Annotated in this window: 64 protein-coding genes (2 of these 64 only partly in view); 20 read left to right on the top strand and 44 right to left on the bottom strand. The window is 69.5% G+C overall.

Annotated elements, in window-relative coordinates; genetic code table 11:
* Nucleotides 1-514, top strand: the 3' portion of a protein-coding gene (locus tag H0E82_RS12790) for a superoxide dismutase (protein ID WP_180545846.1). The gene continues 113 nt to the left of window position 1, outside the view; 514 of the gene's 627 nt are visible here — the last part of the coding sequence; the start codon falls outside the window, past its left edge; it ends in the stop codon at nt 512-514.
* A 59-nt stretch (nt 515-573) separates the two neighbouring features.
* Here the strand turns inward: H0E82_RS12790 and H0E82_RS12795 are convergent, their stop codons facing one another.
* Both H0E82_RS12795 and H0E82_RS12800 read right to left on the bottom strand, forming a co-directional pair.
* Nucleotides 574-831, bottom strand: a complete 258-nt coding sequence (locus H0E82_RS12795; protein ID WP_180545847.1) for a hypothetical protein — start codon at nt 829-831, stop codon at nt 574-576.
* A 52-nt stretch (nt 832-883) separates the two neighbouring features.
* Complete coding sequence (locus H0E82_RS12800) at nt 884-1,423, bottom strand: DNA-3-methyladenine glycosylase I (RefSeq protein ID WP_180546555.1); 540 nt, start codon at nt 1,421-1,423, stop codon at nt 884-886.
* Between the two features lie 107 nt (nt 1,424-1,530).
* On the opposite strand from H0E82_RS12800, the gene H0E82_RS12805 reads away from it, so the two are divergent.
* The gene (locus H0E82_RS12805) at nt 1,531-1,986 is read left to right on the top strand and encodes an FKBP-type peptidyl-prolyl cis-trans isomerase (RefSeq protein ID WP_180545848.1); all 456 of its coding nucleotides are present in this window, start codon (nt 1,531-1,533) and stop codon (nt 1,984-1,986) included.
* Here H0E82_RS12805 and H0E82_RS12810 read toward each other — a convergent pair.
* Entirely contained in the window at nt 1,981-2,859 is an 879-nt protein-coding gene (locus H0E82_RS12810; protein WP_180545849.1) for a DUF72 domain-containing protein, read from the bottom strand. The two genes, H0E82_RS12805 and H0E82_RS12810, sit on opposite strands and share 6 nt — an antisense overlap.
* 124 nt (nt 2,860-2,983) lie before the next feature.
* Between H0E82_RS12810 and H0E82_RS12815 the strand changes: the two genes are divergently transcribed.
* The 4 genes from H0E82_RS12815 to H0E82_RS12830 all read left to right on the top strand — a co-directional run bounded on the left by H0E82_RS12815 (nt 2,984) and on the right by H0E82_RS12830 (nt 6,523).
* Nucleotides 2,984-3,538, top strand: coding sequence for a YqgE/AlgH family protein (locus H0E82_RS12815; RefSeq protein ID WP_180545850.1), 555 nt, complete (start codon nt 2,984-2,986; stop codon nt 3,536-3,538).
* A complete protein-coding gene (ruvX, locus tag H0E82_RS12820) occupies nt 3,535-4,011 on the top strand; it encodes a Holliday junction resolvase RuvX (protein WP_180545851.1) in 477 nt (158 codons plus the stop codon). The genes H0E82_RS12815 and ruvX overlap by 4 nt, the downstream gene beginning before the upstream one ends.
* A 64-nt stretch (nt 4,012-4,075) precedes the next feature.
* The gene (locus tag H0E82_RS12825; RefSeq protein WP_180545852.1) at nt 4,076-5,017 is read left to right on the top strand and encodes an aspartate carbamoyltransferase catalytic subunit; all 942 of its coding nucleotides are present in this window, start codon (nt 4,076-4,078) and stop codon (nt 5,015-5,017) included.
* A gap of 114 nt (nt 5,018-5,131) precedes the next feature.
* A complete protein-coding gene (locus H0E82_RS12830; protein WP_180545853.1) occupies nt 5,132-6,523 on the top strand; it encodes an amino acid permease in 1,392 nt (463 codons plus the stop codon).
* A 9-nt stretch (nt 6,524-6,532) separates the two neighbouring features.
* Here the strand turns inward: H0E82_RS12830 and H0E82_RS12835 are convergent, their stop codons facing one another.
* The 16 genes from H0E82_RS12835 to H0E82_RS12910 form a co-directional block, all read right to left on the bottom strand.
* A complete protein-coding gene (locus H0E82_RS12835; RefSeq protein ID WP_180546556.1) occupies nt 6,533-7,291 on the bottom strand; it encodes a carboxylesterase family protein in 759 nt (252 codons plus the stop codon).
* 91 nt (nt 7,292-7,382) lie between these two features.
* Entirely contained in the window at nt 7,383-8,012 is a 630-nt protein-coding gene (locus H0E82_RS12840) for a DUF1294 domain-containing protein (protein WP_180545854.1), read from the bottom strand.
* A gap of 7 nt (nt 8,013-8,019) precedes the next feature.
* The gene (gene mgtE / locus H0E82_RS12845; RefSeq protein ID WP_180545855.1) at nt 8,020-9,381 is read right to left on the bottom strand and encodes a magnesium transporter; all 1,362 of its coding nucleotides are present in this window, start codon (nt 9,379-9,381) and stop codon (nt 8,020-8,022) included.
* A gap of 202 nt (nt 9,382-9,583) precedes the next feature.
* Complete coding sequence (gene ptsP / locus H0E82_RS12850; RefSeq protein WP_180545856.1) at nt 9,584-11,332, bottom strand: phosphoenolpyruvate--protein phosphotransferase; 1,749 nt, start codon at nt 11,330-11,332, stop codon at nt 9,584-9,586.
* Nucleotides 11,332-11,601 carry an HPr family phosphocarrier protein gene (locus H0E82_RS12855; protein WP_180545857.1) on the bottom strand — a complete coding sequence of 90 codons (270 nt, stop codon included), beginning with the start codon at nt 11,599-11,601 and terminating at the stop codon, nt 11,332-11,334. Before H0E82_RS12855 ends, ptsP begins: the two co-directional genes overlap by 1 nt.
* A 34-nt stretch (nt 11,602-11,635) precedes the next feature.
* Nucleotides 11,636-12,028 carry a PTS sugar transporter subunit IIA gene (locus H0E82_RS12860; RefSeq protein ID WP_180545858.1) on the bottom strand — a complete coding sequence of 131 codons (393 nt, stop codon included), beginning with the start codon at nt 12,026-12,028 and terminating at the stop codon, nt 11,636-11,638.
* 69 nt (nt 12,029-12,097) lie between these two features.
* Nucleotides 12,098-12,973, bottom strand: a complete 876-nt coding sequence (gene rapZ / locus H0E82_RS12865; protein ID WP_180545859.1) for an RNase adapter RapZ — start codon at nt 12,971-12,973, stop codon at nt 12,098-12,100.
* Nucleotides 12,970-13,929: an HPr(Ser) kinase/phosphatase gene (gene hprK / locus H0E82_RS12870; protein ID WP_180545860.1), complete on the bottom strand. Its 960-nt coding sequence runs from the start codon at nt 13,927-13,929 to the stop codon at nt 12,970-12,972. Before hprK ends, rapZ begins: the two co-directional genes overlap by 4 nt.
* Nucleotides 13,930-13,932: 3 nt before the next feature.
* Nucleotides 13,933-14,400 carry a PTS sugar transporter subunit IIA gene (locus tag H0E82_RS12875; protein ID WP_180545861.1) on the bottom strand — a complete coding sequence of 156 codons (468 nt, stop codon included), beginning with the start codon at nt 14,398-14,400 and terminating at the stop codon, nt 13,933-13,935.
* A gap of 36 nt (nt 14,401-14,436) precedes the next feature.
* Nucleotides 14,437-14,763, bottom strand: coding sequence for a ribosome hibernation-promoting factor, HPF/YfiA family (gene hpf / locus H0E82_RS12880; protein WP_180545862.1), 327 nt, complete (start codon nt 14,761-14,763; stop codon nt 14,437-14,439).
* Nucleotides 14,764-14,892: 129 nt separating this feature from the next.
* Nucleotides 14,893-16,347, bottom strand: a complete 1,455-nt coding sequence (locus H0E82_RS12885) for an RNA polymerase factor sigma-54 (protein ID WP_180545863.1) — start codon at nt 16,345-16,347, stop codon at nt 14,893-14,895.
* A 36-nt stretch (nt 16,348-16,383) separates the two neighbouring features.
* On the bottom strand, nt 16,384-17,103 hold the full coding sequence (gene lptB, locus H0E82_RS12890; RefSeq protein WP_180545864.1) for an LPS export ABC transporter ATP-binding protein: 720 nt from the start codon (nt 17,101-17,103) through the stop codon (nt 16,384-16,386).
* Complete coding sequence (gene lptA / locus H0E82_RS12895) at nt 17,103-17,636, bottom strand: lipopolysaccharide transport periplasmic protein LptA (protein WP_180545865.1); 534 nt, start codon at nt 17,634-17,636, stop codon at nt 17,103-17,105. Before lptA ends, lptB begins: the two co-directional genes overlap by 1 nt.
* The gene (gene lptC, locus H0E82_RS12900) at nt 17,614-18,180 is read right to left on the bottom strand and encodes an LPS export ABC transporter periplasmic protein LptC (RefSeq protein ID WP_180545866.1); all 567 of its coding nucleotides are present in this window, start codon (nt 18,178-18,180) and stop codon (nt 17,614-17,616) included. Before lptC ends, lptA begins: the two co-directional genes overlap by 23 nt.
* Entirely contained in the window at nt 18,180-18,692 is a 513-nt protein-coding gene (locus H0E82_RS12905) for a KdsC family phosphatase (RefSeq protein WP_235974309.1), read from the bottom strand. The genes lptC and H0E82_RS12905 overlap by 1 nt, the downstream gene beginning before the upstream one ends.
* A gap of 82 nt (nt 18,693-18,774) precedes the next feature.
* Nucleotides 18,775-19,773, bottom strand: coding sequence for a KpsF/GutQ family sugar-phosphate isomerase (locus H0E82_RS12910; protein ID WP_180546557.1), 999 nt, complete (start codon nt 19,771-19,773; stop codon nt 18,775-18,777).
* Between the two features lie 159 nt (nt 19,774-19,932).
* Here H0E82_RS12910 and H0E82_RS12915 point away from each other — a divergent pair, with 159 nt between their 5' ends.
* From H0E82_RS12915 to H0E82_RS12925, 3 genes are read left to right on the top strand one after another with little or no spacing between them, the layout of a single operon-like run.
* Entirely contained in the window at nt 19,933-20,184 is a 252-nt protein-coding gene (locus H0E82_RS12915) for a BolA family protein (protein ID WP_180545868.1), read from the top strand.
* Nucleotides 20,184-21,443: a UDP-N-acetylglucosamine 1-carboxyvinyltransferase gene (gene murA, locus H0E82_RS12920; RefSeq protein WP_180545869.1), complete on the top strand. Its 1,260-nt coding sequence runs from the start codon at nt 20,184-20,186 to the stop codon at nt 21,441-21,443. Before H0E82_RS12915 ends, murA begins: the two co-directional genes overlap by 1 nt.
* A gap of 42 nt (nt 21,444-21,485) precedes the next feature.
* A complete protein-coding gene (locus H0E82_RS12925) occupies nt 21,486-21,749 on the top strand; it encodes a hypothetical protein (protein ID WP_328797029.1) in 264 nt (87 codons plus the stop codon).
* A 67-nt stretch (nt 21,750-21,816) separates the two neighbouring features.
* On the opposite strand, the gene H0E82_RS12930 is transcribed toward H0E82_RS12925, so the two are convergent.
* Genes H0E82_RS12930 through purM form a run of 5 tightly spaced genes read right to left on the bottom strand, consistent with a single transcriptional unit; the run spans nt 21,817 to nt 25,350 of the window.
* The gene (locus tag H0E82_RS12930) at nt 21,817-22,536 is read right to left on the bottom strand and encodes a DUF3108 domain-containing protein (protein ID WP_180545871.1); all 720 of its coding nucleotides are present in this window, start codon (nt 22,534-22,536) and stop codon (nt 21,817-21,819) included.
* A complete protein-coding gene (locus H0E82_RS12935; RefSeq protein ID WP_180545872.1) occupies nt 22,533-23,252 on the bottom strand; it encodes a DUF3108 domain-containing protein in 720 nt (239 codons plus the stop codon). Before H0E82_RS12935 ends, H0E82_RS12930 begins: the two co-directional genes overlap by 4 nt.
* A gap of 10 nt (nt 23,253-23,262) precedes the next feature.
* A complete protein-coding gene (purN, locus tag H0E82_RS12940; protein WP_180545873.1) occupies nt 23,263-23,919 on the bottom strand; it encodes a phosphoribosylglycinamide formyltransferase in 657 nt (218 codons plus the stop codon).
* Nucleotides 23,916-24,341, bottom strand: coding sequence for a hypothetical protein (locus tag H0E82_RS12945; protein WP_180545874.1), 426 nt, complete (start codon nt 24,339-24,341; stop codon nt 23,916-23,918). Before H0E82_RS12945 ends, purN begins: the two co-directional genes overlap by 4 nt.
* On the bottom strand, nt 24,325-25,350 hold the full coding sequence (purM, locus tag H0E82_RS12950) for a phosphoribosylformylglycinamidine cyclo-ligase (RefSeq protein ID WP_180546558.1): 1,026 nt from the start codon (nt 25,348-25,350) through the stop codon (nt 24,325-24,327). The genes H0E82_RS12945 and purM overlap by 17 nt, the downstream gene beginning before the upstream one ends.
* 161 nt (nt 25,351-25,511) lie before the next feature.
* Here purM and H0E82_RS12955 point away from each other — a divergent pair, with 161 nt between their 5' ends.
* The 3 genes from H0E82_RS12955 to hda are packed head-to-tail and all read left to right on the top strand — an operon-like array spanning nt 25,512 to nt 28,512.
* Nucleotides 25,512-26,594: a DUF2066 domain-containing protein gene (locus H0E82_RS12955; RefSeq protein WP_180545875.1), complete on the top strand. Its 1,083-nt coding sequence runs from the start codon at nt 25,512-25,514 to the stop codon at nt 26,592-26,594.
* 32 nt (nt 26,595-26,626) lie between these two features.
* Nucleotides 26,627-27,790 carry an AI-2E family transporter gene (locus tag H0E82_RS12960; RefSeq protein WP_425600352.1) on the top strand — a complete coding sequence of 388 codons (1,164 nt, stop codon included), beginning with the start codon at nt 26,627-26,629 and terminating at the stop codon, nt 27,788-27,790.
* Between the two features lie 11 nt (nt 27,791-27,801).
* Nucleotides 27,802-28,512 carry a DnaA regulatory inactivator Hda gene (gene hda / locus H0E82_RS12965; protein ID WP_180546559.1) on the top strand — a complete coding sequence of 237 codons (711 nt, stop codon included), beginning with the start codon at nt 27,802-27,804 and terminating at the stop codon, nt 28,510-28,512.
* On the opposite strand, the gene murU is transcribed toward hda, so the two are convergent.
* Nucleotides 28,476-29,219 (bottom strand): N-acetylmuramate alpha-1-phosphate uridylyltransferase MurU, encoded by a 744-nt coding sequence (gene murU / locus H0E82_RS12970; RefSeq protein ID WP_180545877.1) that lies wholly within the window; start codon nt 29,217-29,219, stop codon nt 28,476-28,478. The genes hda and murU overlap by 37 nt on opposite strands.
* A gap of 167 nt (nt 29,220-29,386) precedes the next feature.
* On the opposite strand from murU, the gene cysD reads away from it, so the two are divergent.
* Both cysD and cysC read left to right on the top strand, forming a co-directional pair.
* Entirely contained in the window at nt 29,387-30,298 is a 912-nt protein-coding gene (cysD, locus tag H0E82_RS12975) for a sulfate adenylyltransferase subunit CysD (RefSeq protein WP_180545878.1), read from the top strand.
* An 11-nt stretch (nt 30,299-30,309) separates the two neighbouring features.
* Nucleotides 30,310-32,136 carry an adenylyl-sulfate kinase gene (gene cysC / locus H0E82_RS12980; protein WP_235974311.1) on the top strand — a complete coding sequence of 609 codons (1,827 nt, stop codon included), beginning with the start codon at nt 30,310-30,312 and terminating at the stop codon, nt 32,134-32,136.
* A gap of 52 nt (nt 32,137-32,188) precedes the next feature.
* Here the strand turns inward: cysC and H0E82_RS12985 are convergent, their stop codons facing one another.
* Complete coding sequence (locus H0E82_RS12985) at nt 32,189-33,709, bottom strand: M20 family metallopeptidase (RefSeq protein ID WP_180545880.1); 1,521 nt, start codon at nt 33,707-33,709, stop codon at nt 32,189-32,191.
* A 205-nt stretch (nt 33,710-33,914) separates the two neighbouring features.
* Here H0E82_RS12985 and H0E82_RS12990 point away from each other — a divergent pair, with 205 nt between their 5' ends.
* A complete protein-coding gene (locus H0E82_RS12990) occupies nt 33,915-34,289 on the top strand; it encodes a ComEA family DNA-binding protein (RefSeq protein ID WP_180545881.1) in 375 nt (124 codons plus the stop codon).
* A 234-nt stretch (nt 34,290-34,523) separates the two neighbouring features.
* The gene (locus tag H0E82_RS12995; RefSeq protein ID WP_180545882.1) at nt 34,524-35,135 is read left to right on the top strand and encodes a HutD/Ves family protein; all 612 of its coding nucleotides are present in this window, start codon (nt 34,524-34,526) and stop codon (nt 35,133-35,135) included.
* 99 nt (nt 35,136-35,234) lie between these two features.
* Here H0E82_RS12995 and H0E82_RS13000 read toward each other — a convergent pair whose 3' ends face one another.
* The 8 genes from H0E82_RS13000 to H0E82_RS13035 all read right to left on the bottom strand — a co-directional run bounded on the left by H0E82_RS13000 (nt 35,235) and on the right by H0E82_RS13035 (nt 44,185).
* Entirely contained in the window at nt 35,235-37,580 is a 2,346-nt protein-coding gene (locus tag H0E82_RS13000; protein WP_219338544.1) for a TonB-dependent receptor domain-containing protein, read from the bottom strand.
* Nucleotides 37,581-37,939: 359 nt separating this feature from the next.
* Nucleotides 37,940-38,275: a non-heme iron oxygenase ferredoxin subunit gene (locus H0E82_RS13005; RefSeq protein ID WP_180545883.1), complete on the bottom strand. Its 336-nt coding sequence runs from the start codon at nt 38,273-38,275 to the stop codon at nt 37,940-37,942.
* Complete coding sequence (locus H0E82_RS13010; protein ID WP_180545884.1) at nt 38,272-38,802, bottom strand: GNAT family N-acetyltransferase; 531 nt, start codon at nt 38,800-38,802, stop codon at nt 38,272-38,274. Before H0E82_RS13010 ends, H0E82_RS13005 begins: the two co-directional genes overlap by 4 nt.
* A gap of 72 nt (nt 38,803-38,874) precedes the next feature.
* Nucleotides 38,875-40,110, bottom strand: coding sequence for a cysteine desulfurase (locus tag H0E82_RS13015; RefSeq protein WP_180545885.1), 1,236 nt, complete (start codon nt 40,108-40,110; stop codon nt 38,875-38,877).
* Nucleotides 40,107-41,348, bottom strand: coding sequence for a Fe-S cluster assembly protein SufD (sufD, locus tag H0E82_RS13020; protein WP_180545886.1), 1,242 nt, complete (start codon nt 41,346-41,348; stop codon nt 40,107-40,109). The genes H0E82_RS13015 and sufD overlap by 4 nt, the downstream gene beginning before the upstream one ends.
* Nucleotides 41,348-42,112, bottom strand: a complete 765-nt coding sequence (gene sufC, locus H0E82_RS13025) for a Fe-S cluster assembly ATPase SufC (RefSeq protein WP_180545887.1) — start codon at nt 42,110-42,112, stop codon at nt 41,348-41,350. Before sufC ends, sufD begins: the two co-directional genes overlap by 1 nt.
* A 125-nt stretch (nt 42,113-42,237) precedes the next feature.
* Entirely contained in the window at nt 42,238-43,698 is a 1,461-nt protein-coding gene (gene sufB, locus H0E82_RS13030; RefSeq protein WP_180545888.1) for a Fe-S cluster assembly protein SufB, read from the bottom strand.
* Nucleotides 43,699-43,714: 16 nt separating this feature from the next.
* A complete protein-coding gene (locus tag H0E82_RS13035; RefSeq protein WP_180546561.1) occupies nt 43,715-44,185 on the bottom strand; it encodes an SUF system Fe-S cluster assembly regulator in 471 nt (156 codons plus the stop codon).
* 174 nt (nt 44,186-44,359) lie between these two features.
* Here H0E82_RS13035 and H0E82_RS13040 point away from each other — a divergent pair, with 174 nt between their 5' ends.
* Entirely contained in the window at nt 44,360-44,842 is a 483-nt protein-coding gene (locus H0E82_RS13040; protein ID WP_219338546.1) for an SET domain-containing protein, read from the top strand.
* A gap of 12 nt (nt 44,843-44,854) precedes the next feature.
* Here the strand turns inward: H0E82_RS13040 and H0E82_RS13045 are convergent, their stop codons facing one another.
* From H0E82_RS13045 to H0E82_RS13080, 8 genes are all read right to left on the bottom strand, one after another.
* A complete protein-coding gene (locus H0E82_RS13045) occupies nt 44,855-45,556 on the bottom strand; it encodes a Cif family virulence factor (RefSeq protein ID WP_180545890.1) in 702 nt (233 codons plus the stop codon).
* Complete coding sequence (locus tag H0E82_RS13050) at nt 45,546-46,106, bottom strand: DUF1439 domain-containing protein (RefSeq protein ID WP_180545891.1); 561 nt, start codon at nt 46,104-46,106, stop codon at nt 45,546-45,548. The genes H0E82_RS13045 and H0E82_RS13050 overlap by 11 nt, the downstream gene beginning before the upstream one ends.
* Nucleotides 46,107-46,182: 76 nt before the next feature.
* The gene (locus H0E82_RS13055) at nt 46,183-46,617 is read right to left on the bottom strand and encodes a hypothetical protein (RefSeq protein ID WP_180545892.1); all 435 of its coding nucleotides are present in this window, start codon (nt 46,615-46,617) and stop codon (nt 46,183-46,185) included.
* Nucleotides 46,618-46,648: 31 nt separating this feature from the next.
* Nucleotides 46,649-47,188, bottom strand: a complete 540-nt coding sequence (locus H0E82_RS13060; RefSeq protein ID WP_180545893.1) for a hypothetical protein — start codon at nt 47,186-47,188, stop codon at nt 46,649-46,651.
* A 41-nt stretch (nt 47,189-47,229) separates the two neighbouring features.
* Nucleotides 47,230-47,823 (bottom strand): M23 family metallopeptidase, encoded by a 594-nt coding sequence (locus H0E82_RS13065; protein ID WP_180545894.1) that lies wholly within the window; start codon nt 47,821-47,823, stop codon nt 47,230-47,232.
* A 59-nt stretch (nt 47,824-47,882) separates the two neighbouring features.
* A complete protein-coding gene (locus H0E82_RS13070; protein WP_180545895.1) occupies nt 47,883-48,521 on the bottom strand; it encodes a tellurite resistance TerB family protein in 639 nt (212 codons plus the stop codon).
* Between the two features lie 142 nt (nt 48,522-48,663).
* On the bottom strand, nt 48,664-49,068 hold the full coding sequence (locus H0E82_RS13075) for an HU family DNA-binding protein (RefSeq protein ID WP_180545896.1): 405 nt from the start codon (nt 49,066-49,068) through the stop codon (nt 48,664-48,666).
* Nucleotides 49,069-49,196: 128 nt separating this feature from the next.
* Complete coding sequence (locus tag H0E82_RS13080) at nt 49,197-49,634, bottom strand: DUF2784 domain-containing protein (protein WP_180545897.1); 438 nt, start codon at nt 49,632-49,634, stop codon at nt 49,197-49,199.
* A gap of 110 nt (nt 49,635-49,744) precedes the next feature.
* Between H0E82_RS13080 and H0E82_RS13085 the strand changes: the two genes are divergently transcribed.
* Nucleotides 49,745-50,179, top strand: coding sequence for an OsmC family protein (locus H0E82_RS13085; RefSeq protein WP_180545898.1), 435 nt, complete (start codon nt 49,745-49,747; stop codon nt 50,177-50,179).
* Nucleotides 50,180-50,276: 97 nt separating this feature from the next.
* Nucleotides 50,277-50,996, top strand: a complete 720-nt coding sequence (locus H0E82_RS13090; RefSeq protein ID WP_180545899.1) for an alpha/beta fold hydrolase — start codon at nt 50,277-50,279, stop codon at nt 50,994-50,996.
* A gap of 4 nt (nt 50,997-51,000) precedes the next feature.
* Here H0E82_RS13090 and H0E82_RS13095 read toward each other — a convergent pair whose 3' ends face one another.
* Nucleotides 51,001-51,879: a PhzF family phenazine biosynthesis protein gene (locus H0E82_RS13095; RefSeq protein WP_180545900.1), complete on the bottom strand. Its 879-nt coding sequence runs from the start codon at nt 51,877-51,879 to the stop codon at nt 51,001-51,003.
* Between the two features lie 24 nt (nt 51,880-51,903).
* Nucleotides 51,904-52,776, bottom strand: a complete 873-nt coding sequence (locus tag H0E82_RS13100; RefSeq protein WP_180545901.1) for a PhzF family phenazine biosynthesis protein — start codon at nt 52,774-52,776, stop codon at nt 51,904-51,906.
* 138 nt (nt 52,777-52,914) lie between these two features.
* On the opposite strand from H0E82_RS13100, the gene H0E82_RS13105 reads away from it, so the two are divergent.
* Nucleotides 52,915-53,608, top strand: the 5' end (the start) of a protein-coding gene (locus H0E82_RS13105) for a bifunctional aspartate kinase/diaminopimelate decarboxylase (RefSeq protein ID WP_180545902.1). 1,898 nt of this gene lie beyond the right edge of the window; only the first 694 of its 2,592 coding nucleotides appear in the window; its start codon is at nt 52,915-52,917; its stop codon lies off the right edge, out of view.

Here is a 53,608-nt window from a genome sequence, read left to right on the forward strand (position 1 = left end):
CGCCAATGCCGCGCTCGAAGGCACGGAATGGGCCGACACGCCGGTCGAAGAGCTAATCGCCGATCTCGACGCGCTGCCCGAAGACAAGCGCGGCCCGCTGCGCAACAACGCCGGCGGCCATGCCAACCATTCGCTGTTCTGGACGGTCATGTCGCCCAATGGCGGCGGCAATCCGGTCGGCGATGTCGCCAAGCACATCGACAGCGATCTCGGTGGCTTCGACGCGTTCAAGGAAGCCTTCACCAAGGCCGCCGTCAGCCGTTTCGGCAGTGGCTGGGCGTGGCTGTCGGTCGACAAGAGCGGCGCCCTCAAGGTCGAGAGCAGCGCCAACCAGGACAATCCGCTGATGAAGGGCATCGGCTCGGGCAACACCCCGATCCTCGGCCTGGACGTCTGGGAGCATGCCTACTATCTGAATTACCAGAACCGCCGCCCGGACTACATCGCCGCGTTCTACAACGTGGTCGACTGGAACGAGGTCGAGCGCCGCTACCAGGCAGCGGTCAAGGGCTGAGTGTTTCGCCTCGAAGTGATGCCCATTCCGGCCGCGAAAGCGGCCGGAATGCTGTCGGGCTACCGACCCGGATTGCCGCCGCGGGGCAGTGACAGCGTGATCCACGCCAGCAGCAGGCAGGCGACGAAGCTTCCGGTCAGATACGACAGCGCACGCAGCGGGGACGGACCGAAGACCCACAGCGCCTGATCGCAACTGATCGGCCCGGACGCGCGCCACTGCTGGAACCAGGAGGGAGGCGCGAGCGCCTCGACATGCATCAGGCTCGCACCGGTCGGCAGGCCGATCAGGGCGCACAGTCCCAGCAGCACCAGCATCGCTCGACGCAGGATGTCGCCGGTTGTGGGGTTCCGCTCCCTGGCGCCCTTTCTATGCGCGCTTCGCACGCGCGATCTCGCGCATCACCGGACAGTCGGGGCGGTGGGCGCCCGGGAGGTAGCCAAGGCTCATCAGGAATTCACCGGTGATCTCGCCACCGGTAAAGCGGAAGGTCTTCTTGAACAGCTTGACCCAGGAGGCCTTCTCGCGCGGTGCGCCGTCTTCGAGCGCATGCACGTCGAGCCAGTCCACGAAGCCGCCATGACTGGCGCGCAGGGTCTGGATCACCTGCGCGTTGTGGATCGCCGCATCGATCTTGAGCCGATTGCGGATGATCGAGGCATCCGCGAGCAGACGCGCGCGATCCCGTTCCCCGTAGGCCGCCACCGTATCGACGTCGAAGCCGTCGTAGGCGGCGCGGAACCCGTCGCGCTTGCGCAGGATGGTTTCCCAGCTGAGGCCCGCCTGGTTGATCTCCAGCAGCAGGCGCTCGAACAGCACCGCTTCTTCACGCTGCGGAAACCCGTACTCGGTGGCGTGGTAGGACGCGTGGACGGGGTGCCCCGGGGCGATGTCGCAATAGCCGCTCATCCATGCAGCATAGGCGGGGCGGCCGTGCACCGCCATCGGGTGCGGCACCGGTTGCGTGGCGCGTCCGCTCCACGCGACCATGCGGCATCCCACGATGGAACCCGTTGATGGACATCGCCCACCGCCGCATCGCCACCGTGCACTTCACCTTGTCCGATGCATCCGGCTCGCGCATCGCCACCACCCGTGGGCACGACCCGCTGGTCTACATGCACGGCAGCGGCTCGATCATCCAGGGGCTGGAACGGGCGCTCGAGGGCCGCTGTGCAGGTGAGACCTTCACCGTCGAGATCCCGCCCGAGCAGGGCTTCGGGCCGCGGCATGAAAGTCTGGTCCAGCGCCTCCCGCGTGACACCTTCACCGGCAGCAGTGTCCCGGCCGTCGGCGAGAAGCTGCGAGCGCAGACCGAGCGCGGTCCGCTCGACGTGATCGTGACGGCGCTGGACGACGAGACGATCACCGTCGACGGCAACAATCCGCTGGCCGGCCGCACCCTGCGCGCGGAGGTGGAGGTGGTGGGCGTGCGCGTGGCCACCCCGCACGAGATCCAGTTCGGCCTATGAGTGGCGTCCACCCAGGCGGCGGGCGAGGGCCTGGGCATCGAATGGCGCATGCACCTTGGCGTCGTTGTCGAAGTAGCAGTAGACGTCGCGACCCTGCGCGAGCACCGGGCTGCGCGGCGCGTGGCGTCGGGCATCGCGCGGCTCTCCGCCAGCGGCCCAGCGCATGATCCGCGTGCGCCAGGCGGCGAGCGCCGCGTCGCCGTAGCCGCTGGTGTAGAGCTCGGTATCGCCGTGCAGCCGGATGTAGACGAAGTCCGCGGTCATGTCCTCCATCACCGGGTAGCGGCCCGCGCTGTCGGAGACGACCAGGGCCACGCCGTGCCGACGCAGCATGGCGATGCAATCAGGGTCCCGGAAGCTCGGGTGACGCACCTCCAGGGCATGGCGCAGCGGCCGGCACGGCAGCCGTGGCAGGGCGGTGCGGCCCGTCATCCGCGCACGTTCGCGGCGCACGGCGAGTGCGCGGGCGGCGTCGGTGTCCCGGGGCAGGAGGTCGAGGAAGGCATCGAGCACAGCGCGCTCGTAACGCAGGGTCGGTGGCAGTTGCCAGAGAAACGGGCCGAGACGATCGTCCAGGGCGAGCACGCCGGACGCGAAGAAGTTCGCCATCGGCGCAGCGACGTCGCGCAGCCGTTTCGTGTGGGTGAGGAAGCGCGGGCCCTTGATCGCGAACACGAAGCCGTCCGGCACCGCGTCGCGCCAGGTGCGCCAGCTGGCGGGCGATTGCAGGGAATAGAAGGACCCGTTGATCTCGAGGGTCCGCACACGACGGGCCGCGAACGCGAGCTCGTCGCGCTGGCGCAGGCCATCGGGATAGAACACCCCGCGCCATGGTGCGTACCGCCATCCGGAAATGCCGACCAGGACTGCCATGGCGCGATGCTGCCGCGATCGGTCGTCCTCCCGGGTGAAGCCGACACCGATGCTGCCGTCCGCGACCGGCAATCCCGTCCGGCCTCAGCGGCGCCTGCACGTGGCGGCGGGCTAGAATGCCGTCATGTGGTCTCTCACCTACCAGGTACTGGTCGCGGTGCCCGCGTTGCAGGACCCTGATTTCTCGCGGGCGGTGACGCTCGTCTGCCAGCACGACGACGATGGCGCGATGGGCGTCGTGATCAACCGGGCCTCCGAGTACACGCTGGGCGACGTGTTCGAGCAGATGGGCATCGCCCTCCTGGACCGGCGCCTGCACGATCTTCCGGTGCTCACCGGCGGCCCTGTGCATCCGGAACGCGGCTTCGTGATCCATGACGGCGAAGGCGGCTGGGATTCCAGCCTCGCGATCGCCGAAGGGCTGTTCGTCACGACCTCGCGTGACGTGCTGGAGGCGATGGCGGTCGGCGAGGGGCCGGAGAACGCCGTGGTGGCGCTCGGCTGCGCCGGCTGGGGCGCCGGCCAGCTCGAACAGGAACTCACCCAGACCAGCTGGCTGACCGTGCCGGCGGACCCGCAGCTGCTGTTCGACACGCCGCTCGACGAGCGCTGGCAGGCCGCCGCGGGGCGCATCGGGGTGGACATGATGCACGTCGCCAGCCACAGCGGCCGGGCATGAGCATCGACGCCGCCGGCACGAGCACGATCCGCCGCGACGGCACGGTGCTCGGCTTCGATGTCGGTGCGCGCCGGATCGGGGTGGCCGTCGGCAGCGCCTTCGGACACGGCGCACGCGCGCTGGCGGTGATCGACGTGCACGGCGATCACGTCGACTGGCAGGCGATCGACCGACTGCACAAGGAATGGCGGCCCGACGGCATGGTGGTCGGCGACCCGATGACCCTGGACGGCGGCGATCAGCCGATCCGCGCCCGTGCGCATGCCTTCGCGCGCGAACTCGCACTGCGATACCGGGCGCCGGTGGTGCTGATGGACGAGCGCGCGAGTTCGATCGAGGCTGCGCAGCGGTTCGCACTGGATCGCGCCGAGGGGCGACGTCGCCGCCGTGACGCTGCGGCGCTGGACGCGGTGGCTGCGGCCGTGATCGTCGAACGCTGGCTCGCCTCGCCCGGTGACGCCACCCCGCTGTAGCACAGGGTCGCCGCCGCGCGTGGTGTGCTGGACAATGCGCCTTCCTGCCGCTCCCGACACCGCAATGTCCGTCACCTTCGAACCATTCGATTCCAAGGGGCGCCTGCGCCACCTGCTCACCCTCGATGGCATGCCGCGCGACACGCTGGTCGCATTGCTCGATCGTGCGCAGGCGTTGCTCGACGGCGACGTACGCAATGAGCGGTTGGCCGGGATCGCCATCTGCACGCTGTTCTTCGAGCCGTCGACGCGGACGCGGCTGAGTTTCCAGCGCGCCGCGCAGCGGCTCGGGGCGGACGTGCTCGGGTTCGACGCCTCCACGTCGTCGACCACCAAGGGCGAAACGGCGCTCGACACCTTCCGCAACATCGAAGCGATGGGCGTGCGCGGCTTCGTCGTGCGCCACGCGGCCGACGGCGCCGTCGCGGCGCTGGCGCGGGCGGCCGCGCCGGATGTGGCCGTGCTCAACGCCGGCGACGGCCGTACCGCCCATCCCACCCAGGGCCTGCTCGACATGCTGACCCTGCGCCAGGCCAAGGGCGCCGATTTCTCCGGCCTGCGTGTGGCGATCGTCGGCGACGTGAAGCACTCGCGTGTCGCCCGAAGCGACCTGCAGGCCCTGCGCACGCTCGGCGCCGGTGAAATCCGCGTCTGCGGACCGGAGCGGCTGTTGCCCGACGACGGCACCCTCGCGGGCTGCGAGGTCGGCGATGATCTCGACGCCGCGCTCGACGGCGTGGACGCGGTGATGATGCTGCGCCTGCAGCGTGAGCGCATGGAGGAGGGCCTGGTCGATTCGCTGGAGGATTACCACCGCGATTTCGGCCTGGACGCGCGACGCCTGCGCCGCGCGGCGCCCGATGCGGTGGTCCTGCATCCCGGGCCGATGAACCGCGGCGTGGAGATCAGCGACGAGGTCGCGGACGGTCCCCAGTCGCTGATCCTGCAGCAGGTGCGCAACGGCGTCGCGGTTCGCATGGCGGTACTGGAGACGCTGCTGGGCTAGTCGCGCGACGCTGCCGCAGCCGCATGCCTGTGCGCGGTGTGGCCGCGCGTGCACAGGGCCACCCGGGGCCGCGCCGAAGGAGTATCGTGCGCCGTCCCGAAGACGGCCCCCACGATGTCAGCGTCCGATCCCGCCACGTCCATCCCCGCCCATGCGGCCGCCTCGCCTGCCCAGGCATTGAAACCGCGGCAACTGGTGATGATGGGATTGGGCAGTGCGATCGGCGCCGGCCTGTTTCTCGGTTCGGGCGTCGGCGTGCAGGCGGCCGGGCCGGCCGTGCTTCTGTCGTATCTGATCGCCGGGGCCCTGGTGATCGTGGTCATGCACGCCCTGGGCGAGATGGCGGCAGCCAAGCCGGCGAGCGGCGCCTTCTCGGTGTACGCGGAGGACGCGATGGGCGCGACCGCGGGCGCCACGGTCGGCTGGCTCTGGTGGCTGCAGGTGGTCGTGGTGGTGGCGGCCGAAGCGGTCGGCGCCGCCGGGCTGCTGGCCACCTTGTGGCCGCAGGTCTCCGTGCCGGGACTGACCCTGGTGTTCATGGCGCTGTTCACCGCGATCAATCTGCTCGGCGTGCGCAACTTCGGCGAGTTCGAATTCTGGTTCGCGATTCTCAAGGTGATCGCGATCCTGGCCTTCATCGCCGTCGGCGTCGCCCTGCTGTTGGGCTGGTTGCCCGACGTGCCGTCGCCGCGCGGATCGAACTTCACGGCGCACGGCGGCTTCGCGCCGAACGGAATGATGGGGGTGGGGGCCGCGTTGCTGGTGGTGGTCTTCGCCTTCGGGGGCACCGAGATCGTCGCCATCGCCGCCGCCGAGACCGCGGATCCCGCGCGCAGCCTGGCCCGCGCGATCCGCACCGTCGCTTGGCGGATCCTGGTGTTCTATCTGGGGTCGATCGCGGTGATCGTCGCCGTGGTGCCGTGGACCAGCCCGGCGCTGGCCTCGCCGTTCGCGGCCGTGCTGCAGATCGCCCGCATCCCGGGCGCCGCCACCGCGATCACCCTGGTTGCAGTGATCGCGCTGCTGTCGGCGCTGAACGCCAATCTCTATGGCGCCTCGCGGATGATCTGGTCGCTGGCGCGTCGCGGCGAGGCGCCGGCCGTGCTCGGGCGCAGTGACCGGCGCCTGGTGCCGGTCGCGGCCGTGGTGGCCAGCGTGTCGTTCGGATTCGCCGCGGCCGCACTGGAGCTGCTCTTTCCGCAGCGCGTGCTGCCCACCCTGCTCAACATCGTGGGTGCCACCTGCCTGCTGGTGTGGACGATCGCCCTGGTGTCCCAGCTGATCCTCCGGCGCCGGGCGGACCGGGCCGGGATCGCGCTGCCGTACCGGATGCGCGCGTTTCCGCTGCCGACACTCGGCGCGCTCGGCATCCTCGGCCTGATCTTCGCGCTCCTGATCGCCGCGCCCGAGACGCGGACGCAGTTCCTGTCGATGGCGGCGCTGACGCTGGGCATCGCCGCACTCAGTGCATGGGCACGCCGTCTGCGCACCGCGCCTGCGCACTGAACTCGTTCGTCAGCGACGCTGCGCGAACAGCCACGACCACAGCGCCTCGGTTCGATAGGCCGCATCCCAGCTGTTGTGGTTGGCGTCGGGGAACTCGGTGTAGCGCACGTCCGCGCCGACGGCACGCAACGCCGCGTGCATGCGCCGCGACTGGTCCGGGGGCACGACGTCGTCGCGGGCCCCGTGGAAAAGCCAGCTCGGGATGTGGCGCAGGCGCCGCGCGGCGTCGGCGAACGGATCCGCGGCTGCACGCGTGGAGTCGACCTGCAGGGTGTCGAGATCGGGCCGGGTGCCCGGTGGCGTGATGCCGCCGCACACCGGCACCAGTGCAGCGAAGCGTGCCGGCTCGCGCAAGGCCAGGGACCAGGTGCCGTACCCGCCGCGCGACATTCCGGTCAGGGCGGTGCGGCTGCGGTCGCCGTCGAACGCATCCGTGGCGGCGTCCAGCGTTGCGAGTGCCATCGTCGCGGTCTCGCCTTCCCAGGACGTGCCTTCCGGCGATTGGGGGAACACGACGAGCGCGGGGAAGGTGTCCATCCGCGTGCGCAGATAGGGCCCGAGACCGGCCCGGGTCTGTTGCTCGCCGTCATTGCCGCGCTCGCCGGAGCCGTGCAGGAACAGCACCACCGGCAGCGGACGCGGCGCCGACGCCGCAGGGACGAAGACCTGGTAGGCGTCACGTCGCTGACCTGAGTGCAGCTCGCGGCGAACGAACCCACCCGCAGTGGTGCGCGTCGCAGGCAGGACGCCGGTGCATCCGCCGAGCATCGCGGATGCGCCGGCGAGCGCGACGCCCTGCAGCAGGCGGCGGCGGTTCGAGGATTGCAGAGACGAGGACATGAGCGCTCCGGATGGCGGGTCAGGCGAAGGTCCAAAGCGTCAGCGCGAGCAGATGCAAGGCCGACATCGCCAGATAGGACCTACGGTACGACGCCTTGGACCGTTTGTGCCGCAGCAGCTGCTGCGCGCATCCGGCCGCCGGCCAACCGCCGAGCAGCTCCAGCAGGTGCAAGTGGATTTCCGGCGTGCGCCGCCGACCGCGCTGCGCCGCCTGTTTGTCGACTGCGTACGCGACGAAGGTCAGCAGATTCAGACCTGCGAACGCGACAAGCGCCCCGGCGGACATGCGTCCGGCGGAGGACGCGATGCCCAGCAGCGACAGCCAGCCCACGGTCGCGATCCACAGTCCGGTCGGCCCGATCGCGGAACCCGGCGGGGCCGTCGACCGGGTGCGACCATCGCGCGCGGCGTGTCGCCGCGCCGCGTCCGCGACAGCGGCGACCCGGATCGCACCCCAGCGTCCATCGGGCTGGCGCTGCGGCATGAAGCGCACGCGCACGCCAGCGATCGGCCTGGCACCCCGCCGGTCGTAATCGCGTGCATGGAAGAACACGCGCTGCGGCAGGCCGGGCTGCGGATGCTCGGGCGTCAGGAAGCCGAAACCGCGGGCCTCGTTCCAGCGCTCGATGCGGCCGAATCCGGCGTCCATCGTGGACTCAGCGCAGCATGATCGTGGTGGCGAGGCCGAGGAAGCTGAAGAATCCCATGATGTCGGTCACGGCCGTCACCACGACGGTGCCCGCGACCGCGGGATCCACGCGCATGCGCTTGAGCAGCAGGGGCAGCAGAACACCGGCCAGCGCGGCCGAGCAGAAATTGATCACCAGCGCGGCGAAGATCACCAGCGACAGCACCCAGTCGTGGAACCAGACCAGGGCGACGAGGCCGACCAGGCTGCCGATGAGGACGCCGTTGATCAGCGCGACGCGTGCTTCCTTCCACAGCAGGATGCGTGCGTTGCTGGCGCCGACCTGGCCGAGCGCGATACCGCGGACCATCAGCGTCAGGACCTGCACCGCGGCATTTCCGCCGATGCCCGCGACGATCGGCATCAGCACGGCGAGCGCGACGATCTGCTCGATCGTCGCTTCGAAGCGGCCGATCACGAACGCGGCCAGAAACGCCGTGCACAGGTTGATGCCCAGCCAGACCACGCGGCCGCGCACCGCGCGCTTGATGGGCGAGAAGAGATCCTCGTCCTCGTCGAGACCGGCGGCCGACAGCGCCTGGTGTTCGGCCTGTTCGCGGATGATGTCGATCACGTCGTCGACCGTGATGCGGCCGAGCAGGACGTTGCCGTCGTCGACCACTGGTGCGGAGACCCAGTCGTTGTCGGAGAACTGGCGGGCGACGTGCTCGGCGGAATCGGCGACGTGGATCGAGTCGAGCTCGTCGTCGATCAGTTTGTTGATCGCGGTGCCGGGTTCGCGCGTCACCAGATCCTGCAGCGCGACCCAGCCCATCAGCTGATGGCGCCGATTGACGACGTACAGATGGTCGGTGTGCTCGGGAAGCTCGCCGCGCAGGCGCAAAAAGCGCAGGACCACGTCGACCGTGGTGTCGGCGCGCACCGTCACCACGTCGGGATTCATCAGCCGTCCCGCGGTGTCCTCGGGATACGACAGCACCTGTTCGAGACGCTCGCGGTTCTCGCGGTCCATCGCGCGCAGCACTTCGTCGATCACCGCGTCGGGCAGGTCCTCGACGAGATCGGCGAGGTCGTCGATGTCGAGATCTTCGACGGCTGCGACCAGCTCGTCCGGATCCATGTCGGCGATCAGACTCTCGCGGACTTCGTCACCGACGTGGACCAGCACCTCGCCATCGTCTTCGGGATCGACCAGCCCCCAGACGACCATGCGCTTGCCGTGCGGCAGCGACTCGAGCAGGTTGCCGATCTCGGCCGGGGCGAGCGTGTGGACCATCCGGCGCACCGGCCCGAGGCGACCGCTGTCGAGCGCGTCTGACAGCAGACGCAGCTGACGCGCGGTCTTGTCGGGGCGGACGGCGTCGGCCATGGAGCGGGTTCCGTTGCGCGTCGCGACAGACTGGGCGCGACAGGTCAGATATGCATACGCGCATTATCCGCGCTGCATGCGCATCTGCCCAGCCCGGGCAGCGCGTGCATGCGTCGAGACGCGTTCCGACGCGCCGTTCGAAGCGGCTGTCGTGCGCACGCGGACGGGACGCCGGTGCATGGGTCCCGGACGGGCGACGCGCTCAGGCGCGTGCGTCTCGATGCGGCGCATGGAGCGGTTGCGCTGCATCGAGCCAGCGTTCGAGCCCGGCGCGATCGCGCGCGCGCAGCAACGTGGGCAGCCTGGCCCTCAGGTGGCCCAGGTCCAGCGCGCGGATGGCACGCCGCACCTCGAGCAGCGGCGAGGGATGCAGGCTCAGTTCCTCCAGGCCCAGCGCCAGCAGCAGGGGCGTGAAACGGGCATCGCCGGCAATCTCGCCGCACACCGACACGGGCATCCCGCGTCCGCGCGCGATCCGGACCACGCCGTGCAGCAGGCGGATCACGGCCGGATGCAGCGGCGAGTACAGATCGCCCAATGCGTCGTTGTTGCGGTCGGCAGCCAGCAGGTACTGCACCAGATCGTTGGTGCCGATCGAGATGAAGTCGAGTTCGCGCACGAAGGCGGGCAGGGCGATCGCGGCCGAGGGCACTTCGATCATCGCCCCGAACGGAATCCGCTCGGCGGTGCCGTGGCCGGCGGCGCGCAGTTCGCGCTGGGCGCGGTCGAGCAGCGCTCGCACGGCGAGCACTTCTTCGCGCCCGCTGATCATCGGCACCAGCACGCGCACCGGTCCGTAGCCCGATGCGCGCACGATCGCGCGCAGCTGGGTCAGCAGCAGGCCGTCGCGCGCCATCGACAGCCGCACGCCGCGCAGACCCATCGCCGGGTTCGGCTCGTGGCGCAGGGCCAATCCGGTTTCGTCCGCCTTGTCGGCGCCGATGTCGAGCGTGCGGATGGTCACCGTGCGGCCGGTCATGCCGAGCACGAGGTCGCGATAGGCGCGGAACTGCTCTTCCTCGTCGGGGATGCGCCGGCCCTGCAGGAACAGGAATTCGGTGCGATAGAGCCCGACGCCGGCAGCGCCGAGCGCATGTGCCTCGGCGACGTCCTCGCGCGACTCGGCATTGGCGTAGAGGCGGATGTCGACGCCGTCGAGCGTCTTGCTCGGCTCGCGGCGCAGGCGACGCAGCTGTTTGCGTTCGCGCTTCTCCTCGCGCAGCCGATCGCGATAGCGGCGCAGGTCGTCGGCATTCGGCTCGACGATCACTTCGCCCGAGGCGCCGTCGATCATCAGCACGTCGCCGTCGTTGATCTGCGCCAGGGCGTGCGGCGCATTGACCACCAGCGGCAGGTGCAGGCTGCGGGCGAGGATCGCCGAGTGCGACAGGGTGCTGCCGCTGGACGTGACCACGCCCAGGACGCCACGCGCCTGCAGGCGGCCGATCTCCGAGGGCGCGATCGCATCGCTCACCAGGATCTCGCCGGCGACCCCCTGCAGTTCCGCCTCGTGCGCGTGCAGCGCGGCGTGGACACGCCCGATCACATGGTCGATGTCCTCGATACGGCTGCGGAAGTAGGCGTCGTCCATCGCCTCGAAGACCGCCGCGAGGCGGTCGCGCTGCAGACGCAGGGCGTAGTCCGCGCCGTAGAGCCGGGTCATCACCAGTTCGTCGAGGCCCTGCAGGAGCTCCGGGTCGTCGAGCAACAGGGTGTGCAGATCGAGAAACTCGCCCACCTCGTGCGCCAGCGCGCCATGCAGCTGGTCGCGCATGGCGCGGATCTCGGCGCGGACCTGGGCGATCGCCGCGTGCAGCCGCTGGAGTTCGGCCGGCGCATCGCCGGCGGCGATCCGGGTCTCGGCGACCTCGAGCGCGTGCGGCTCGCGTACGCGGGCCCGGCCGAGCGCGTTGCCGCGCGAGGCGCCCTGCCCGTGAAGGCCCTGGCGCATCAGCCTTCCTCGTCGAACCTGCGTTCGAACAGGTCGGCGGCCGCGTCCATCGCGGCCGCTTCGTCGTCGCCGTCGACGCGGAGCACCACGCGCGTGCCGTGTCCGGCGGCCAGCAGCATCACCCCCATGATGCTCTTGGCATTGACCTCGCGGCCCTTGGCGACCAGCGTGGCATTGCAGCGGAACGCCGACAGCACCTGCACCAGCTTGGCGGTCGCGCGCGCATGGAGGCCGAGCCGGTTGGCGACGAGCAGTTCACGTTCGATCATCGGGGAGCCTGTCCTTGGAACGGGGAATCGGCCCTCAGGCCTCGTCGAGCACGACGCCGTTGCGGGCGCCGGCCGCCGCGGTGGCCGGCAGTTCGTGCAGTGCCTGCTCAGGATAGTTCATCACCCGCAGCAGCATCGGCAGGCTGAGCGCCGACACGCGGTGCGCCGGCGTGCCCAGACGCGCCAGTGCACCGGCCACGTTGCTGGGTGTGGCGCCGTAGAGATCGGTCAGGATCAGCACGCCGTCGCCGTCGTCCACGGTGCGCAGCGCGGCACTCGCGCGCGGCAGCGCATGGTCCACCGTCTCGTCGAACGGCACCTCGAACACCGCGGTCCGCAGCGGCAGCCGGGTCAGCAGCCGGGTGGCCACCGCATGGATCGCGGTCCCGATGCCCTCGTGGGTCAACAGCAGTACGCCTACGCTCATGCGGCGCACGTTAGCAGAGGGGCATGACACGCCGGAAGCACCGGACGATGCGCCGGCCCCCCGCGCGGATCAGTCGAGCTCGCGGTGATACGTGGCCACGTCCCGCCAGCCCTGTTCGCGCGCGTGACGCGCCAGGACCTCGGCCAGGTACACCGAACGGTGACGCCCGCCGCTGCAGCCGAAGGCCACGGTCACGTAGCTGCGCGTCGCGCTGCGCATGCGCGGCAGCCAGGTATCCAGGAACTGGGCCACCTGCGCGGCGTAGTCGCCGACCTCGGCGTGGCCCTCGAACCAGGTACGCACGTCGACGTCCCGCCCCGACAGCGGCCGCATCCGCGGATCCCAGTGCGGGTTGGGCAGCGCGCGCGCGTCGAACACGAAATCCGCATCGGCGGGGACGCCGTGCCGGTAGGCGAACGACTCGAACAGCAGCGATACCGAATCGTCGTCGGCGAGCTGCAGCTCGGTGACGATGCGCCGGCGCAGCTGGTGGACGTTGAGATCGCTGGTGTCGATGACCGTGTCGGCCAGGGTGCGCAGCGGGCGCAGCAGGCTGCGCTCCAGGGTGATTGCATCGGCGAGCGACAGCCCGGCGCGTCCGAGCGGATGCCGCCTGCGGGTGTCGGCGAACCGGCGCAGCAGCACCTCGTCGCCGGTTTCGAAGAACACCAGCCGTGGATCCAGCCCCAGGCGGCCCACGTCGGCCAGCCAGGTCGGCACCTTCGACAGGTCGGTATGGCGGTTGCGCACGTCGATGCCCACGGCGAGGCGGCGCGGCGGATCGTCGGCGCGGGTGATGTTGGCGACGAATTCGCCGAGCATGCCCGCCGGCAGGTTGTCGACGCAGTAGAAATCGAGGTCCTCGAACGTCCGCAGCGCCACGGACTTGCCGCTGCCCGACAGGCCGCTGACCACGTACAGCACCGGCGGCGCTGGGGCGGTCATGGCGCGCTGCGCTCGAGGAAATGCGAGTGCCGCGCGAGGAACGCGGCCGCAGGGTCGAGGCCCTTGGTGCGCAAAATATGGGTGCGCGTCGCCGCCTCGGTGAGCACCGCGAGATTGCGACCGGGCATCACCGGCAGGGTGATCAGCGGGACGTCGAGGTCGAGCACGCGGCGTACCCCGAGGTCGCCGGTCAGTCGGACCATCCCGTCGCCGTCGCCGGCCATGGTGTCGGCATTCGGGCGTGCGAGATGGACGATCAGCCGCAGGTACTTGTTCCGCTTCACGGCCGTGTCGCCGAACATCTCGCGGATGTTGAGCACGCCCAGGCCGCGCAGTTCCAGCAGATCCTGCAGCAGCTCGGGACAGGCGCCGTCGAGCACGTCAGGGGCGATCTGGGTGAACTCCGGAGCGTCGTCGGCCACCAGGCGGTGCCCGCGGGTCAGCAGTTCGAGAGCCAGTTCGCTCTTGCCCGAGCCCGACTCGCCGGTGATCAGCACGCCGATCGAGTACACCTCCATGAAAACGCCATGCAGGGTGATCCGCGGCGCCAGCACCCGCGCGAGGTGGTACTGGAAGAGATTGAGCAGCTCGTGCCCGCGGTTGGGCGAGCTCCACAGGGGGGTCTGGAGTTCCTCGGCCGCCTCGCGCAGGTCCTCGGGACAGGGCTGATCCTTGCTGATCACGAGGGCCAGCGGCCGATACTGGATCATCCGCTCGATGGTTTCCCAGCGCAGCCGCGAATCCAGGCTGTCGAGCCAGGCGAGCTCCTCGGTTCCGAGGATCTGCACCTTGTTGGGATAGATGATGTTGAGATAGCCCGCCAGCGAGGGTCGCCGCGCGACGGTTTCGACCGACTCGATCGAACGGCTGCCCCCGGACTGGCCGGCGAGCCATCGCAGTCCGAGGCGGTCCTGCAACTGCGCGAACAGTTCCTGCGCCTGGATGCTCGCGTCCACGGCTCAGGCCGACGCGGGCTGTGGTGCGGGATCGAGCAGCAGGCCGCGAAGACGGGGCAGATCGCGTGCCTCGCGCAGCGCATCGCGGAAGTCCGCGTCGGAAAAGCGTTCGACGAGGCCCGAGAGGATCTGCAGATGCTGCTCGACCAGGTGCTCCGGCACGCACATCGCATAGACCAGATCCACCGGCTCGCCGTCACTGGCGCCGAAATCGATGGGGTGCGACAGGCGGAGGAAGGCCGCGCGCGGTTCGCGGAATGCCGCGGAGCGGGCATGCGGGATCGCGACACCCCGGCCGATTCCGGTACTGCCCAGCTGCTCGCGATCGCGCAGCCCCTGGGCCAGCACCGGCGTGGTCATCGGGGAATTGCCCGCCAGCAGGCGGGCGGCGGAGTCCAGCACGATGTCGCGGGACCCCGGCGCGACCAGCATCACGATGCGGTCGGCCGAGAGCAGATCGGAAAAAGACATGCCGCGCGGGCCCGGACGGGAACGTGGAGGCGAAGCCTAGCCGAAAGTGCCGTCCCGTGCAGGGTTCTCACCCCGGTGGTGGTCGACGGTCTTCTTGCGGTGCTTGAGCACCAGGCGGTCGAGCTTGTCGGCGAGCAGGTCGATGGCGGCGTACATGTCCACCGCCGTGGCGTCGGCATGCAGGGTCTTGCCTGCGATCAGGACGTTGGCCTCGGCCTTGTGGTTCGGCTTGTCGAGACTGAGCTGGGCGCGCACGTCCAGCGGACGTTCGAAGTGCCTGGAGAGCTTCTGCAGCTTGGTCTCCACGTAGTCGCGCAGCGCGGGCGTCACCTCGATCTGATGGCCATGGGTCTCGACGTGCATCGGCAACCTCCTTCAGCGGTGGGTAGAACCCCGGCGCGGGACGCCGGCGGTCGGGTCCAGAGTAGCGCGACCCACAGTGCGCGCAAGCGCCGGGGTCGCATCCATGTGACCCGTCCGGCGCAGGAAGGTTCAGGCGATGCGGACGCGCTCGTGCGAGGACGGGATGTGCAGCGCTTCGCGGTACTTGGCCACCGTGCGCCGCGCCACCGGGACCCCTGCCGCCTTGAGCAGGTCGGCCAGCCGCGCGTCCGACAGCGGCTTGCGCGGGTCCTCGGCATCGACCAGGCCACGGATCATGTGCTGGATCGCGGTGCTCGACGCCTCGCCCCCGCCGTCGGTGCCGATGCCGGAATCGAAGAACGCCTTCAACGGGAGCGTGCCGCGCGGCGTGTGCGCGTACTTGCGCGCGACGGCGCGCGACACCGTGGACTCGTGCATGCCGATCTCGTCGGCCACCTCGCGCAGGGTCAACGGCCGCAGCGCCCGCTTGCCGAATTCGAGGAATCCCGATTGTTGCCGCGCCAGGCAACGCACGACTTTGAGCAGGGTCTCGCCCCGCGCCTCGAGATTCTTCAGCAGCCACCGCGCTTCCTGCAGGCGCCCGCGCATATACCCTGCATCGCTGGAGCCGGCGTGCTGGATCATCTGCTCGTAGCCGCGATGGATGGTCAGTCGCGGAAAGTGGCTCGCCGCAAGTGCGACCCGCCAGACCCCGTTGTGACGGGTGATGACGCAGTCGGGCGTGACGTAATCATCGTGCGGCACCGCACCGATGCGCGCGCCGGGCTTGGGATCGAGGCTGCGCAGCAGGTGGAGCGCGGTCTCGGCCTCGTCCTGGCTGCAGCCCAGCGCCTCGGCCAGACCCGCCGTGCCGAGCCGGGGCAGGCGTTCGATCTGTTCGAGGGCGGCCCGCCGTGCCAGCGCCCGGCCGGGCGTATCGGGCGGCAGCGGCTCGAGCTGCAGGCACAGGCATTCGCCGAGATCGCGCGCGCCCACCCCCGGCGGATCGAACCGCTGGATGCGGCAGAGCACCGCGCTGACTTCCGCGGTGCTCGCATGCGTTTCCGGACGCAGCATCGCGGCGATGTCCGCAAGCGGTTCGCGCAGATAGCCGTCGTCGTCGATCGCATCGATCAGTGCGATGCCGATGTTGCGGTCGCGCGTCGACATGGGGCTGAGGTGGAGCTGCCAGGTCAGGTGGTCGCGCAGGCTGTCGTTCTGCACCATGCGGTCGGCGGGGTCGCCGTCGCCGTCCTGGTCGCCACTCCCGCCGCCGGCGGCCGTACTGCGGTCGTACCAGGCTTCGTCGCCGGCTTCCCACGTGCCGACGTCGCCGTCATCGGCGCCGCGGCCGCCCTCGTCCCCGTCGCCGGACTGCCGCGAGTCGGGCGCGGCACCACGCTCGCCCGCGGGCGTTGCGATCGTGTCCGGCTCCTCCCAGTCGAGCAGCGGATTGCTCTCCACCGCGGCCGCGATCTCGGTTTCCAGTTCCACCGCCGACAGCTGCAACAGGTGCAGGGCCTGACGCAGCTGGGGCGTCAGGACGAGGGTCTGGCCCAGCGATGTCTGCAGACGTGGCTTCATCGTGCCCGGAGTTCCGTGACCGGGTGCGCGCGGCCGCTACAGCCTGAAGGAGTCACCAAGATAGACGCGACGCACATCGGGATTGGCGAGCAACGCGTCCGGAGCCCCCTGCGCGAGCACGCCGCCATCGCTGAGGATATACGCCCGATCGCAGATTCCCAAGGTTTCACGCACATTGTGATCGGTGATCAACACCCCGATCCCGCGTTCCTTGAGGTGGGTGACGATGCGCTGGATCTCGCCGACCGAAATCGGATCGACGCCCGCGAAGGGTTCGTCGAGCAGGATCATGCGGGGGTTCGCAGCCAGCGCTCGGGCGATCTCGACCCGTCGGCGTTCGCCGCCCGACAGGCTGGCGCCTGCCTGATCGGCGACGTGGCTGATCTGGAGTTCGTCCATCAGGTCCGCCAGCGTCCTGGCACGCCCGGCGCGATCGAGATCGTCGCGGAGCTCCAGGACCAGCATGATGTTGTCGGCCACGCTGAGCTTGCGGAACACCGACGGTTCCTGAGGCAGGTAGCCGACGCCGCGCTTGGCGCGGGTGTACATCGGCTCGGCAGTGATGTCGCGGCCATCGAGCACGATGCGTCCGGCATCGGCGGGAACCAGGCCGACGATCATGTAGAAACAGGTCGTCTTGCCCGCGCCATTGGGGCCGAGCAGCCCGACCACTTCGCCCGACTCCAGGGTGAGGCCGAAATCCTTGACGATTTCGCGCTGCCGATAGCGTTTACGCAGGCCTTCGACGACCAGCATCAGGGCGTGCCTGCCGGTGGCGTCTGTGCGGGCTGGCGGTTGCGCGGCTCGAACTGCATGCGCACGCGGCCCTGGCCCTCGCCGCCGCCCTGGACCTGGCCGGTCGACATGTTGTAGACGATGCGCTGGCCCTCCATGCGCCCGCGACCGGGCTGGTTGACCACGGCATTGCCGGTCAGCACGACGGTGTCGTTGGGCAGGTTGTAATCGGCCTGCGCGGCGGTCGCGTCGACCCAGCCGCCATCGTCCATCTGCTGCTTCATGCGCACCGGTCCGCCGGTCAGGATCACCCGCTGGAAGTCGCCATTGGCCCGGCGCAGGTCCGCCCGGGTCGCATCGATCTGCAGCGTGCCCTGGGTGATGGTGACGCCGCCCGACAGGATGCACGGCAGGCGCTCGTTGCTCACCGAGCAGTCGCTCGCGCCTGCCTCGACGCCGAGCGTCTGGTTGCGATCGGACGACTTGGCGACGACGGCGAGCGGGACGAGGGCGGCGGCAAGCAGCAGCAGCCTAGCGACGGGGAGTGTGCTCATTGCGGAATCTCACCTGGGAGAGAAGCTCGATCCGTCCGGAGTCGAGGTCGGCACGCATGCCAATGCCCTGCATTGTAGTGCCGGGCTGGGTGACCACCACGGCGGTCTCGGTGCCGGCCTGGTTGCGTTGCGGGTAGAGGTCCAGCGCCTCGGTGCGCATGGTCGTCGGGCGCGGCGCTGCGTCCGGGCTGGTCGCCGTGACCTCGCCGCGCAGGCGCACTTCCTCGTTGTCTTCCGACACCCAGCCGGTCGTGGAGACCACCTGCCAGCGCCCGCTGCCGTCTTCGGCGGGAATGTGGAAGACCGGCGTCTCGATCTCGAGCGAGCGTGCGCCGGGCGTCTGCAGCAGTCGGGGCGCAGCCACCGAGAACGCCTCCTGTCCCTGGGCATCGAGCGCGACGAGGTCGAAGTCGCGGAGCAGGTAATCGGTCCGGCCGTCGGTCGTCGTCAGCGCGGCCTGCGCGTCGCCCTGCCGCCACGCGGACCAGCCGGACACCAGGGCGCCGACCAGCAACGCGAGGGTCAATGTGATACGCCAGTTCATCACGACACCCGCCCGTCGGCATGCGACGTCGCGAGCCGCTCCTGGGCATGCAGGATCAGCTCGCAGAGCTCGCGTCCTGCGCCGCGTCCGCCCTCCGCGCGCGTACGCCAGTGCGCCGCTTCCGCCGCACAGCGCTGCGCATCCGCGGGGGCGACCGCCAGGCCGGCGATGCGCATCACGCCGACATCGGCCAGGTCGTCGCCCATGAAGGCCATCTCGTCGGGCCCGATGTCGAGTGCCGCGCAGAGCTGCTCGACCCGCTCGCGCTTGTCGGCGACATGGACGTAGGCCTCGATGCCGAGGTCGGCGGCCCGGCGCTCGACGATGCCGCCGCGCCGCGCCGTGACCATCGCGACCGCGATTCCGGCCTTGCGCAGCAGCACGAGCCCCTGGCCGTCGTGCACGTGGAAGGTCTTGGTTTCACGGCCCTCGGTGTCGAACGTCAGCGCGCCGTCGGTCAGGGTGCCATCCACGTCGAAGCAGGCCAGCCGCACGCGCCGCGCGCGTGCCATGACGGCATCGGGCACCGAGTCGAATACAGCGTGCGGCGGGTGGGAAGGCATCGGTTCGGTCGCGTCCATGAACAGGGAAGGGTTACACCACGCGCGCGCGCAACAGGTCCTGAATGTTCAGGGCCCCGACCACGCGACGGTCGCCGTCGACGACCGGCAGCATCGTGATCTTGCGGGTCTCCATCAGCCGGGCGGCTTCGACGGCCAGCGCGTCGGCTTCGACGCTGGTCGGATCGCGGGTCATCACGTCGGCGATCCGGGCGCTGCGCACGTCCATGGCCGGATCGGTCAGCGTGCGTCGAAGATCGCCATCGGTGAACAGGCCGATCAGCCGGCCCGCATCGTCCACCACCACGGTCATGCCGAGGCGCTTGCGGCTCATCTCCATCAGCGCATCGGCCAGCGAAGCATCGGCAGCGACGGCGGGGATGGCATCGCCGCCGTGCATGACGTCGCGGATGTGCAGCAGCAGGCGACGGCCGAGCGCACCGGCCGGGTGCGAGCGGGCGAAATCGTCCGCGGTGAAGCCGCGTGCCTCGAGCAGGGCCACGGCCAACGCGTCGCCCATCGCCAGCGAGGCGGTGGTGCTGGACGTCGGCGCCAGCGCCAGCGGGCACGCCTCGGCCGGCACGCTGATATCCAGATGCACTTCCGCGGCCGCGGCGAGGGTCGATGTCGGCCGGCCGGTCATCGCGATGAGCGGATTGCCCTGACGCTTGAGCACAGGCAGCAGCATGAGGATCTCGTCGGACTCTCCGGAATACGACAGTGCCAGCACGACGTCCGCATCCGTGATCATGCCGAGGTCGCCGTGCCCGGCTTCGCCGGGATGGACGTAAAACGCCGGCGTGCCCGTGGACGCGAGCGTCGCCGCGATCTTGCGCGCGATGTGCCCCGACTTGCCCATGCCGGTGCAGACCACCCGGCCGCGGCAGGCCAGCATGCGCGCACAGGCCGCGCTGAACTCGCCGTCCAGCCGCGCGGCGACCGCCTGCAGCCCGTCCACTTCGGTCGCGAAGACACGACGGCCGGCATCGGCGAACGAGAACGTGGCGACGTCGTGCGCCGCGGGGTGGACCATATCCGCCAAGGGGCTTTTCCGTTAGGCTAAGCCATTCATTTTATGCGCTTCCCGCCGTGAATGCCCCGCGACCGGCGGCGTCGGCGATGACGGCTCACCCGCGCTTCACCTGCGCGAGACGACGTTCACGGCCCGGCAGCGCGGCCACAGGACCGATCCTTGGATACCCAGACCATCACCCACCTCATCCAGCAGGGGATGCCCGATGCCGTGGTCCTTGTACAGGGCGACGACGGCGTACATTTCGAGGCGCTGGTCGTCTCGCCGGCGTTCGCCGGCAAGCTGCCGCTTGCCCGGCACCGCATGGTCTACGCCACCCTCGGAGACCGCATGGGCGGCGAGATCCATGCTCTGGCCTTGCGCACGTTGACCCCGGATGAACACGCGCGCGCCGGCGGAGCGACAGGCTGATGGCCAAGATCATCGTGACCGGAGGCGTGCCGCTGCGGGGCGAGGTACGCGTGTCGGGCGCCAAGAATGCCGTGCTGCCAATCCTCTGCGCGACCCTCCTGGCCGATGCGCCGGTCGAGATCGGCAACGTGCCGCACCTGCACGACGTCCTGACCACGATCAAGCTCCTCGAAGGCCTCGGCGCGGCCGTCGAACACGATGTCGCCGGCGCGCGCGTCGTGGTGGATCCACGCGCGGTGCACAGTCATGTCGCGCCGTACGAGCTGGTGCGCACGATGCGTGCGTCGGTCCTGGTGCTCGGACCGCTGCTGGCACGGTTCGGCGCGGCCGAGGTCTCGCTGCCCGGCGGTTGCGCCATCGGCGCACGGCCGGTCGACCTGCACATCAAGGCGCTCGAAGCGCTGGGCGCGGAGATCTCGGTGGAACACGGCTTCATCCGCGCGCGCGCCGAGCGTCTGCGCGGTGGGCACGTGGTCTTCGAGACGATCAGCGTGGGCGCGACCGAGAACGTGCTCATGGCGGCCACCCTGGCCGAGGGCACGACCCTGATCGACAACGCGGCGCGCGAGCCGGAGATCGTCGACCTGGCCGAATGCCTGATCGCGATGGGCGCCGACATCCGCGGCGCCGGAACCTCCCGGATCGAGGTCCGCGGCGTGGCGAAGCTGCGCGGCGCGCGGCATGCCGTGATCGCCGACCGCATCGAGACCGGCACCTTCCTGGTCGCCGCGGCGATGACCGGCGGGCGGGTGACCGCGACGGCGGCGCGCCCGGACACCCTGGGCGCGGTGCTCGACAGACTGCGCCAGGCGGGCGCCGGCGTGGAGATCGCCGCCGATCGGATCACCGTGGACATGGAAGGGCGTCGACCGCGCGCGGTGGACATCGTCACCTCGCCGCACCCCGGCTTTCCCACCGACATGCAGGCGCAATTCATGGCGCTGGACTGCGTTGCCGACGGCACGGCCACGATCGACGAGACGATCTTCGAAAACCGCTTCATGCATGTGAACGAGCTGATGCGGCTCGGCGCGGACATCGCCATCGACGGTCCGCGGGCGACGGTGCGGGGCGTGGCCAGACTCAGTGGGGCACCGGTGATGGCCACCGATCTGCGCGCGTCCGCTTCGCTGATCCTGGCCGGACTGATGGCCGAGGGTGAGACCACCATCGACCGCATCTACCACCTCGACCGGGGCTACGAGCACATCGAACGCAAGCTCTCCGGACTGGGTGCACGCATCCGCCGGGTGGGGTGATCGATGGCGTTCCGGGGGCATCTGTCCAGGAGACGGCTGGCCGTGCTGCTGACGCTCGCCGTGCTGCTCGTGACCCTGGCCTGGCTGCAGGCGACCGGCTCGGCCGCGTTGAGCGGCATGTCGGCGCAGGAGATGGACTGGGACGAGGACGGCACACTGTCGCGGAGCGACATCCTGCGCAGCGTCTTTTCCGTGGTGGCCGAGCGGCGCACCGAGGGCACGCGCAGCTGTGTCGAGTATCGCTGGCGCCGCAGCGGCGAGGTGATCCGGCTGGAGTGCCGCACCACGCTCGCCGATCCGCAGTAAGAGGCTGCGAACGAAAAAGCCCCGCAATGCGGGGCCTTTCGTCGGTCGCGAGCGACGCCGCGTCGCTTCAGTTGACCGCCTGCAGGCGCATGTCGATGACGTCCTTGCCGTCACGGCGCTGCAGCAGACGCGCCGGCACCGGCAGGTCGTCGACGATCCAGGCCACGATCTGGCGTCGGCCATCCGTGCGTACCACCTTGGTCGCCTGCAGGTTGCGGCCGCCTACGGTCACCTGTTCGGTGCCCTGGCGCTCGAACACCTGGCGCTTGCTGCGGCCGTCCTCCACCAGCCGGTAACGCAGCGGCGACTTGCCTGCCTGCACGTCCCGCACGAGCGCGAGATTCATCAGCATGCCGTCCATGTCGCCCTGCTGCAGACGCACCGGCCCGCCCTGGTCGTCCTTGACGTCGCCGGTCCAGCGGGCCTCTCCGGCGGACCAGTCGTAGGTGGCGTTGACGTTGCGACGACGGACCAGCATGGCCGCGATGCCGGACTCGCCACGCTGGGAGTCGATGCTGCTCAACGGGCGCAACTGGTCGCCATTGGCCTCGAAGACGGTGCTCTGCTCGAGTCGTGCCCCGGCGCCCGCGACCTGCAGGCCGTACTTCCAGCGGTTGCCGCCTTCACGGGCCAGATTCATGTTGGCATCGGCGCGCATGCCCATGAAGGTGGCCTGGTAGGTCGCGGTGAACGGCTCGAGCGCCAGCGCCGGCAGCGCGGCGAGAGCGAGCAGGGCGGCCGCGCAGGCCTGCAGGGGTCGCGAGATGATTCGGTTGGGCTTGCTCATGGTGCTCCTTGGTATTCGACGAGACGCAGGTCGACCGCGTCCTCGCCGTCTTCGCGTTGCAGGATGCGGACCGGCGTCGGCACGCCGTCCGCCACCCACAGAATCATCTCGTCGTTGCCGCCATTGGTTCGTGAAACACGCAACGCCGAATAGCTCATCTCGCCCAGCGGGACGGTTTCCGCTTCGCCGGCGGCCTGATACTGGTACTCGCGCACCCGGCCACCATCCACGAAGCGGTAGCGCAACGCCGCGCCCGGCGCCGCGTCGCGGATCACGGCGAGGTTGATCAGCAGCGCACTCATGTCGCCCGGCTGCAGCGCCACGGGATGCTGGCGGTCCTTCTTGAGATCACCGGTCCAGCGGGCAACGCCGCGACTCCAGTCGTAGACACCCGAGACCGTCCGACTGAAGAACACGGCCGCCTTGCGCACCGTGGTCTGCCGCAGCGGGCGGTAAACCGCGTCCGCGACGTCGAACGCCGTGTTCTGGGAAAGATTGAGGCCCACGATGCCTGCGAATCCGCGCTCGCCGCGGATGTCGAGCGACACGTTCCACTGCGAGGCGCGCGGCTCCAGCCGCATCGTAGCCGACCCCGCCGCCTTGCCCTGGTACCAGGCCTCGTAGGTCGCCACGAACGGACGCAACTCGACCGCGGCGGCCGGCGGGGCCAGCGCGAGGCAGGCGAGCAACGCGATCGGGGCAGGGTACAGGCGCATCAGGGCGCCATCATGCGAAGCGGTTGTTGGCTGTCAGCTGAAGCGGTGCGGCGAGGGGTGCCCCATCGAGACGCGCCATCTCGGCGCCTGGAACCAGGCGTCCCGTCGCGATCGTGTGCAGTGTCTGCACCAGCAGCGGGTGTTCGCGTTCCAGCACGCGGGCAGCCAGGGTGTCGGCGTCGTCGCCGGGCAGGACCGGCACCCGCGCCTGCGCCAGTACCGGGCCGGCATCGAGATCGGCCGTGACCACGTGGACGCTGGCACCGTGTTCCGTCACGCCGGCATCCAGCGCCTGCTGGTGGGTGTGCAGACCCTTGAACAGCGGCAGCAGCGAGGGATGGATGTTGATCATGCGTCCCGGCCGCGCCGCGACCGCCGAGGCGCCGATCAGGCGCATGTAGCCGGCACAGACGATCAGGTCGGCGCCCGTCGCGTCGATGCTGCCGAACAGTGCGGCGTCGTGCGCAGCCCGGTCGGCATGGTCCCGTGGCCGCACCACGTGCGCGGGCACGCCGGCGGCACGGGCGCGCTCGAGGGCGAACGCGTCGCGCCGGTCGGACCAGAGGCCCACGATCGAGGCGTCGAGCGCGCCGGACGCGATCGCGTCCAGAATGGCCTGCAGGTTGCTGCCCCGGCCGGACGCCAAGACCGCGAGGCGCAGCGTCATTGCGCGTCGCGCTCGAAGAGCGTCTTCACCGAGGGGCGCACGAGGACCACCAGCGTGCAGACGCCGAGCGCGGTGCCGAGCGGGAAGGCCGCGCATGCGACGCCGGCGACGATCATGCAGGCCAGCGGGCGACGACGCCGCGCGAGATTGCGTCCGGTCCACGCCAGCAGGCCGGCGAACGCGAGCCCGGCCGCGATCATCGCGGCGGCGAAGGTCACGAAGAGCGCGCCCACCATGCGCGCATCCGCATCGGCGGGCGACAGCCACCCGCCCAGCAGGCCGAGACCCACGACAAGGTGCAGCACCGGAAACAGCGCCAGCGCGCCGGTCAGTGCCGCCGACAGGTAATGGAAAATCACCAGGAGCTGCAGATGATCGGCGTCGCGCACGGTCTGCCAGGCGAGATCAGGCGATGCGGACACGCCCGGCCCCGTCGTCGGCCACCACCTCGCCGATCGTCCAGTGCGCGAGCCCGTGGCCATTGAGTGCCTGTCCGAACGCGTCGCGGGCGTCCGCCGGCACCACGAGTACGAAGCCGATCCCGCAATTGAACGTCCGCCACATTTCGTGAGGCGCGACCGCGCCTTCGCGCTGCAACCACTCGAACACCGCGGGCATCGGCCAGGCCGAGGTATCGATCGTCAGGGCGAGGCCATCGGGAATCACCCGGATGATGTTCTCCGTCAGCCCGCCACCGGTGATGTGGGCCATCGCATGCAGCTGCGGCCCGAGCGCGCTGCGCAGAAGCGCGAGCACCGGCTTGACGTAGAGCGCGGTCGGCGCCATCAGTGCATCCACCAGCGGCACGCCGCCGACCTCGACGTCGGCGGGGCGACCTGCACGCTCGTAGATGCGGCGGATCAGCGAGTAACCGTTCGAGTGCGGACCGCTCGATGCGATGCCGATCAGCACGTCGCCGCTCCGCACCTTGCTGCCGTCGCGCAGCTCGGATTTCTCGACCGCGCCGACGGTGAAGCCGGCGAGGTCGTATTCGCCGATCGCGTACATGTCCGGCATCTCGGCGGTCTCGCCGCCGATCAGCGCGCAGCCCGACAGCTCGCAGCCGCGGGCGATGCCGCCGATCACGGCCGCCGTGGTGTCGATGTCGAGCTTGCCGGTGGCGAAATAGTCGAGGAAGAACAGCGGTTCGGCACCCTGCACCAGGACGTCGTTGACGCACATGCCGACGAGATCGATGCCGATCGTGTCGTGGCGGCCGAGCTGCTGCGCGAGCTTGAGTTTCGTGCCGACGCCGTCGGTGCCGGACACTAGCACCGGCTCGCGGTACTTCCCCGACAGGTCGAACAGTGCGCCGAAGCCGCCCAGGCCGCCCATGACCTCGGGCCGGAAGCTCCGCTTGACCAGCGGCTTGATGCGTTCGACGAGAGCGTTGCCCGCGTCGATGTCGACGCCGGCATCGCGATAGGTCAGGGGGGTCGGGGCAGTCACGGTTGGCCGTCGCAATGCGGAAAGAGCGCGGATTCTAGCAGCCGGACGCCGTTCGGGCCGGGTCGGCGCGTGCCTCGGGAACGGACCGGATGCGCTGTTTATGGCACCATCGCGCGTCGTTATCGCAGTCCAGGACCCGCCGGATGCTCCGCCCGAACCGCTTGTTGGGAATGATCGCGTGGCTGCTGGCCGCGTGCCTCGTGGCCGGCACCGCCGCGGCGCAGCGCGTGGAGGGCGACCGCGCCGAAGGCACCAGCCTGTATTCGGCCGAAGTGCCGGTGCGCAGCCAGAGTGAAAGCGAGCGCGAAGCCGGATTCGCCCGCGGCCTGGCCCAGGTGCTGGGCAAGCTCTCCGGCGATCGGGGGGTGGCCCAGCGACCGGGCGTGGCCCAGGAACTGCGGCGCGCCAAGCAGTATGTCGAAGGCTACGACTACCGCCAGGACGAAGGCGTGTCCTCGCGCGGCTCGCCGACCTTCACCACCACCCTTGTGGTGCGCTACCGGCGCAGCGATGTCGACGGCGTGGCCGCGGCGCTCGGCCTGCCGGTCTGGCCCGATCCGCGCCCCAAGCCGGTGCTGTGGCTGGCGATCGACGACGGCTCCGGGCCGCGTCTGGTCGCCCTGCAGCAGAGCAATGTCGCGCGACCGGTGCTGCAGCGTGCGATCGAGCGCGGATACCGGCTCGGCCTGCCCAGCGGCAGCGCGGCCGAGCAGGCCGCGGTGGGCGCGATCTGGCGCGGCGACACGGCGTCCATCGCGCGCATCTCGGCGCGCTACAACCCGCCGATGCAGCTCATCGGCAAGCTCTACCGTGACGGCAGCGGCTGGAAGGCCGACTGGATCTTCGTCGACGGCGGCCGCGTGCTGTCGCGCTGGAGCGAATCGGGCAGCGACGCCCGGCGCCTGCTGCCGGCAGGCGCTGACGGTGCAGCGGACGCCCTGACCCGGCGCTATGCGCGCGCAGGAGCGGCCGGCGCGCCCTCGACCCAGGCGGTCGTGTTCACCGGGATCAACAGCAGTGCCGATTTCATCAGGCTCTCGGCCCAGCTGCAGCGCATGTCGGTGGTCCGCGCCGTGCGGCCGGTGCGTGCGACGCCGCTCGGCCTCGAAGTCGAGCTGGATCTGCTGACCGGGCTGGCCGGATTCCGGCGCATGGCCGACGATCAGGTCCTGGTCGAGGCCGACGGCAATCTCGAAGGCGTCACTCCGGTCTTCCACCTGCGCTGAAACCGCGCCGTTCCGTCAGGACCCCATCGATGATCACGCACGATCCTGCGAACGCCGATATCGCGCGTTTCCTCAAACGCCTGCAGTGGGGCCTGATCTTTTTCGCGGCCGGCTGGGTGATCTGGCTGCTGGGGCCGGTGTTGACGCCGTTCGTGCTGGCCGCACTGCTGGGCTGGCTCGGCGACCCGATGGTGGATCGGCTGGAACGCCGCGGTCGCTCGCGCGCGGTCGCCGTGACCCTGGTGTTCCTGCTGATGAGCCTGCTGGTCGCGCTGGTGCTGATCATCCTGGTCCCGATGATCGAGCGGCAGATCGTGACTCTGATCGACAGCCTTCCCGAGTACCGCGACTGGCTCATCGGTACCGCACTGCCGTGGGTCGAACAGCGCACCGGCTACGAGGTGGTGTCCTGGCTCGACACCGAGCGGCTGATCGAGCTGATCCGCGGTCACTGGCAGCAGGCCGGCGGTGTCGCGGCGACGGTGCTCGCCTACGTGTCGCGCTCGGGCTTCGCGATCCTCGCGCTGATCATCAACCTGGTGCTGGTGCCGATCCTCGCGTTCTACTTCATGCGCGACTGGGACCTGCTGGTCGAGCGCTGCGCATCGCTGGTGCCGCGCGACCACATCGCCACCGCGACGCGTCTCGCGCGTGAGACCAGCGAATCGCTTGGCGGGTTCCTGCGCGGGCAGTTCCTGGTCATGCTCGGCCAGGGCGCCATCTACGCCGTCGGCATGTCGCTGGTGGGGCTGCGCCTGGGCCTGTTGATCGGCATGATCGCCGGCCTGATCAGCTTCATTCCGTATCTCGGCGCGACGGTCGGCATCGCGCTGGCGCTGATCGCCGCCATCGTCCAGGCGCAGGGCTTCGACTGGCAGCTGCTGATCCTGATCGGGGTGGTCTTCACTGTCGGCCAGCTGGTCGAGAGTTATGTGCTGACCCCGCGCCTGGTCGGCGACCGCATCGGCCTTCACCCGGTGGCGGTCATCTTCGCAGTGCTGGCCGGTGGCCAGTTGTTCGGCTTCCTGGGCATGCTGCTGGCGCTGCCGGTCGCGGCGGTGGGCAATGTCCTGCTGCGTTACGCGCACGAGCGTTATACCCACAGCCGGCTCTACGAGGGCGACAGGCCGGCGATCGAGCTGGGGGGGCGCGCGCTCGTGCTGCCGCCCGAGCACAGGGACGAGGCCGGCGGCTGAGCCGGATGGCCGTGTCGTCCCCGCAACTTCCGCTGGCCCTGCGGTATCCGCCCGACCAGCGACTGGACACCTTCGTCACCGCCGATCCCGCGGTCCTGGCCCAGCTGCGCGACGTGGCCCTGGGCGGCCCGCGGCGCGCGCTGTACGTCGCGGGCGGCGCCGGTACCGGGAAGACCCATCTCGCGATCGCGCTGTGCGCCGAGGCCGAACGGCTCGGACGGCGGGCGGCTTACCTGCCGGTGCGGGCGGCTCTGGGCCGGCTTGCCGACGCCGCCCAGGCGGTGCACGGCGCCGATCTGATCGCCGTCGACGGTGTCGAGCTCCTGGCCGGCCATCGCGGGGAAGAGATCGCGCTGTTCGACCTGCACAACCGCGCCCACGACGCGGGACGGAGCGTGCTCTATACGGGCGCCGGCTGGCCGGATGCGCTCGACCTTCAGCTACCCGATCTGCGTTCGCGCCTGGCCCAGGCGGCCCGGATCGCATTGCCCTTGCTCGACGACGCCGGACGTCACGAGCTGCTGCGCCTGCGTGCGATCCGGCGCGGGCTGCAGGTGGATGCCGCGACCATCGACTGGCTGCTGCGTCGAGCCGACCGTGACCTGCCTGCACTGACCGCCTTGCTCGATCGCCTCGACCGCGCGTCGCTGGCATCGCAGCGTCGTCTCACCGTGCCGTTCGTGCGTCAGGTGCTCGCCGACGACGTCGGCCCGGGGCCTTGAGCGGCCCAGCCCGCGCGCAATCGGGCGTCGAGCTCGGCCAAGCGTTCCGGCGTGCCCACATCGGTCCAGACTCCGCGGTGGTGCTCGCCGCCCACCCGGTCGCCGGACATCGCAGCCCGGAGGATCGCGGCGAGCTTGAACCGCGGCGGCGTGTCGTCCGCGCCCGGCGCTGCACCGATCACCTCACGCCAGCCCGACAACAGCGAGGGCCGGTAGACACCGATACCGGCGAACGTGAGCCGTGTGTCGCCCGAGTCGCGCACGCGGCTCCCGGCCAGTTCGAAATCTCCGCCGGGGTGATGCGGGGGATTGTCGACCAGCACCAGATGCGCTTCGCCGTCGGGTTCGGAAGGCAGACGGGCCAGGTCGTAATCGGACCACACGTCGCCGCTGATGCCGATGAAGGGCGTATCGCCCAGCAGGGGCAGGGCGTGCAGCATGCCGCCGCCGGTCTCGAGCGGCGTATCGCCCTCCATCACATAGTGCAGCCGCAGGCCGAATGCGGATCCGTCCCCCAGCACCGGCGCGAAACGTTCGGCCAGCCACGACACGTTGATCACGACGTCGACGACCCCGCGCGACGCGAGCCGCGCGAGGTGCCAGGCGATCAACGGCTTGCCGCCGGCGACGAGCAGGGGCTTGGGCGTATGCGCGGTCAGCGGGCGCATCCGCTCGCCGCGTCCCGCGGCGAAGATCATCGCGCGCATCGGTTCATTCTCAGCGGGGTTGACTGACTGGATTTGGAGTGGCTGCAGCCCGACGAGATTAAACCGTCGTCGTCACGATGTCGCTCCATCGGCGTCATCTCCGGCCGCGGCGCGGCACCCGCCGCGGCTACAATGCGACCCGTGAATCCGAGTCCGCTGGCCCCGACATGACCCTGCCTTCCCTGGCTGCCGATCTCGATCGACTGGAAGCCGAGAGTATCCACATCCTCCGGGAAGTCGCTGCCGAGTGCAGGAATCCGGTCATGCTGTATTCGATCGGGAAGGACAGCTCGGTGCTGCTCCATCTCCTGCTCAAGGCATTCGCGCCCGGTCGGCCGACCATTCCGCTTCTGCATGTGGACACCACCTGGAAGTTCCGCGAGATGATCGCGTTCCGCGACCGGCGGGCGGCGGAGTCGGGTGTCGACCTGCGGGTGCACATCAATGCGGACGGCGTGCGCGACGGGGTCGGTCCACTGACGCATGGCGCCACGGTGCACACCGAGATCATGAAGACGCAGGCCCTGAAGCAGGCACTCGAGGCGGGGCGATACGACGCGGCGATCGGCGGCGCCCGCCGGGACGAAGAAAAATCCCGTGCGAAGGAGCGCATCTTCTCGTTCCGCGATGCGCAGCATCGCTGGGACCCGCGGCGCCAGCGCCCGGAAGTCTGGAACCTCTACAACGCCCGGGTGGGCGCCGGCGAGAGCGTCCGGGTGTTTCCGATCTCCAACTGGACGGAGCTGGACGTCTGGCGCTACATCCGGCGCGAGGGGATTCCTGTGGTGCCGCTGTACTTCGCAGCCGAACGCCCGGTGATCGCGCGGGGCGGAACTCTGCTGATGGTCGACGATGACCGGCTCGAGCCTGCCCCGGGCGAACATGTGGAGTTCCGGCGCGTGCGGTTCCGGACGCTGGGATGCTACCCGCTGACGGGCGCTGTCGAATCGGATGCGTCCGACCTCGATGCGATCATTGCGGAGATGGAAGCGGGCAGCATGTCCGAACGCGCGGGCCGGCTGATCGACCATGCGGATGGAGATTCGATGGAGAAGAAGAAGCGCGAGGGTTACTTCTGATGGGCCGATCCATGCGCCGCGGCCTTCTGCGGGTGATGGCCTGCGGCAGTGTCGACGACGGCAAGAGCACTTTGATCGGCCGGCTCCTGCACGAAGCCGGTCGCGTGCCGGATGACGAGCGGGCCGCACTGGCGCGCGCGAGCGCGAGTCACGGGACGCGGGGCGGCGAGATCGACTACGCACTGCTGCTCGATGGGCTCGATGCGGAGCGCGAACAGGGCATCACGATCGACGTCGCGTGGCGACATCTGCAAACGGCGCACCGCCGGTTCCTGATCGCGGACTGCCCGGGGCACGTCCAGTACACACGGAACATGGCGACAGGCGCGTCCACGGCCGACGTTGCGATCCTGCTCGTGGATGCGAAGAAAGGACTCTCGCCGCAGACCTTCCGCCATACGGCCATCGCCTCCCTGTTCGGCGTCCGTCATGTGTTGCTGGCCGTCAACAAGATCGACCGCGTCGGCTACGAGCGCGAGGCCTTCGAGGCCATCGTGGGCCGGTATCGCCTTCACGCCGAACGGATGGGAATGCTGGATGTCACCGCGGTTCCGATCGCCGCCGCACATGGCGAGAACGTGGCCACCCGGTCGTCCATGATGGACTGGTATGAAGGACCGACCGTACTCGAGTACCTGGAGACCGTCGAACTCGCCGCTCGGGTCGCGAGGCCCGCGCGACTTCCATTGCAGTCCGTACTCCGCGGCCCGGACGGTGCCCGCTGGCTGACCGGCACGCTGTGCGGCGGCCCTCTCTGCGCCGGCGATGCGGTGCGGGTGGAGCCGGCGGGGATGGCCACGAAGGTGGCCGAGATCCGTGTCGGAGAGCGCATCCTGCAATCGGCTGCCCCGGGGGATGCGGTGGTCGTGCGTCTGGCCGACGATGTCGATGCAGGGCGCGGCGACGTGCTGTCGCGCGCCGATGCGCCGCTGCAGCACAGCGACCAGATCGCCGCGGATCTCCTGTGGTTCGACGAGCGTCCGCTGGTCCCGGGGCGTGCGTATCAGCTGAAACTCGGCGCGCGCACGGTGGGCGCGCGCATCTCGGAACTGAAGCACCGACTGGATCCGGAGAGCCTGCAGCCGTTGGCGGCCAAACAGCTCGAGGTCAACGAGATCGGCTCGGTGATCGTGAGTCTGGATGCGGCCACCGCCTTTGCGCCGTATTCCGAGGAACCGGCGCTGGGCGGCTTCATCCTGATCGACGTCGCCGACAGAGCTACCGTCGCCTGCGGGATGCTCAGGCATGGACTGCGGCGCGCCGACAACATCCATTGGCAGTCGCTCGACATCGATCGCAGCATTCGCGCCGCGATGAAGGGCCAGCAACCCAGATGCATCTGGTTCACCGGCCTGTCCGGCGCCGGCAAATCGACGATCGCCAATCTGGTCGAGAAGGCGCTGCACGCGCGCGGCCGTCACACCTACCTGCTCGATGGCGACAACGTCCGCCATGGGCTCTGCCGCGATCTGGGCTTCACCGACCGGGACCGCGTGGAGAATCTCCGGCGTGTCGCGGAAGTCGCCAGGCTCATGACCGACGCCGGATTGATCGTCCTGGTCAGCTTCATTTCGCCGTTCCGGGCCGAACGCCAGGCCGCGCGCGCGCTGTTCCAGGTCGACGAGTTCGTCGAGGTCTTCGTCGACACGCCCATCGAGGTCGCGGAGCGTCGCGATCCGAAGGGGCTGTACGCCAAAGCGAGGCGCGGTGAGCTGCCCAACTTCACCGGGATCGACTCCGCCTACGAGGCGCCGGAGGATGCCGAGCTCGTGCTGGACACGACCAGCGCCTCCGCCGAGGCATTGGCCACCCGGGTGGTGGCGACGCTATTCGACTGACGGGGCCGGGCGCGGTCCCCGACATCGGGTGCGCGCACGGCCCGGGAGCGTCTCAGCAGCAGCCGTGGGCGCCGTGGCGGGTACCGCTGTCGGCGGCGACATCCGAGCCCACGGTTTCGCCGCGCAGGCTGGCGTGGTGATGCTCGGCGAGCACGCGGGCCACGCAACTGGTCACCCGCTTCCCCATTTCGATGTGCAGGAACTCGTTGGGCCCGTGCGCGTTGGACTGCGGCCCGAGCACGCCGGTGATCATGAACTGGGCAGCCGGGAATTTCTCGCCCAGCATGCCCATGAACGGAATCGAGCCGCCTTCGCCCATGTACATCGCAGGCTTGCCGAAGAATGCCTCGCTGGCCCCGTCGATGGCCGCGAACAGCCACGGAGACATCGCCGGCGCGTTCCAGCCGGTGGCGGCTTTCTCGAGGGCCAGGGTCACCGTGGCGCCGTTGGGCGGGTCGCGCAGGAGGACCTCCTGCAGCAGGGCACCGGCCTGCTTCCCGTCCACCGTCGGCGGCAGGCGGAGCGAGAGTTTCACCGCGGTGTGCGGCCGCAGCACGTTGCCGGCCGACTGCAGGGGCGGGATTCCGTCGATCCCGGTGATCGACAGGGCCGGGCGCCAGGTGCGGTTGAGCACCAGTTCCGAGAGATCGTTCGATGCCGCGCCGTGACCGTCCTTCGGGAACATCGGCTCGAGATCGCCGGTGAGGGGGAACTTGCGATACACCTCGGCGTCGAGCACGTCAGCGGCGCGCCGCGCCTGCTCGATGCGCTCGGCGGGAATCTCCGCCTGCAGACCGTCGACCAGAATGCGGCCGGTGTCCTCGTCCTCGATGCGCGACAGGAGTTGACGCAGCAGGCGGAAGCTCGAAGGCACCACGCCGGAGGCGTCCCCCGAATGCACGCCTTCGTCCAGGACCTTCACTGTCAGATTGCCTCCGGCCAGGCCACGCAGCGAAGTCGTGCACCACAGCTGCTCGTAGTTTCCGCAGCCCGAATCCAGGCACACCACAAGCGACGGCCGGCCGATCCGGTCGGCAAGATGGTCGACGTAGGCCGGAAGATCGTAGCTGCCTGATTCCTCACAGGCCTCGATCAGGACCACGCAGCGGGCGTGCGGCAGGCCCTGTTCGTGCAGCGCCATCAGCGCGGTCAGCGATCCGTAGATCGCGTAGCCGTCGTCGGCGCCGCCGCGGCCGTAGAGCTTGCCGTCGCGCAGTACCGGCGTCCACGGCCCGAGATCCTCGTCCCAGCCGGTCATCTCCGGCTGCTTGTCGAGGTGGCCATAGAGCAGTACGCAGTCGTCCTCGCGGCCGCCGTGGGCCGCCGGCACTTCGATGAGGACCAGCGGTGTTCGCCCCTCCAGCCGCACCACCTCGACCCGCATGCCGGGCAGGGTCTGGCGCTGCGCCCAGCCGACCATCAGGTCGACCGCCTGCTCCATGTAGCCGTTGGCCACCCAGTCCGCATCGAACATCGGCGACTTGTTCGGGATCCGGATGTACTCGACCAGCTGGGGGACGATCTCGTCGTCCCACTGGCGGTTGACGAAGGCTTCGGTGCGGCGGATGTCCATGGGGGCTCCTCGACGACGGACGCAGCATTCTAACGTGTACACCCGGTTAGGAATTTTCCTACAAGGGTTCGGGCTTTTACCCGGCTTCTGTCCAGTGGCCGCCCGGATAGGCTAGGTCCCTGGCGTTGGGAAGACTGGCATTCCGGCAGGGACGATTCGATCGTCAGTCGGGAAAGGAATCCACCCAAAGCCAAGGAGTCTGGTCATGAAATCGCTCACCGCGTTCATCGCGTCGCTGTGCCTGTCGCTCGTTCTTGCGGGGTCCGCGTTCGCCTCGGGATCAGGGGAAAAAGTCAACGTCAACACCGCCGACGCCGCCACGCTGGCCCGGGTGCTGCACAACGTGGGCCAGGCGAAGGCCGAGGCCATCGTCGCGCATCGCCAGGAGAACGGGCCCTTCCGCAGCATCGAACAGCTCGCGACAGTCAAAGGCATCGGTCTGCGTACGGTCGAGGCCAACCGCGAGCGGATCGACCTGGGCGCGACCGCGGCCCGTCCGGCCACGGCGGCAAGGCCGGCCGCCGCGGCACCGAGAACACCCGCTGCTGCCACAGCCAGCAAGGGCGCACCGCAGCGCTGAGCTGCGTATGGATCCACCGCTCGATACCACCGGCACAGGATGGCCGGGGTCATTGGGGAGCAGGGACGCTCGTAGGACGCGGCAGGAAGCTGCTTACAGGGAAGTAATCGTCGCCCGTCCCGCATCGGATGCGAGACGGGCGACCTTCGTTCGGGCCCACGCGAGACGGTCGATCGCTGGTTCCGCGCACGCATGGTCTCGCGGCGCGCCCTGTGCTGTGGCTAGACTCCCGGCATGACACAGGCCCTGGTGGAATTGATTCCCGCGCATGTCTACCGCCGGGTGCGCTGGCAGAACGGGCGCGGCTGGACGCGCGAGATCGCGACGGCTTCCACCCGGGGCGAGCCCGGCCGGGACGGCTGGTCCTGGCGTGTGTCGATCGCCGAGATCGAAGAGGACGGTCCCTTCTCGCTGTATTCCGGTCTCGAGCGGGAGTGCATTCTGCTGCGCGGCGAGGGCTTCGCGCTCGAGAGCGAGGGCGAGGGCGAGGACTCGCGCGTCCTGCGGCCACCCTTCGGCCGCCTGCGTTTCCCCGGGGACGTGCCGGTCGCCGCGTCGCTGCTGGACGGGCGTGTCGAGGTCTTCAATCTGATGTGGCGACCGGATGCGGTCGAGACCGCCAGCTGGCATCGTCCCCTGGTCGGTGCGATGTTCGTGTTCGTGGACCCGGGCAGTTGCTGGATCGTCCATGTGCTGGCCGGGACCGCCCAGGTGAACGACCACCCCGGGCCTGCCGTTCTGGATACAGGTGATACGGCGCTGCTGCATGCGGGCGATCGTCGTGCGCGTCACGGCATCGAGGGCGGTGGCGAGCTGCTGCTGATCCGCATCGATCCGCTGCGCTGACGCGCGTGCCGTCCGTCGCGCGCATCGGGACCGGCTGCAAGGGACCATCCACCCAGGACGCGATGCCCGGCGCGCCGGGCACCGCAGGGACGGGTCCGCTCAGAACCCGATGTTGAGCGACGCCCAATAGCTCCGCGACTTGTCCTTGTTGTTGTAATCGTCGAGGTAGATCGGGGTGAATGTGCCGTCGGGGTTGGCGGTGAAACTCGTCTGGAAACTCGTGAAGTCCTCGTCGAGCAGGTTGTTCACCCGCAGTGCCAACGATATGGACTCGTTGAAGCGGTAGCGGGCGCCCAGGTGCAGCACGTTGTAGTGCTTGAAGTACAGCAGGTTGCCGTCAGCGTCGACCGCATTGCGAAAACGCTTGGAGCGGGACTCGCCGATGAGCTGGAGGCTCAGCTGCTCGGTCACCGACCAGTCCAGGGTGGCATTGGCCATGTGCCGTGCGGTCTGCGCGAGTGGGCGCCCGGCATTGGGGCCCGTGATCTGTTCGCTGTCGGTGTAGGTGTAGTTCGCGCGCAACGAGAGCGGTTCGAGAATGCTGTACCGTCCCGCGACTTCCAGGCCGCGGATCCGGGCCTCGTCGATGTTGATCCGCTGCGCATACGTGCCGTAGCCCAGCAGGCCGAATTCGCCGAAGTTCACGCACGGGCGCACGCCGCCGGTCTGTTCGCAGCTGCGGGTGACCTCTCCGCTGTCGATCTTGTCCTTGAAGTCGTTGCGGAACGCGGTGACGTTGAAGTTGTGGGCGCCGTCGAGGGCGTTCCAGTACAGCGCGATCTCGCTGTTGACGCTGGTTTCCGGCTGCAGGTCGGGATTGCCGACGAAGGGAATCGTGCCCTGCGCACCGAACCCGTTGATGCCGTCGTACAGGTCGGTGGTGCGTGGAGTCTTGTAGCCCGTGGACACGCCGCCCTTGAGCGTCCAGGTCGGCGAGAGGTCGTAGACCGCATATGCGCGCGGGCTGAGGTGGCTGCCGAACCGGTTGTGGTCGTCGTGGCGCAGACCGAAGGTGAGTGTCAGAGCATCGACAGGGGTCCAGTTGTCCTCGGCGAACACCGCCCACATGCGATGGGTCTCGACGGTGCCGTTGCCGAAATCGCCGCGCTCCATGCCGAATATTCCATCCTCGAGCTCACCGTCGATCAGCTGGCCTCCGACGACGAAATGATGGCTGCCGGCCATGTCCGCGACCGGAACATCCAGCTTGGCATCGAGCGTGTACTGGCGGCTCTCCATCGTGCGCTTGGGGCGAGGCAGGAACAGGTCTTCGGCGATGGCCCGGCGCCGCGCGACGCTCAGACCCGCGTACGGGCCGGTGCCCTGGAAGACCTGCCGATGCAGCAGGCGCTCTCCGACGGTGAAGGGGAGCGTACGTCCATCGTTCGACGATTCGATATGCGCGAGCGACACCAGGCTGTTGCCGAAACTCCAATGGCCCTGGTGGGCGATGGACCACTGGTCGCGCGTGAATTTCTGGTCGGCGATGTAACCCACCTGCGGTGTGGCGCGCCAGATGCCTGCGATGCCGTCCACCGTGCCCAGCGGATAGGCGAGCGTGCCGAGATTGTTGACGAACGGCGTGTTGTCGTAAGCCTGCCTGGAGCGGTCGTAGTCGAATACGACGCTCTGGTCGGCGGTGGGCGTCCAGCTCAGCGCCAGGCCGGCAGAGCGGTTGACGTTGTCGACGGTCTTGCCGCCGCCGCCGAAGCCGAGAACCCGCTCGTGGGTGCGCCCCGAGGGATCCCGGATGATCTCGTAGTCGGGCGTCGACGCACGCCGCTCGTAGCGCGCGCCGCGCAGGGCCAGGCCGAGGACGTCGGGAATCAGCGGGCCCGTGAGTGCGAAGTCGATGGTCGAGTCGTCGCCGAAATCGCTGTTGTCGGGCGCGTTGTGACCCAGCGTGGCCGAGCCGTACCAACGATCGGAGACCTTGCGCGTGATGATGTTGATCACGCCGCCCAGCGCATCCGCGCCATACAGCGTCGAGGCGGGCCCGCGGATCACCTCGATGCGCTCGATCATGTCGAGCGGCGGGATATGGTTGAACTGGTTGCCGCCGAAGCTGTTGGGATAGATGTCGCCGTGGTTGTTCTGGCGACGGCCGTCGATGAGCACCAGCGTGTAGTCGGCGCCCATGCCGCGCAGGCTGATGGTGCGTTGGCCGGTCTTGTCCGAGGTTTCGCCGACGTCGACGCCTTCGAGATCGCGGACCGCGTCGATGAGCGTCGTATAGGGGCGCGTGCGGAGTTCTTCGCGCGTGATGATGGAGATGCTCGCCGGCGCATCCGTGAGCTTCTGCTCGAAGCCGGCCGCAGTCACGACCACGGTGTCGAAATCGGTGGGACCGGGGGCGGTCAGGGTCTCGGCCTGGGCCTGTCCGGCGATCAGGCCGAAGAGGGCGGTGGAGAGCAGCGAGCGTCGAACCATGCGGGTGGCGATCATCGGGATCCGGTGCGGGGTTGGCGCGGCGTAGCGGCGGCTGGCCTGCGATGGGTCAAGGACGGAGCGCGGCGCGCGTCGGAAGCAGTCGTCTCATCCGCCAGGCCGCGCCGGGCCAAGCCGCATTCTAATTGAGAATAGTTCTCGTGAGCAAACGCGAACGTGTTCCGTTCCCGGACGCCGAGCGCCTCCGCGGTGGGCTCGCGAGCGCGCCAGAGGGCTCTGCCGTGCGTGTCGGGAACGCGCAGCCCAGGCCGACCCGAACACGTCGCGTGCGCGCGGCACCCCGGTACCCGTATAGGCCTCGTGATACGCGACAGGACGTCTCGCCAGCCAGGTCGCGTGGCGTGTCGGGGGGTGGATCAGTCGCGGTCGTCGCGGGACCACACCCCGTCGTTCTCGACCTTCACCGGAAACCGCGCCACCGGTTCATAGGCAGGTGCGCACAACGGTCGGCCGGTGCGGATGTCGAAGCGGGCGCCATGCAGGACGCATTCAACGCTCGCAGCCCCGGCATCGAAGCCGTCGCCGGCAGACAGTGCGAATTCCTCGTGACTGCACTGGTCTTCCAGCGCGTACAGGGTGCCGTCGATGTTGAAGACGACGATCGCCGCGCCCGTCACCTCGTCGAAGCCGGTGCGCATCTCGCCCGGAAGCAGCTCCGAGGTCGGGCAGATGAAGGACCAGGCCGGGATCATGGCTCGAACCTCTTTTCGAGAATCTCGAACCGGAGATCGTCGCGCAGCGGGATGCCGAAGCGCGGATCGCCGTAGGGAAAGGGCGCATGGACACCGGTCCGGCGATACCCGCGGCGTTCGTAGAAAGCGATCAGCGCGTCGCGCACGTCGATCACGGTCATGCGCATCGCCGGCAGGCGCCAGTCCTCGCGCGCGATGCGTTCGCATTCCGCGAGCAGTGCATCGCCCGTGCCGCGTCCCTGCAGCGCCGGCGCCACTGCGAACATGCCGAAGTAACCGGCATCCCCGGCGTCGGCGACGTGCGCACAGGCCAGCGGGCGGCCGTCGTCGCCGTCCAGCACCACCACGCGGCTTCTGCTGCGTTCGATGTCGGCCGTCAGCACGTCCGGGTCGATCCGTGCGCCATCAAGCAGGTCGGCTTCGGTGGTCCATCCGGCGCGGCTGGCCTCACCGCGATAGGCGGATGTCACCAGCGTCACCAGCGCAGGAACGTCGGCGGTGGTGGCGATGCGGTACGGACGGGTCATGGCGATTCGAACGGACGAGACCGGCGGATTATCGCCGACGCGACGTCGCCCCGGCATGCCAGTCGCATCGGCTCAGGCGAGCAGCGTCCGCACCTTGCGCAAGGCCGAAACGAAGCCTTCGATCTCCGCATGCGTGTTGTAGAAGGCCGGCGATGCGCGGCAGGTGGCGGCCACCCCGTAGAACTTCAGCAACGGATGCGCGCAGTGCTGGCCCGAGCGGATCGCCACGCCTTCCAGGTCGAGCAGCGTCGCGAGGTCGTGTGCATGCGCACCCTCGACGAGAAAGGCGACGACCGCCGCCTTGTCCGGCGCGGTGCCGAAGATCCGCAGGCCGTCGATGCGCTGCAGTTCCTCGGTCAGATGCGCCAGCAGCTCGGCCTCGCGCCGCTCCACCTGTTCCATGCCCAGCCGTTCGAGGTAGGCGACGGCCGCGCCCAGTCCCACGAAGCCGGCGATGTTCGGCGTGCCGGCCTCGAACCGGTGCGGCGGGTCGTTGTAGACCGTGCCCTCGAAGGCGACTTCCCGGATCATCTCTCCGCCCCCGAGGAAGGGTGGCATGGCGTGAAGATGCTCGCGGCGGGCCCACAGGGCGCCGGTGCCGGTGGGCCCGCACATCTTGTGGCCCGTGAAGGCGTAGAAGTCGCAGCCGATGGCGGCGACGTCCACGCGCCGGTGGGGCACGGCTTGCGAACCGTCGATGACGGTGACGATGCCGCGCCTGCGGGCATCGCGGCAGATCTCGCGGACCGGGTTCACCGTGCCGAGAACGTTGGACACATGGGTCAGCGCCAGCAGCTTGACGTCCGGGGTCATCGCCTGCTGCAACGCGTCCTGGTCCAGCGTGCCGTCATCGCGGATCTCGACGACGCGCACGACGGCGCCCGTGCGCTCGGCAACCAGCTGCCACGGCACGATGTTGGCGTGGTGCTCCATGCGCGAGACCAGGATCGCATCGCCGGGCTGCAACCGCGGCAGCGCCCACGAATACGCCACCAGATTGATCGCGAACGTCGTCCCGCTGCACAGCACCAGTTCCTCGGCGCGCACGTTGAGGAAACGCGCCAGCGCCTTGCGGCTCGCCTCGTACGCATCGGTGGCCTCGCTGCCGAGCTGGTGGACCGCGCGGCTGACATTCGCGTTGTGACGGCGGTAGAAGCCGTCGACGGCCTCGATCACGCATGCGGGCTTCTGGCCGGTATTCGCGTTGTCGAAATAGATCAGCGGCTTGCCATGGACCTCGCGCTGCAGGAGCGGGAAGTCCGCCCGTACCGCATCCCAGTCGATCGCAGGTGTCGGCTGCGCGTTCATGAACCCAGATGCGCCGCCAGCGCACCGTCGAGAAGCGTTCCGGCGAGCGTGCGCAGTTCGGGATCCGCGATCGCGAGCAGGGGTTCGCGCACGAAGGCGGTGGTCAACAGCCGGCGCGCGTCGGCCGCAGGCAGGCCACGCGAGCGCAGGTAGAACAGCGCGCCCGGATCGAGCTGGCCCACGGTTGCGCCGTGCGCGGCCTGCACCTCGTCGGCATGGATCACAAGCACAGGCTGGGTGTCGATCTCGGCAGTGGCCGACAGCAGCAGGTTCTTGTTCGACAGCCGTGCATCGGTGCCGTCGGCTCCGGCATCGATGGTGATGCCGCCATGGAACACGACCCGGCCGCGCCCGTCGCCGATGCCGCGCCATTGAAGTTCGCAGGCGGTGTCCCGACCGCCGTGACGGATGCCCAGGCGCGTGTCCACATGCGCGCGGCCGCCGGCATAGAGGACCCCGTTCGCGGTGAGGCGTGCACCGTCGCCGGGCAGGCGCACATCGAGTTCGTGGCGGGTCAGGGCCCCGCCCGCCTCGACATCGGTGCGCACATAGGCGGATGTCGTCTGCAGCTCGGCGTCGGTGCGCAGGAACGTCGTCGCCCCGGCGTCACGCTGCTGCAGGCGCACGTGCTGCAGTTCGGCGCCGGCCGCCAGACGCACCGAGACCACGCTGTTGTCGAGGTGACGATGGGCGCCGGCATCGAGGTGGTGTTCCACCAGCGACAGGCGCGCACCCTCGCCCAGGCTGACGTGGTGCCGCAGATGCCAGGCCAGATCGTGGTCCGCGGGTGTGCCGACGAACACCAGATGCACCGGCGCGGCCACCTGCGTTCCGGCCTCCACGACGATCGCAGCCCCGGCGTGGGCAAGCAGGCCGTTGAGGTCCGCGAATACCGCGTCGCCGCGCCCGTCCAGGGTCGGCAGGGCGCCACCGAGATCCTGGATCGAGCCGAGGGTGAGTCCGGTGACCGGTGCACCGACGTGCGACAGATGCGGCACCGGACGGCCATTGACGAACACCAGACGCGGCGCCGGGATATGCGCAACGCGAGCGGGGTCAAGCTCCGTCACCCCGGCTGCGGTGCTGAACTCGCGACGCTCCAGCGCCCGTAACGAGGTGTACTTCCAGGCCTCGCTGCGCGGGCCGGGCAGACCGGAGGCGAGCACGGCATCGAGCGCGACGCGGCGCTCGGGCGGGCCGTCGAAACCGGCGGTAAGGGAATCGAGCAGCGCGCTCATCAGGCAGCCGCCCCCGGCGCCACGCGGTCCTTGACCCAGGCGTAACCCTTCTCCTCGAGCTGCAACGCCAGTTCCGGGCCGCCGCTCTGCACGATGCGGCCATCCGCCAGCACGTGCACGACGTCGGGCCTGATGTAATCGAGCAGACGCTGGTAGTGGGTGATCACGATGAAGGCGCGGTCCGGCGAGCGCAGTGCGTTGACGCCATCGGCGACGTTCTTGAGGGCGTCGATGTCGAGGCCGGAATCGGTCTCGTCGAGAATGGCCAGCTTGGGCTCCAGGACCGCGAGCTGGAAAATCTCGTTGCGCTTCTTCTCGCCGCCCGAGAAGCCCTCGTTGACGCCGCGGTGGAGCAGGCGGTCGTCCAGGTGCAACACGGCCAACTTTTCGCGCACACGCTTGAGGAACTGCATCGAGTCGAGTTCCTCCTCACCGCGCGCGCGGCGCTGCGCATTGAGCGCGCTGCGCAGGAAGTAGGTGTTGTTCACGCCGGGGATCTCGACCGGATACTGGAACGCGAGAAACACACCGGCCGCCGCCCGCTCCTCGGGCTCCAGTGCAAGCAGGTCCTGTCCCTCGAAGGTCACCGAGCCCTGGCTCACCTCGTAGCCGTCGCGGCCGGAAAGGATGTTGCCGAGGGTCGACTTGCCGGCGCCGTTCGGGCCCATGATCGCGTGGACCTCGCCGGGCTTCACGTCGAGCGAGAGGCCCTTGAGGATGTCGCGCTCGTTGATGGAGGCGTGGAGGTTGTCGATGTTGAGCATGGGGGACCGTGATGAGTGATTCGTGATTGTTGATTCGAGGGGCGTGGCGTCAATCGCGTGATCCGGTCGGTGGGGGCGTTTCGAACCACCTTCACCAGGACGGGCCGCTGCGCTGGAACGCAGCGTCAGCCGACGCTGCCTTCGAGCGAGACGTCGAGCAGCTTCTTGGCCTCGACCGCGAACTCCATCGGCAGCTCGCGGAACACCTGCTTGCAGAAGCCGTCGACGATCAGGCTGACCGCGTCCGCCTCGCCGATGCCGCGGGCGCGGCAATAGAACAGCTGGTCGTCGCTGATCTTCGAGGTCGTGGCCTCGTGCTCGACCGTGGCGCCGGGATGCTTGACCTCGATGTAGGGAAAGGTATGGGCGCCGCATTTTTTGCCGATCAGCAGGGAGTCGCACTGGGTGTAGTTGCGCGCGCCCTCGGCGCCGCTGCCTACCTTGACCAGGCCACGGTAGGTGTTCTGGCCGCGTCCTGCGCTGATGCCCTTGCTGACGATCTTCGACTTGGTGCGCTTGCCGACGTGGATCATCTTGGTGCCGGTGTCGGCCTGCTGGCAGTGATGGGTCAAGGCCACCGAATGGAATTCGCCGCTGGAATCGTCGCCCAGCAGCACGCAGGACGGATACTTCCACGTGATCGCCGAACCGGTCTCCACCTGCGCCCACACCACCTTGCTGCGCGCGCCGCGGCATTCCGCCCGCTTGGTCACGAAGTTGTAGATGCCGCCGCGCCCTTCCTCGTCTCCGGGGTACCAGTTCTGCACGGTCGAGTACTTGATCTCGGCATCGTCCAGGGCCACCAGCTCCACCACCGCCGCATGCAGCTGGTTCTCGTCGCGCATCGGTGCGGTGCAGCCTTCGAGGTAGGACACGTAGGCCTGGTCCTCGCAGATGATCAATGTGCGCTCGAACTGGCCGGTGTGGCCGGCGTTGATGCGGAAATAGGTGGACAACTCCATCGGGCACCGCACGCCCTTGGGAATGAAGACGAAGCTGCCGTCCGAGAACACCGCGGAATTGAGCGCCGCGAAATAGTTGTCGCCGACCGGCACCACGCTGCCGAGATACTGCTTCACGAGCTCGGGGTGGTCCTGGATCGCCTCGGACATGGAGCAGAAGATCACTCCCTTCTCGGCGAGTTCCTTCTTGAACGTCGTGCCGACGGAGACCGAATCGAATACCGCGTCGACCGCCACGCCGGCCAGGCGTGCACGTTCGTGCAGGGGCACGCCGAGCTTGTCGTAGGTGTCGAGCAGTTCCTGCGGCACGTCGTCGATCGAGGCGTACTTGGCCTTCGGCGCGGCGTAGTAGCTGATGGCCTGGAAGTCGATCGGCGCGATCGACAGCTTGGCCCAGTGCGGCACCGGCATGGTCAGCCAGTGGCGGTACGCCGCCAGACGCCATTCGGTCATCCATTCGGGCTCGTCCTTCTTCGCCGACAAGGCGCGGACGACGTCCTCGTCGAGACCGGGCGGAAAACTCTCGGATTCGATGTCGGTGATGAAGCCGGCGTCGTAGCGACGGCCGAGCTGGGCGTGGATTTCCCGGTTGGTGTCGGGGGCTTCGATGATCTCGGTGGCCATGGGGCTGCCTACTGTCTTAGGGACGGGCCAGACGGGCGTCGATGCGCCGCGTGCCGCCGTGGGGGGAAAGGGAGCGCGCCCGGGCGGGGTCGCCGAGCATCTGCGCCAGGCTCACAGCGCGCAGGGCGTCGGCCACCACGTCGTTGATGCGCAGCCAGTTGCCGCGCACGCCGCACTGGCTCGAAATCCCGCACTGGCCGTCGTGCAGGCTGCACTCGGTCATCGCCAGGGGGCCTTCGATCGCCTCGACGATCTCGAGCAGATTGATCGCCGACGCCGGCCGCGCCAACCGGTAGCCCCCGTTCGCGCCGCGGAATCCCTCCACGAGGCCGGCCTGGGCGAGCGGCTTGAGGATCTTGCTGACCGTCGGCGCTTCGAGCCCGGACGCATCCGCAAGCTCGGCTGCGCTGGTGATCGACCCGGGTCGCGAGGCGAGCACGGTGGCCACCACGGTCGCGTAGTCGGTGAGCTTGGTGACGCGAAGCACGCGGCGCATCCTGGATCGAAACGGGACCGAAATTGTACGCTTTTGAGTCGGCAGCCTCAATGTACCGGGTCGTGCGATTCAGGCATGCGTTGCGCTGCGAGCGCGCTGCGATGCTGGCAGGGCGCGTGGATGTTGGCCACAATGCCCCGACACCTCCACTGGTTCCCGCGCGCGATGCCGAAGACGAAGCCCAAGAAGAAGATCGAAGCCCGCATGTCGAGCATCCACGGCAACGGCATTTTCGCCACCGAGGCCATCGCCAAGGGCGAGCGGATCATTCGCTACAAGGGCTTCCTGCGCAGTCATGCCGATGTCGACAACGAATACGGCGATCTCGAGGAGGACGGCCATACCTTCCTGTTCACCCTCAACGACGACTACGTCATCGACGCCAACGTCGAGGGCAACATCGCGCGCTGGATCAACCACAGTTGCGACCCGAACTGCGAGGCCGTCGTCGAAGAGGACGCCAAGGATCGGCGCCATAAAGACAAGGTGTTCATCGAGGCCGTGCGTGCCATCGCTGCGGGCGAGGAGCTCACCTACAACTACGGCATCACCCTGGCCGAGCGGCATACGCCGAAGTTGAAGAAGCTGTGGGGCTGCCGCTGCGGCGCCAAGGCCTGCACCGGCACCATGCTCCAGCCCAAGCGCTGAGTGGGATCCGGATCAGGGTGGACCGTCGGCCGGCGCGGCGTCGCGCAGGTCGGCCGCGACGATGCGCCACGCGCGGCGCCCCGTGCCCTCCACGCCTGATGTGCGTAATACGTAGCGGCCTTCGTAACGGCGCATCGTGCCATCCGCCTGCTGCGCGCGCAGGGAGACCGGCACCTCCAGGGTCGCGGCGTCGCCGGCCGCCCGGACGGGGCCGGGCGCGCCGATGTCCACCATGAAGGTGGAGGTCTGCGCGTGGGCGGCGGCGAACTGATCCGGCGATTGCCCGCTGCTTCGTCCTCCGTCCGACCACAACCCATAGGCGCGGCCGTAATCGAGCGCGTTGAGCGCGGCGTAATAGCTGCGGAGCAGGGCGACCCCGTCCTCGGGCGCCGGTGCCTGGACGGCCGGCGCGGCGGCCAGCTCACCCGTCCCGCCCGGCAGGAGCCCTGTCTCGGGATTGTCCTCGAGCGGCAACAGCGCGCCCTCGTCTGCCGCAATCACCGGAATCTCGCCACCGAGCGGCACATCACCTGGCCCGGGCCGGGCCGGCATCCCGGTCACCGCGCCACCGTCGGGAAGCGGCTGCGGCAGGCCGGGATCGGCACTTCCGCCGCGTTGCGGTGGAGGCGCGCCGCCCGCACGGTCTTCGCGGCCGCAGCCGGCGAGCGCCAGTGCAGCCGCGACGAGCAGCGCGGCGGAGCGTTCAGCGCGCAAGTCGCACCACCACACGGCCACTGTCGATGTCCACCGCGCCCACCTGTCGGCCGGTCGGCAGCTTCGACAGCAGGTCGTCGTCGAGCCGGTAGACCGGCTCGCTGCGTGCGTACTCGGCGATCAGGCTGTTGACCACGCCGCGTGCGCCACCACGCAGCAGAGCATTCGCCCCGGGCAGATCGAACTGCAGCAGCTCCGGATCGTCGAGATGCAGGCCGCGGGTGGACGGGTCGTAGCGCAACCCGCTGACCAGCGCGACGCGCCCGGTGCGGCCGTCGGACGCCATGCCGTCCAGCCCGATGTCGAAATCCAGGCGCAACCGGCGATCGCCAGGCGGGATCGACAGGCGCGGATTGTCGAGCCTGACCGACACCAGTCCGCCGACCCGGTCGAACGTACGCGGAAACCGTGCGTCGAGCTGGCGCTGGAGCTGCGGCGCGGTGAACGCCACCTGGTCATTGAGCCAAGCCGATACCACGCCGAGCGACGTGCAGGCGGCCAGGCCGATCAGCAGCACTGTCGCAACACCCAGGGTCAGGCCACGTCGCATTCGGGTCTCCTCGTCACTGTTGACGCACCCTACCTGTACGGAGTGAATGCGATCTGAGCATCGACGCGGCGCACCGTCAGTGCGGCGCTTCCGCCAGCGCCACACGATGCGGTTGCAGCCAGGCGAGCAGCAGGCCGAGCAGCAGCATCGCGACCACGTCCAGGCCGATCTGTTTGAGCGCCAGCGACAGCGGAAACGGCTGCCCCGCGTATGCGAGCAGGTGCCAGGGCAGAAACGACACCAGAGCCAGGGCGAGCCCGAAGCGCGCCCCGTGCCAGCGCTTGCTGCGGACCGGAGGCGGCAGCCAGCGGTACAGCCAGGTCATGCCGAGCCCGAGACTTGCATAGGCGAGCAGGATCCAGCCCACCTGGGCATTGGCCTCCTCGCGCGGACGGAACAGGTGCGCCAGTGCGAGGTAATCGGCACGCAGCAGCACACCGTGTACGAGAAAGCCGAACACCAGCGCGGTGGCCGCGAGGGTCAGGCCGCAGATCCAGAAACGCTTGTCCATCGGAAGACCGTGGCGATAGGGCCCGCGCAGATTAGCGCGCGCCCGGTGACGGATCGATGGACGCCGATGTGATGCGCCATTCGCCGTCGACCCGGCGCAACCGGTAATGCCCGTTGTAGCGGCGCAAAGGGCCGTCGCCGCCGATGCGCATGCGCACCGGAATCTGCAGGGCGGTCGGCGGCGTGCCGGTGTCGAGCGGTTCGGGACGGCCGTTGTCCACGCGGATGCCGGTCACCGGCGTCAGTGCACGCAGGTCGCTCTCGCCCGACGACGCCGGCCGCCCGTCGAGCCAGTAGGCGTCGGCCTGCGCACGGTCCTCTGAAAACAGCGCCGCGAGATAGGCGTGCACCGTGTCCACCGCCTCGACCGTCACGCGTCCGGTTTCGTCCGACGCCTCGCGTGAGGCGGTCGTGGAGGGCGGCCCGCCGTCCGGCAGGGCGCCGCTCGCACCGGCCGCATCGTCTGCAGCGCCCGGCCCGCTCCCTGGTGCGCGTGTGGCCTCGTGCACGGCCAAGGCGATTCCGAGCAGGAGCAGCGTGGCGATGGCCAGCCACCAGCGACGGTGTGACATGCGTGTATCCCCCTCGCCGCGGGCGCGGCCCCGGGCGGATGCTAGCGCGCCGCGTCGCCGCTGTCGGCCCCCGCGCGCAGCAGCGGCAGCGGATCGAATGCTCCGTCGGCGGCATAGATGCCGTAGTGCAGATGCGGGGGCGTGCCGCGCGCGTTGCCGGTGTTGCCGACGGTCCCGATGGCCTCGCCGGCCCGCACGATGTCGCCGACGGAAAGCAGGTCGGCCCAGGCATCGAGATGCGCGTAGTAATGCCGCTGCCGGCCCGGCCCCATGATCCAGACCTGGCGTCCGCCAAGACCCGCATCGCGGACGCCGACCACCAGCCCGTCGGTGGTACTGGTCACCGGCGTGCCGCGCGGCGCGAAGATGTCCACGCCTTCGTGGCGCCGGTCCGCGCCGCGCGGGGCGCCGTAGGTGTCGGCGATGCTGGACGCACGCACGCCCTCGACCGGCACCGGCAAGGATTCGGGCGCCGGCGCGGCCGTCAATGCGGCGATCGCGCGCGGCTTGGCCATGAACGGCTGGTGCCAGCTCCAGTAGGCCGCGGCCGCCAGTACGGCCAGGGTCAGGACCAGGCGCAGCGTGCGACGCAGCTGCGGCGTGTAGTCGCGGCGGGTGGGGGTGGGTGCATCCATGCAGCCACCCTAGCGGCCCGTGTGCGAAGGCGCGGTCGGCGCTCCCGCGCGAGGTCGGCTCAGACCCTGGATGCGGCGCGCACTTCCTCCTCGAGCCGGGTCTTGAGCTCGGGTGCGAGGCGCAGCTGACGGGCCAGTTCGTCGAGGTAGCTGCGTTCCATGAAATTGGTGTCGTCCACCACCAGCACGCTGGCCAGATACATCTCCGAGGCGAGTTCCGGCGTTTGCGCGGCCCCCGCGATGTCCGCCGGATCGAGCGGCTTTTCAAGTTCGGCGTGCAACCACGGCTGGATGTCCGCGCCCGCATCGACGCGGCGGAACTCCGCCTCGATCACTTCGCGCTCGCGTGCATCGAGATGGCCGTCGGCCTTGGCGGCACCAACGAGCGCACGCAGGATCGCTTGGCTGTGCAGATCGACTTGCGGCGGCGGCAGCCGATCGACGGTCTGTGGCGCGGGCGCGCCGGCCCCGGTCTGCTGCCGCTGGTAATCGCCGTAGGCGCGGTAGGCCATCATGCCGATCGCGGCGAGGCCGCCGTAGGTGGCCAGTTTGCGGGTTTTGCGGTTCTTTCCGAGCAGCAGGCCGAGCGCGCCGCCAGTGGCCGCGCCCTTGCCGAAATCGGCGTTGAGCAGACTGGTGCCGGGCGCGCCGCCGGCCTGCGAGGTGAGCAGATGGTTGAGGAATCCCTGGAAGCTCATGTCGGTCTCGTCGATGGCGTGGAGAGGGCCGGGCGCGTGCAGCGGGCCCGGCAGGGGCGACACCGCATGTGGAGATGCGATGCCGCAAACGAAATCGGGACGGCCAAGGCCGTCCCGATCGGGTACGCGCGTGCGCCCTGGATCAGGCGGCGGCGTCCTTGAGCTTCTTCAGCGGACGCACCTTGACCTTGACCGAGGCGGGCTTGGCGGCGAACCACTGCTCTTCCTTGGTGAAGGGGTTGATGCCCTTGCGCTTCGGCTTGGCCGGCACGCTGACCGAGGTGATCTTCAGCAGGCCCGGCAGGGTGAACGAACCCGCGCCCTTCTTGCTGACGGAACCGTGCACGGCGCCTTCGAGCGCGGTGAACACCGAACGCACGTCCTTCGGCGCAAGGCCGGTGGACTCGGCGATGTGCGCGACGAGGCCCGACTTGCTCAGGGCTTCCTTGATCGGCTTCGGCGCGGCCGGCTTGGCGGCAGCTGCTGCCTTCTTCGGCGCAGCCTTCTTGGCCGGGGCTTTCTTGGTGGTGGCCTTCTTCGTTGCCATGGGTCTGTGGTTCCCTCGTCGTATATGGGTGAGTGGTCCGGGCCGAGCGAGCCGGCCAGCGAAATGTAGGGCATCCCGGCACCCCCGCCAATAGGAAACCGCAAGAAATCCAGCGGTTTTCCGCCCGGTCACGGCGGCTTCGGCGGCAAACCGGCACGGTGGCCCGGTGTTTCGAGCGGTGGCCAGCGCCACCAGCCTGCCACGACCACCGCCGCGACAGCGGTATAGGCCAGCACGAATACCCACCACGGCAGCTCGAAAAACAGCACGCGCGACAGCCAGTGGGCGACGAAGGATGCGTCGTATGTCGTCTGCCCGGCATGCGCGCGGAGCTGCTGCTCCCAGACCGTGAGCGGACACAGCCGGCCCAGCCACGCCTGCAGCGCGATGACCAGCACGAGTGCGACATGCAGTCGGCGCAACGCGCGCCGTCGCACCCAGCGCCAGCCCAGGGGCCCGCCGACCGCGAGGGCGAGCGTCATCGCCACGACGAACGCGGCGATCGCCACGTGCAGCGCGAGCACAGCATCGGCGAGGTGTGCGGCAAGGCCGGGCGACAGGTGCATGCGGCCATCCTCGCGCAGGACGCCGTGCCGGCCAAGGGATGCCGCGCCCGGCAACACCGGCGTAACACGGCCGGTTCTAGGCTGCAGGCCCGTCGATCAAGGAGCCACCCATGGGAATCTCACGTCACGCAACCGCCCGCTGGAACGGCGACCTCAAGTCAGGCCGCGGCGCATTGTCCACGCCGCAGAGCGGGCTCATGGACGGTGTGCGGTACGGCTTCAACAGCCGGTTCGGCGACGAGACCGGCACCAACCCGGAAGAACTGATCGCGGCCGCCCACGCCGGCTGCTTCACGATGGCGCTGTCGGCCAAGCTGACGGATGCCGGCTTTCCGCCCGAGTCGATCGACACGCGCGCGGAGGTCGACCTGTCGATGGACGGCGGCCCGCAGCTCAGTGCCATCCGTCTGAAGACACGCGCCAAGGTGCCCGGGATCGACGAGGTCAAGTTCCGCGAAGTGGCCGACGATGCCAAGCAGAACTGTCCCGTGTCCAAGGCGCTCTCGGCCGTCCCGCTGTCGCTGGACGCCGAACTCGACGCCTGACCCGGCGCGCGCGAGGCCCTGCCGTGTCAACGACGCCGCGCCGGCATCCGGCGCGGCTTTTTTCTGGACGCGGGACGCGCATCTGCGACGATGCCGCATGTCGATTTCCTCGATCGAAGTGCTGTCGATCCATGGCGCCGGTGCCGGCGGCTGGGAATGGGCGCTGTGGCGCGCGGTCTTCGAAGCACGCGGGGCGCGGCTGCACGCGCCCGACCTCGAGCCGGCTCGCGACGTGGCCGCGACCCGGTATGAGGACTATCTCTCGCAGGTGTGTGCAGCACTGTCGGCACTGCCGCGTCCCCGTGCCCTGGTCGGCGCCAGTCTCGGCGGGTTGCTGGTCGCCGAGGCCGCCGCCGATGCCGATGCCGATGCGCTGATCCTGGTGAATCCCTTGCCGCCGGCGCCCTGGCATGCGGCGCTACCGGCGCGGACCTGGCCCGAACGGGTGGCCTGGGGCCGCGATGCACGCCTCGCCTCGACGCGTGCGGCGATGCCGGACGCCGATCCCGCTTCGGCGTTGCGTGCGATGCGTGGCTGGCGCGACGAGGCCGGGGCCGTTCTGCAGGCGGCATGGGACGGGCGGCCGGTTCGACGCCCGGCCATGCCGGTGCTGTGTATCGCCTCGCGGGATGATGGCGATGTGCCACCGACGCTGACCCGCGCATTGGCCGACGCCTGGGGCGCGGACTTCGCATGGAGCGGTGCGGGCAGCCACGTCGGCCCGCTTCTGGGACGCCATGCGTTCGAAACGGCGCGATACGCGCACGACTGGCTGCGCGCCCGCTGCCATGCGGGCACGTCGGCAGCATCCGTCTAGGGCCCTACGTCCAGTCGATCGTGCCGCGCACCACGCTCTGGACGCGGCCGCCCGACCAGACATCGCCGGCGGGATCGACGTACAGCTCGATGATCGCGTCGTGCCCCACTTCACGGCCCTGGCTGATGCGGTAGCGTCCGGCTTCGCCGGGAAGGGCATCGCGCGTCGCGAGCCAGGCGGCCAGCGTGGCATTGGCCGCGCCGGACGCCGCGTCCTCGAACTGGCCGGTCGCACCGACGAACGCCCGCACGGCGAGGTGGTAGACGGGATCGGTGCTGCGCGCGAACACGCACAGGCCCATGCTCCCGGTCGCTTCGGCCAGCGCGCCGATGGCGGCCCAGTCGGGCGACGCCGCCCGCAGCTGCGCCTCGCTCGCCAGCTCCGCCAGCCACCAGCGCCGGCCGCCGTCCATCAGCACCGGTGGCAGCGCGCCCAGCGGCAAGGCCGACAGTGCGTCGCGCAGACGTGGATCGTCGGGGCCGGCCGTTTCCATCGCGCGCGCGCGGGGCGTGCGCACGGCGATGGAGCGTTCGCGCCCCGACCCGCTCACCTGCAGCGGCAGCCTGCCGGCGAGGCCGTCCTGCACGAGCACGCCGTCCACGGGCGTCGCCAGCCCGGCGTCGAGCACCACGTGCGCGGTGCCGACACTCGGGTGACCGGCGAACGGTACCTCGCGGCGCGGCGAGAACATCCGGATGCGATAGCTGGCGTCGCCATCGGTGGCCGGAAAGACGAAGGTGGTTTCCGGCAGACGCGTCCAGCGGGCGATCGCCTGCATGGCGTCGTCGTCGAGACCTTCGGCATCGAGGACCACGGCGAGCGGGTTGCCGGCACCGGGCCGGTCGGCGAACACGTCCACCTGGACGAAGCGACGGGACGTCATAAGGGCATCACGCGGCGCGCCAGCTTACCAATCGAGCGTCCCGCGGATCACCGCCTGGACCTGGCCGCCGATCCAGACGTCGCCGTCGTTGTCGACCTCCACCCGAACCCGGCCGTCGCGTCCGAGCTCGCGTCCCTGGCTGGCGACCCAGCGCCTGCCGATATCGCCGAGCCGGTCCTCCGCATGCAGCCAGGCCGCGATGGCGGCGTTGGCGCTGCCGGTCACCGGATCTTCCGGAATGCCGTCGGCCGGGCAGAACGCGCGCACAGCGAGCGCGTGGTCGCCCACGCCCGCGCGACCGAAGATCGCCACACCCACCGCCTCGCTGGCCGTGCACAAGGCGGCGATGGCGGGCAGCGGCGCCCGTGCGGCACGCACCCGGGCGTCCGTGCCGAGATCGAGACACCACCAGTACGGTCCGTTGTCGACCAGCGCATGTCGCGCCCCCGCGGCGCCGAGCGCCTCCAGCACCTCGGCCAGGTCGCCTTCCACGCCGGGCGGATGGGCGTGCATGCGGCCGCGCGGCGCGCGTACGGACACCAGCAGGCCCTGCGCATCGGGCTCGAGCCGCACCGGCAGCCGCCCGGCCGCGCACTGTTGGACAAGGGTCCCCTCGCGGTCCACGGCGAGTCCCTGGTCGAGCGCGGCCCAGGCGGCGCCCACGCTCGGGTGGCCCGCGAACGGCAGTTCCTGGCGCGGAGTGAAGATGCGCACCCTGTAATCGGCGCCGGCCCCGGGCGGCAACAGGAAGATGGTTTCCGACAGGTTGGTCCAGTTGGCGATGGCCTGCATGGCTCGCGTGTCGAGGTCCCCGGCGTCCACGACCACCCCGAGCGGGTTGCCGCTGCCGGGACGCGCGGCGAAGACATCGAGCTGCAGGTAGCGGCGGCGGGGCATGGCGGGGGTCTCCGGGACGGTGGTGTGCTTTAGAATCGTGCGCCCGCCGCGACGCGCGATCGAGCGCGGCCATCCTACCGGCCGGGCGTGTCCGGCCGTCCGGTTGCCTGTCGATATTTCTCCGAGATTCCGCCCACGATGTCCTCTCTCCCTGTCGATCGCTGGATCGTGCTCAAGTTCGGCGGCACCTCGGTGTCGCGTCGCCACCGCTGGGACACCATCGGTCGGCTGGCGAAACGGCGCGCGGACGAGCACCAGGCACGTGTGCTGGTGGTGGTGTCCGCGCTGTCGGGTGTGACCAACGAACTCACCGCGATCGCCGATGGCGCGGCCGATGCGGGCACGCGCGGCGCGGCGCTGGTCGAGCGGCACCGCGCGTTCGCCACGGAACTCGATCTCGATGTCGACCAGGTGCTGGGCCCGCGCCTCGCCGCCCTGCAGGCGCTGGTCACCGATACGCGCGCGGCGACGCGCACGCTGGACTGGCAGGCCGAGGTGCTGGGGCAGGGCGAGTTGCTGTCGTCGACGATCGGCGCGGCCTACCTCGCGGCGCAGGGCCTGGATTTCGGCTGGTGCGATGCGCGCGACTGGCTCACCGCGGTGGCGCTGCCGAACCAGAGCGACTGGGCGTCGCGGCTGTCGGTGAACTGCAAGCGTGAACCCGACGGCGACTGGCGCGCGCGGTTCGCGGGTCAGGCGCCGCGGATGCTGCTGACCCAGGGGTTCATCGCCCGTCACGGCGATGGCGGCACGGCGATCCTCGGGCGCGGCGGTTCCGATACCTCGGCCGCCTACTTCGGCGCGCTGCTCGGCGCACGCCGCGTCGAGATCT

It is taken from the genome of Luteimonas deserti (assembly GCF_013425765.1).
Taxonomy (GTDB): Bacteria; Pseudomonadota; Gammaproteobacteria; order Xanthomonadales; family Xanthomonadaceae; genus Luteimonas; species Luteimonas deserti.

Bases quoted from the DNA above. Each gene is read 5' to 3' on its own strand.
- murU (WP_180545877.1), bottom strand. From the start codon at position 29,219: ATGCGCGCGATGATCTTCGCCGCGGGACGCGGCGAGCGGATGCGCCCG.
- ruvX (WP_180545851.1), top strand. From the start codon at position 3,535: ATGAGCATCGACGCCGCCGGCACGAGCACGATCCGCCGCGACGGCACG.
- H0E82_RS13050 (WP_180545891.1), bottom strand. From the start codon at position 46,106: ATGCGACGTGGCCTGACCCTGGGTGTTGCGACAGTGCTGCTGATCGGC.
- hpf (WP_180545862.1), bottom strand. From the start codon at position 14,763: ATGCACGTCGAGACCCATGGCCATCAGATCGAGGTGACGCCCGCGCTG.
- H0E82_RS12795 (WP_180545847.1), bottom strand. From the start codon at position 831: ATGCTGGTGCTGCTGGGACTGTGCGCCCTGATCGGCCTGCCGACCGGT.
- lptA (WP_180545865.1), bottom strand. From the start codon at position 17,636: ATGAGCACACTCCCCGTCGCTAGGCTGCTGCTGCTTGCCGCCGCCCTC.
- H0E82_RS13000 (WP_219338544.1), bottom strand. From the start codon at position 37,580: ATGATCGCCACCCGCATGGTTCGACGCTCGCTGCTCTCCACCGCCCTC.
- H0E82_RS12860 (WP_180545858.1), bottom strand. From the start codon at position 12,028: ATGAGCGTAGGCGTACTGCTGTTGACCCACGAGGGCATCGGGACCGCG.
- H0E82_RS12830 (WP_180545853.1), top strand. From the start codon at position 5,132: ATGTCAGCGTCCGATCCCGCCACGTCCATCCCCGCCCATGCGGCCGCC.
- H0E82_RS13090 (WP_180545899.1), top strand. From the start codon at position 50,277: ATGTCGATTTCCTCGATCGAAGTGCTGTCGATCCATGGCGCCGGTGCC.
- murA (WP_180545869.1), top strand. From the start codon at position 20,184: ATGGCCAAGATCATCGTGACCGGAGGCGTGCCGCTGCGGGGCGAGGTA.
- lptB (WP_180545864.1), bottom strand. From the start codon at position 17,103: ATGCTGGTCGTCGAAGGCCTGCGTAAACGCTATCGGCAGCGCGAAATC.
- ptsP (WP_180545856.1), bottom strand. From the start codon at position 11,332: ATGCGCCAGGGCCTTCACGGGCAGGGCGCCTCGCGCGGCAACGCGCTC.
- H0E82_RS12910 (WP_180546557.1), bottom strand. From the start codon at position 19,773: ATGGTCCACCCCGCGGCGCACGACGTCGCCACGTTCTCGTTCGCCGAT.
- H0E82_RS12930 (WP_180545871.1), bottom strand. From the start codon at position 22,536: ATGAGCAAGCCCAACCGAATCATCTCGCGACCCCTGCAGGCCTGCGCG.
- lptC (WP_180545866.1), bottom strand. From the start codon at position 18,180: ATGAACTGGCGTATCACATTGACCCTCGCGTTGCTGGTCGGCGCCCTG.
- H0E82_RS13075 (WP_180545896.1), bottom strand. From the start codon at position 49,068: ATGGCAACGAAGAAGGCCACCACCAAGAAAGCCCCGGCCAAGAAGGCT.
- H0E82_RS12800 (WP_180546555.1), bottom strand. From the start codon at position 1,423: ATGAGCGGCTATTGCGACATCGCCCCGGGGCACCCCGTCCACGCGTCC.
- H0E82_RS12825 (WP_180545852.1), top strand. From the start codon at position 4,076: ATGTCCGTCACCTTCGAACCATTCGATTCCAAGGGGCGCCTGCGCCAC.
- H0E82_RS13080 (WP_180545897.1), bottom strand. From the start codon at position 49,634: ATGCACCTGTCGCCCGGCCTTGCCGCACACCTCGCCGATGCTGTGCTC.
- H0E82_RS12905 (WP_235974309.1), bottom strand. From the start codon at position 18,692: ATGGCACGCGCGCGGCGCGTGCGGCTGGCCTGCTTCGACGTGGATGGC.
- H0E82_RS12840 (WP_180545854.1), bottom strand. From the start codon at position 8,012: ATGGACGCCGGATTCGGCCGCATCGAGCGCTGGAACGAGGCCCGCGGT.
- H0E82_RS13065 (WP_180545894.1), bottom strand. From the start codon at position 47,823: ATGGATGCACCCACCCCCACCCGCCGCGACTACACGCCGCAGCTGCGT.
- purN (WP_180545873.1), bottom strand. From the start codon at position 23,919: ATGACGCTGCGCCTCGCGGTCTTGGCGTCCGGCCGGGGCAGCAACCTG.
- H0E82_RS12805 (WP_180545848.1), top strand. From the start codon at position 1,531: ATGGACATCGCCCACCGCCGCATCGCCACCGTGCACTTCACCTTGTCC.
- H0E82_RS13040 (WP_219338546.1), top strand. From the start codon at position 44,360: ATGCCGAAGACGAAGCCCAAGAAGAAGATCGAAGCCCGCATGTCGAGC.
- H0E82_RS12955 (WP_180545875.1), top strand. From the start codon at position 25,512: ATGCTCCGCCCGAACCGCTTGTTGGGAATGATCGCGTGGCTGCTGGCC.
- sufD (WP_180545886.1), bottom strand. From the start codon at position 41,348: ATGAGCGCGCTGCTCGATTCCCTTACCGCCGGTTTCGACGGCCCGCCC.
- H0E82_RS12835 (WP_180546556.1), bottom strand. From the start codon at position 7,291: ATGCTCGGCGGATGCACCGGCGTCCTGCCTGCGACGCGCACCACTGCG.
- cysC (WP_235974311.1), top strand. From the start codon at position 30,310: ATGCGCCGCGGCCTTCTGCGGGTGATGGCCTGCGGCAGTGTCGACGAC.
- H0E82_RS12810 (WP_180545849.1), bottom strand. From the start codon at position 2,859: ATGGCAGTCCTGGTCGGCATTTCCGGATGGCGGTACGCACCATGGCGC.
- H0E82_RS12815 (WP_180545850.1), top strand. From the start codon at position 2,984: ATGTGGTCTCTCACCTACCAGGTACTGGTCGCGGTGCCCGCGTTGCAG.
- H0E82_RS13005 (WP_180545883.1), bottom strand. From the start codon at position 38,275: ATGATCCCGGCCTGGTCCTTCATCTGCCCGACCTCGGAGCTGCTTCCG.
- H0E82_RS13100 (WP_180545901.1), bottom strand. From the start codon at position 52,776: ATGCCCCGCCGCCGCTACCTGCAGCTCGATGTCTTCGCCGCGCGTCCC.
- H0E82_RS12995 (WP_180545882.1), top strand. From the start codon at position 34,524: ATGACACAGGCCCTGGTGGAATTGATTCCCGCGCATGTCTACCGCCGG.
- H0E82_RS13070 (WP_180545895.1), bottom strand. From the start codon at position 48,521: ATGAGCTTCCAGGGATTCCTCAACCATCTGCTCACCTCGCAGGCCGGC.
- H0E82_RS13085 (WP_180545898.1), top strand. From the start codon at position 49,745: ATGGGAATCTCACGTCACGCAACCGCCCGCTGGAACGGCGACCTCAAG.
- H0E82_RS12935 (WP_180545872.1), bottom strand. From the start codon at position 23,252: ATGCGCCTGTACCCTGCCCCGATCGCGTTGCTCGCCTGCCTCGCGCTG.
- H0E82_RS12985 (WP_180545880.1), bottom strand. From the start codon at position 33,709: ATGGACATCCGCCGCACCGAAGCCTTCGTCAACCGCCAGTGGGACGAC.
- H0E82_RS13010 (WP_180545884.1), bottom strand. From the start codon at position 38,802: ATGACCCGTCCGTACCGCATCGCCACCACCGCCGACGTTCCTGCGCTG.
- cysD (WP_180545878.1), top strand. From the start codon at position 29,387: ATGACCCTGCCTTCCCTGGCTGCCGATCTCGATCGACTGGAAGCCGAG.
- rapZ (WP_180545859.1), bottom strand. From the start codon at position 12,973: ATGACCGCCCCAGCGCCGCCGGTGCTGTACGTGGTCAGCGGCCTGTCG.
- H0E82_RS12990 (WP_180545881.1), top strand. From the start codon at position 33,915: ATGAAATCGCTCACCGCGTTCATCGCGTCGCTGTGCCTGTCGCTCGTT.
- H0E82_RS13095 (WP_180545900.1), bottom strand. From the start codon at position 51,879: ATGACGTCCCGTCGCTTCGTCCAGGTGGACGTGTTCGCCGACCGGCCC.
- sufC (WP_180545887.1), bottom strand. From the start codon at position 42,112: ATGCTCAACATCGACAACCTCCACGCCTCCATCAACGAGCGCGACATC.
- H0E82_RS12855 (WP_180545857.1), bottom strand. From the start codon at position 11,601: ATGATCGAACGTGAACTGCTCGTCGCCAACCGGCTCGGCCTCCATGCG.
- H0E82_RS12875 (WP_180545861.1), bottom strand. From the start codon at position 14,400: ATGTCTTTTTCCGATCTGCTCTCGGCCGACCGCATCGTGATGCTGGTC.
- H0E82_RS13060 (WP_180545893.1), bottom strand. From the start codon at position 47,188: ATGTCACACCGTCGCTGGTGGCTGGCCATCGCCACGCTGCTCCTGCTC.
- H0E82_RS12885 (WP_180545863.1), bottom strand. From the start codon at position 16,347: ATGAAGCCACGTCTGCAGACATCGCTGGGCCAGACCCTCGTCCTGACG.
- H0E82_RS13015 (WP_180545885.1), bottom strand. From the start codon at position 40,110: ATGAACGCGCAGCCGACACCTGCGATCGACTGGGATGCGGTACGGGCG.
- mgtE (WP_180545855.1), bottom strand. From the start codon at position 9,381: ATGGCCGACGCCGTCCGCCCCGACAAGACCGCGCGTCAGCTGCGTCTG.
- H0E82_RS13055 (WP_180545892.1), bottom strand. From the start codon at position 46,617: ATGGACAAGCGTTTCTGGATCTGCGGCCTGACCCTCGCGGCCACCGCG.
- sufB (WP_180545888.1), bottom strand. From the start codon at position 43,698: ATGGCCACCGAGATCATCGAAGCCCCCGACACCAACCGGGAAATCCAC.